This is a genomic window from Acinetobacter sp. KAM396, assembly GCF_021602765.1.
Taxonomy (GTDB): domain Bacteria; phylum Pseudomonadota; class Gammaproteobacteria; order Pseudomonadales; family Moraxellaceae; genus Acinetobacter; species Acinetobacter towneri_A.
In genome coordinates, this window is the sequence record NZ_BPPH01000002.1 from 113,307 (window position 1) to 170,977 (window position 57,671).

At 39.5% G+C, this 57,671-nt stretch carries 44 protein-coding genes and 3 pseudogenes (1 of these 47 only partly in view); 37 read left to right on the plus strand and 10 right to left on the minus strand.

The window, feature by feature from the left end; translation table 11 throughout:
• The 5 genes and pseudogenes from L6C30_RS02030 to L6C30_RS02045 form a co-directional block, all read left to right on the plus strand.
• Positions 1-1,017, plus strand: the final stretch of a protein-coding gene (locus L6C30_RS02030) for a carboxy terminal-processing peptidase (protein WP_236162786.1). It extends 1,188 nt beyond the left edge of the window; only the last 1,017 of its 2,205 coding nucleotides appear in the window; the start codon falls outside the window, past its left edge; its stop codon occupies positions 1,015-1,017.
• 318 nt (positions 1,018-1,335) lie between these two features.
• Positions 1,336-3,402, plus strand: a complete 2,067-nt coding sequence (locus tag L6C30_RS02035; protein WP_236162801.1) for a bifunctional diguanylate cyclase/phosphodiesterase — start codon at positions 1,336-1,338, stop codon at positions 3,400-3,402.
• Positions 3,403-3,405: 3 nt separating this feature from the next.
• Positions 3,406-3,630, plus strand: a pseudogene (locus L6C30_RS02040) (Fic family protein); the annotation flags it as partial.
• A gap of 135 nt (positions 3,631-3,765) precedes the next feature.
• Positions 3,766-3,837: pseudogene (locus L6C30_RS14965) on the plus strand (hypothetical protein); the annotation flags it as partial.
• Positions 3,838-4,056: 219 nt separating this feature from the next.
• Entirely contained in the window at positions 4,057-5,256 is a 1,200-nt protein-coding gene (locus L6C30_RS02045) for an integrase arm-type DNA-binding domain-containing protein (RefSeq protein ID WP_236162787.1), read from the plus strand.
• Here L6C30_RS02045 and L6C30_RS02050 read toward each other — a convergent pair.
• Entirely contained in the window at positions 5,249-5,470 is a 222-nt protein-coding gene (locus tag L6C30_RS02050) for a hypothetical protein (RefSeq protein WP_000541018.1), read from the minus strand. The two genes, L6C30_RS02045 and L6C30_RS02050, sit on opposite strands and share 8 nt — an antisense overlap.
• Before the next feature lie 213 nt (positions 5,471-5,683).
• Between L6C30_RS02050 and L6C30_RS02055 the strand changes: the two genes are divergently transcribed.
• Entirely contained in the window at positions 5,684-6,574 is an 891-nt protein-coding gene (locus L6C30_RS02055; RefSeq protein WP_236162788.1) for a hypothetical protein, read from the plus strand.
• Between the two features lie 97 nt (positions 6,575-6,671).
• Here the strand turns inward: L6C30_RS02055 and L6C30_RS02060 are convergent, their stop codons facing one another.
• Positions 6,672-7,523 (minus strand): hypothetical protein, encoded by an 852-nt coding sequence (locus L6C30_RS02060; RefSeq protein ID WP_019838393.1) that lies wholly within the window; start codon positions 7,521-7,523, stop codon positions 6,672-6,674.
• 564 nt (positions 7,524-8,087) lie between these two features.
• On the opposite strand from L6C30_RS02060, the gene L6C30_RS02065 reads away from it, so the two are divergent.
• The 20 genes from L6C30_RS02065 (at position 8,088) to L6C30_RS02160 (ending at position 35,002) form a co-directional block, all read left to right on the plus strand.
• Entirely contained in the window at positions 8,088-9,035 is a 948-nt protein-coding gene (locus L6C30_RS02065) for an inovirus-type Gp2 protein (protein ID WP_019838394.1), read from the plus strand.
• Positions 9,036-9,170: 135 nt separating this feature from the next.
• Positions 9,171-9,458, plus strand: a complete 288-nt coding sequence (locus tag L6C30_RS02070) for a hypothetical protein (protein WP_236162789.1) — start codon at positions 9,171-9,173, stop codon at positions 9,456-9,458.
• A gap of 45 nt (positions 9,459-9,503) precedes the next feature.
• The gene (locus L6C30_RS02075) at positions 9,504-10,547 is read left to right on the plus strand and encodes a DUF932 domain-containing protein (protein WP_236162790.1); all 1,044 of its coding nucleotides are present in this window, start codon (positions 9,504-9,506) and stop codon (positions 10,545-10,547) included.
• Between the two features lie 168 nt (positions 10,548-10,715).
• Complete coding sequence (locus L6C30_RS02080; RefSeq protein WP_236162791.1) at positions 10,716-11,756, plus strand: YqaJ viral recombinase family protein; 1,041 nt, start codon at positions 10,716-10,718, stop codon at positions 11,754-11,756.
• 184 nt (positions 11,757-11,940) lie between these two features.
• Positions 11,941-12,870, plus strand: coding sequence for a hydrolase or metal-binding protein (locus tag L6C30_RS02085; protein ID WP_236162792.1), 930 nt, complete (start codon positions 11,941-11,943; stop codon positions 12,868-12,870).
• 147 nt (positions 12,871-13,017) lie between these two features.
• Positions 13,018-15,876 (plus strand): SNF2-related protein, encoded by a 2,859-nt coding sequence (locus tag L6C30_RS02090; protein WP_236162793.1) that lies wholly within the window; start codon positions 13,018-13,020, stop codon positions 15,874-15,876.
• Positions 15,877-17,649, plus strand: coding sequence for an AIPR family protein (locus tag L6C30_RS02095; RefSeq protein WP_236162794.1), 1,773 nt, complete (start codon positions 15,877-15,879; stop codon positions 17,647-17,649).
• A complete protein-coding gene (locus L6C30_RS02100) occupies positions 17,650-19,410 on the plus strand; it encodes a site-specific DNA-methyltransferase (protein WP_236162795.1) in 1,761 nt (586 codons plus the stop codon).
• The gene (locus tag L6C30_RS02105; RefSeq protein WP_236162796.1) at positions 19,407-22,208 is read left to right on the plus strand and encodes a DEAD/DEAH box helicase; all 2,802 of its coding nucleotides are present in this window, start codon (positions 19,407-19,409) and stop codon (positions 22,206-22,208) included. The genes L6C30_RS02100 and L6C30_RS02105 overlap by 4 nt, the downstream gene beginning before the upstream one ends.
• A gap of 90 nt (positions 22,209-22,298) precedes the next feature.
• A complete protein-coding gene (locus L6C30_RS02110) occupies positions 22,299-24,317 on the plus strand; it encodes a hypothetical protein (RefSeq protein ID WP_004842519.1) in 2,019 nt (672 codons plus the stop codon).
• Positions 24,318-24,331: 14 nt separating this feature from the next.
• Entirely contained in the window at positions 24,332-25,336 is a 1,005-nt protein-coding gene (locus tag L6C30_RS02115) for a Fic family protein (RefSeq protein ID WP_236162797.1), read from the plus strand.
• Positions 25,337-25,521: 185 nt separating this feature from the next.
• Positions 25,522-26,283, plus strand: a complete 762-nt coding sequence (locus tag L6C30_RS02120; protein WP_236162798.1) for a PP2C family serine/threonine-protein phosphatase — start codon at positions 25,522-25,524, stop codon at positions 26,281-26,283.
• A 21-nt stretch (positions 26,284-26,304) separates the two neighbouring features.
• Positions 26,305-26,505, plus strand: coding sequence for a DNA translocase FtsK (locus L6C30_RS02125; RefSeq protein WP_004842512.1), 201 nt, complete (start codon positions 26,305-26,307; stop codon positions 26,503-26,505).
• A gap of 23 nt (positions 26,506-26,528) precedes the next feature.
• Positions 26,529-28,172 (plus strand): McrB family protein, encoded by a 1,644-nt coding sequence (locus tag L6C30_RS02130; protein WP_236162799.1) that lies wholly within the window; start codon positions 26,529-26,531, stop codon positions 28,170-28,172.
• Position 28,173: 1 nt separating this feature from the next.
• Entirely contained in the window at positions 28,174-29,601 is a 1,428-nt protein-coding gene (locus L6C30_RS02135) for a hypothetical protein (protein ID WP_004890055.1), read from the plus strand.
• Between the two features lie 161 nt (positions 29,602-29,762).
• Complete coding sequence (locus L6C30_RS02140; RefSeq protein WP_019838410.1) at positions 29,763-31,352, plus strand: peptide chain release factor 3; 1,590 nt, start codon at positions 29,763-29,765, stop codon at positions 31,350-31,352.
• 97 nt (positions 31,353-31,449) lie between these two features.
• The gene (locus L6C30_RS02145; RefSeq protein WP_236162800.1) at positions 31,450-32,265 is read left to right on the plus strand and encodes a hypothetical protein; all 816 of its coding nucleotides are present in this window, start codon (positions 31,450-31,452) and stop codon (positions 32,263-32,265) included.
• 49 nt (positions 32,266-32,314) lie between these two features.
• Entirely contained in the window at positions 32,315-33,334 is a 1,020-nt protein-coding gene (locus tag L6C30_RS02150; protein WP_070153205.1) for an RsiV family protein, read from the plus strand.
• Between the two features lies 1 nt (position 33,335).
• Positions 33,336-34,160, plus strand: coding sequence for a TatD family hydrolase (locus tag L6C30_RS02155; protein ID WP_019838413.1), 825 nt, complete (start codon positions 33,336-33,338; stop codon positions 34,158-34,160).
• Between the two features lie 68 nt (positions 34,161-34,228).
• Positions 34,229-35,002, plus strand: coding sequence for a ThiF family adenylyltransferase (locus L6C30_RS02160; protein ID WP_070153201.1), 774 nt, complete (start codon positions 34,229-34,231; stop codon positions 35,000-35,002).
• A gap of 63 nt (positions 35,003-35,065) precedes the next feature.
• Here L6C30_RS02160 and dusA read toward each other — a convergent pair whose 3' ends face one another.
• Complete coding sequence (gene dusA, locus L6C30_RS02165; RefSeq protein WP_230245379.1) at positions 35,066-36,088, minus strand: tRNA dihydrouridine(20/20a) synthase DusA; 1,023 nt, start codon at positions 36,086-36,088, stop codon at positions 35,066-35,068.
• A 232-nt stretch (positions 36,089-36,320) separates the two neighbouring features.
• Between dusA and L6C30_RS02170 the strand changes: the two genes are divergently transcribed.
• A complete protein-coding gene (locus L6C30_RS02170; protein WP_019836708.1) occupies positions 36,321-36,968 on the plus strand; it encodes a hypothetical protein in 648 nt (215 codons plus the stop codon).
• 28 nt (positions 36,969-36,996) lie between these two features.
• Here the strand turns inward: L6C30_RS02170 and L6C30_RS02175 are convergent, their stop codons facing one another.
• A complete protein-coding gene (locus tag L6C30_RS02175) occupies positions 36,997-38,184 on the minus strand; it encodes an MFS transporter (protein ID WP_019836709.1) in 1,188 nt (395 codons plus the stop codon).
• A 94-nt stretch (positions 38,185-38,278) separates the two neighbouring features.
• Positions 38,279-38,389 (minus strand): annotated as a pseudogene (locus tag L6C30_RS02180) (EamA family transporter); the annotation flags it as partial.
• A gap of 862 nt (positions 38,390-39,251) precedes the next feature.
• On the opposite strand from L6C30_RS02180, the gene L6C30_RS02185 reads away from it, so the two are divergent.
• The 5 genes from L6C30_RS02185 (at position 39,252) to L6C30_RS02205 (ending at position 44,399) form a co-directional block, all read left to right on the plus strand.
• Positions 39,252-40,379 carry a Re/Si-specific NAD(P)(+) transhydrogenase subunit alpha gene (locus L6C30_RS02185; protein ID WP_019836710.1) on the plus strand — a complete coding sequence of 376 codons (1,128 nt, stop codon included), beginning with the start codon at positions 39,252-39,254 and terminating at the stop codon, positions 40,377-40,379.
• Positions 40,380-40,390: 11 nt separating this feature from the next.
• On the plus strand, positions 40,391-40,714 hold the full coding sequence (locus tag L6C30_RS02190) for a proton-translocating transhydrogenase family protein (RefSeq protein WP_004974924.1): 324 nt from the start codon (positions 40,391-40,393) through the stop codon (positions 40,712-40,714).
• 3 nt (positions 40,715-40,717) lie between these two features.
• A complete protein-coding gene (locus L6C30_RS02195) occupies positions 40,718-42,163 on the plus strand; it encodes an NAD(P)(+) transhydrogenase (Re/Si-specific) subunit beta (RefSeq protein WP_019836711.1) in 1,446 nt (481 codons plus the stop codon).
• Between the two features lie 349 nt (positions 42,164-42,512).
• Positions 42,513-43,772 carry an ammonium transporter gene (locus tag L6C30_RS02200; protein ID WP_374706586.1) on the plus strand — a complete coding sequence of 420 codons (1,260 nt, stop codon included), beginning with the start codon at positions 42,513-42,515 and terminating at the stop codon, positions 43,770-43,772.
• A gap of 18 nt (positions 43,773-43,790) precedes the next feature.
• A complete protein-coding gene (locus L6C30_RS02205) occupies positions 43,791-44,399 on the plus strand; it encodes a hypothetical protein (RefSeq protein WP_019836713.1) in 609 nt (202 codons plus the stop codon).
• Between the two features lie 56 nt (positions 44,400-44,455).
• On the opposite strand, the gene rsfS is transcribed toward L6C30_RS02205, so the two are convergent.
• The 4 genes from rsfS to L6C30_RS02225 all read right to left on the minus strand — a co-directional run bounded on the left by rsfS (position 44,456) and on the right by L6C30_RS02225 (position 47,521).
• Positions 44,456-44,863 (minus strand): ribosome silencing factor, encoded by a 408-nt coding sequence (gene rsfS, locus L6C30_RS02210; protein WP_019836714.1) that lies wholly within the window; start codon positions 44,861-44,863, stop codon positions 44,456-44,458.
• 84 nt (positions 44,864-44,947) lie between these two features.
• The gene (locus L6C30_RS02215) at positions 44,948-45,733 is read right to left on the minus strand and encodes a hydroxypyruvate isomerase family protein (RefSeq protein ID WP_019836715.1); all 786 of its coding nucleotides are present in this window, start codon (positions 45,731-45,733) and stop codon (positions 44,948-44,950) included.
• Positions 45,734-45,778: 45 nt separating this feature from the next.
• A complete protein-coding gene (locus L6C30_RS02220) occupies positions 45,779-46,645 on the minus strand; it encodes an NAD(P)-dependent oxidoreductase (protein WP_019836716.1) in 867 nt (288 codons plus the stop codon).
• Between the two features lie 90 nt (positions 46,646-46,735).
• A complete protein-coding gene (locus L6C30_RS02225) occupies positions 46,736-47,521 on the minus strand; it encodes a crotonase/enoyl-CoA hydratase family protein (protein WP_019836717.1) in 786 nt (261 codons plus the stop codon).
• A gap of 323 nt (positions 47,522-47,844) precedes the next feature.
• On the opposite strand from L6C30_RS02225, the gene L6C30_RS02230 reads away from it, so the two are divergent.
• The gene (locus tag L6C30_RS02230; RefSeq protein ID WP_230245378.1) at positions 47,845-48,903 is read left to right on the plus strand and encodes a transposase; all 1,059 of its coding nucleotides are present in this window, start codon (positions 47,845-47,847) and stop codon (positions 48,901-48,903) included.
• Between the two features lie 20 nt (positions 48,904-48,923).
• Here the strand turns inward: L6C30_RS02230 and L6C30_RS02235 are convergent, their stop codons facing one another.
• Entirely contained in the window at positions 48,924-51,743 is a 2,820-nt protein-coding gene (locus tag L6C30_RS02235; protein ID WP_236162579.1) for an ATP-binding protein, read from the minus strand.
• Between the two features lie 322 nt (positions 51,744-52,065).
• On the opposite strand from L6C30_RS02235, the gene cysM reads away from it, so the two are divergent.
• From cysM to L6C30_RS02255, 4 genes are read left to right on the plus strand one after another with little or no spacing between them, the layout of a single operon-like run.
• A complete protein-coding gene (gene cysM, locus L6C30_RS02240) occupies positions 52,066-52,995 on the plus strand; it encodes a cysteine synthase CysM (protein ID WP_019836386.1) in 930 nt (309 codons plus the stop codon).
• A gap of 43 nt (positions 52,996-53,038) precedes the next feature.
• Positions 53,039-53,914 carry a 3'-5' exonuclease gene (locus tag L6C30_RS02245; protein ID WP_230245376.1) on the plus strand — a complete coding sequence of 292 codons (876 nt, stop codon included), beginning with the start codon at positions 53,039-53,041 and terminating at the stop codon, positions 53,912-53,914.
• A 6-nt stretch (positions 53,915-53,920) separates the two neighbouring features.
• A complete protein-coding gene (rlmD, locus tag L6C30_RS02250; RefSeq protein ID WP_019836388.1) occupies positions 53,921-55,312 on the plus strand; it encodes a 23S rRNA (uracil(1939)-C(5))-methyltransferase RlmD in 1,392 nt (463 codons plus the stop codon).
• A 29-nt stretch (positions 55,313-55,341) separates the two neighbouring features.
• Complete coding sequence (locus L6C30_RS02255) at positions 55,342-57,648, plus strand: bifunctional (p)ppGpp synthetase/guanosine-3',5'-bis(diphosphate) 3'-pyrophosphohydrolase (protein ID WP_230245375.1); 2,307 nt, start codon at positions 55,342-55,344, stop codon at positions 57,646-57,648.
• Positions 57,649-57,671 lie beyond the last annotated feature (23 nt).

Genomic DNA, 57,671 nt, shown 5'->3' on the forward strand with positions numbered 1-57,671 from the left:
GTGATTGAAATTCCATCGTTTTATTTGAATTACCGTGCGCGTCGTGCAGGTAATGAATATCGCTCGGTGTCGGAAGATACCAACAATGCCCTGAAAAGTTTGGCGGCCAAAAATGTCGCAGGGATTATTATTGATTTACGTAACAACCCTGGCGGTTCATTGGAAGAAGTGGCACGTATGCTTGGGCAAGTAATCAAATCAGGCCCTGTGGTGCAAATTCGTGATGGCAATGGCAACGTGAGCGTATTTGAAGATGACGATGGTGGTGCACAGACTTATGCAGGCCCATTGGCAGTGATGATTAACCTTGCTTCTGCTTCGGCCAGTGAAATTTACTCTGCTGCAATTCAGGACTATCAGCGCGGGATTGTGATTGGTAGCACCACCACAGGTAAAGGTACAGCGCAGGTACAACTCGACACCTTAGCTTATGGGCAGGCGACCTTAACTCAACGTAAGTTCTACCGTATTACAGGTGGAAGTACCCAAAACAAAGGTGTGATTCCAGATATTAAACTGGTGGATATTTACAATGAGGAGTTTGGTGAGCGTAAAGCTAAAAATGCCTTGAAGTGGGATACCATTCCAACTGCGCCATTTAAGCGTGAAGGTTCAGTACAGCCGTACATCACCAAGTTGGGTCAATTGTCACAGCAACGTGTCACGCTTGATCCGCAATTTCAATATTTGGAACAACGTAAGCAAATTGCCAAACAAACTGAAGATCGCAAAAGCATTGTGTTAGATATTGAACAACGCAGAGCAGAGTTGCTGGCTTTGGAACAACAAACACTGACTGCGGAAAACAAACGCCGTCAGGCAACAGGTTTGAAACCATTTGCCAATTGGGAGAGCTATCAGGCATCCATTGATGCTTTGGCAGAAGCGCGTGCCAAAATGAAGGCGGCACAACGTCCTGCCTTGCCTGAGGAAGAAGCTTTTGTGATTGAAGCAGCGCAGGTGTTGCAAGATTATGCCATGTTACAAAAAGGTGTATCTGAGCCGAATCAACCATAAAAAAATGCTACAATCTTAATAAAATAGAACCAGCAACTAAAAGTTGCTGGTTTTTTATCCTCAAGCTAAAAGTAAAATGGCAAACTGCTTATAGTTTTGAGTTAGACAGCTATACGCAGTTTTAAATTGCCATTATTTCATGACGATATATTATTTATTTGACTATTGACCAAAGCAGAATAGTATTAGATTCTAAAATCAATGCGGTCTTTGCTAGATCAATCCGCCGTTCAGGTTGCTTTTTAGTTATTATTTATAAGAGAGTGTGAGATTGAGTAACCAAAAAACAATAAAATATGACAGAGATGGACACATCTAATAATGCATGTACATTATGATCTAAGCTTGGTAATTGGCTCGGTAGCAATCTCAGTATTGGCCTGTTATTTTGCAGTGTCTGTTGAGCAAATGCTCTTTCAAAATGTACAACAACAACTAAAAAAAATATCATTAATCATGAGTGGTTTGCTGCTAGGTGCGGCAGTGTGGAGTATGCACTTTGTGGGCATGTTAGCCTGCCAATTACCTGCGCCGTATCAGTTTGATCTTAGCTTTTCGACCCTGTCTTTTGTTATTGCATTTATCGCCTCTACGTGTGCGGTTTGGCTGACCACACAATCGACCTTGCCTGTGGCGCGTTTGATCCTTAGCGGCATTTTGATGGGGTTGGGCATTTCAGGCATGCACTATACGGGCATGATGGGAATTCAGGTAGAAGGTTACCGTAGTTATTATGATCCCACGATTGTTTTGCTATCTGTATTAGTAGCGATTGGTGGAGCAATACTTACCTTTTGGTTTATGTTTCGCTCCAAGTGCAGAATGGAGCGTCAGGCACAATATAAAATTTTCATCGCGGTGCTCATGAGTCTGAGCATTGTTGCCATGCACTATATAGGCATGGAAGCACTGCATTTTTACTCTACAGCCGATTTGCCTCAATCAAGTCATTTCCAGATCGAGCAAGAACCAGCCCTGTTGGTGGTTATTTTAGTGACCAGTCTGATTTTTGCTGCTGCGGTGGGCGTATCTCTGCTGGAGCTGCGCTTAGAAGAAAAAAGCAAACAATTGTCTTTGGCTAATCGAGAATTAGCCGATCAGGCACTCAAAGATAATCTGACCAAATTGCCCAACCGTTTATATTTAGCTGAATATGCACAATTGCTTTTTTCTGAGCATAGGCAAAAAAATACTAAAATTGCGTTTTTATATATCGACTTAGACCGCTTTAAAGCGGTGAATGATGTATTTGGGCACCATGTTGGCGATCAATTGCTGATTCAGTTGTCTAAACGAGTGCAATCCCACTTAGGTGAAAATACCCAGTTAATAAGAATTGGTGACGATGAATTTCTTTTAGTGATAGAACATACCGATATTGCCGAAGCCACCGTTATTTCTGAAAAAATATTGGAATTGATTCAGCAAAGTTTCATAATTGAGGATAAGGTCATTAATATCTCAGGCAGTATTGGCATAGCGATGTATCCAGAGCATGGCACCAATTTGCAAGATATTTTAATGAATGCCGATGCGGCGATGCTGACCTCTAAATATCAGGGGCGTAACACCAGTTCAGTCTTTAATTATGATCTAGAGTTACTTGAGACCAAAAGCCAAAGTAAGTTGATTAATGATTTATATAAAGCAGCTGAACAACAACAATTGAAGCTGTTCTATCAGCCAAAGTTTAAAGCCACTGACCATAAAGTTTGTGGCGTAGAAGCTTTAATTCGTTGGTATCATCCCGTGCATGGTTTACTTACACCAAATATGTTTATTAAAGGGGCTGAAAAGACGGGGTTGATTATTCAAATTGGCTATTGGACGCTAGAAGAAGCCTTTAAACAAATTCAAATTTGGGAAAGATGGGGCGCACCGTTATTCCCTGTGGCTGTGAATTTATCGGCAGTGCAGTTTGAACATAAGCATTTATTTTCGACTTTAGAAAACTTGTTTAAACGCTATGAGATTCAACCCCAACACCTGATGATTGAAGTGACTGAAAGCACGGCAATGCATCATATTGAATCGAGTATTCGTAGTTTTGAGCGTTTGCGTCAAATGGGGATTCAATTGGCGATTGATGATTTTGGTACAGGACATTCGAGCTTCTTATATTTGAAAAAATTGCCAGTCGATGAGTTGAAAATTGACCGTGCTTTTATTTTAGATTTGTGTTCGGACAGTAAAGAAGAATTAATTTTAGAAAGTATTATTCAATTGGCGATTAAACTAGGTTTAACTGTGACTGCTGAAGGGGTGGAAAGACCATTGCAAGCAGAAATTTTAACCCGTTTAGGCTGTCAGCAATTACAGGGTTATTTATTAGGCTTGCCTATGGATGTTGAGCGTTTAGAAGAGTTGTTTAAACATTCGGCTTAAGTTAGCAATCATGCTACCGTTCAAGTGAGCGATCAAGTTCAAAGGTTAATTTCAGCAATGAAGCAAGGAGACAGTACTTTCGCTGAGTTGATGCAATTGGTCGGATTAACTCATCGAGCAACGTTCCAAAAGAATTAGTTAAATCCTGCATTAGAAGCTGGTCTGATTAAACGTACCATTCCTGATAAGCCGAAAAATCCGAAGCAAAGATATAGATTAAAAAGATAACAATACTTTCAATTGTGCATAAATTAGAACATATCAACAATCAATAAAATTGATTTAAATCTGCTACAATTACGCCAATTTTTCATATTGATTATTTTGATCTTATACACTGCGGTTCTGCAGTAGGTGTCTTGCATGAGTTTTAAAGATGAGTTAGCGGCGCAGGTCGCACAGCGACGTACTTTCGCGATTATTTCCCACCCAAATATTTGACACCATTTCAAGTCCATTTAACCTATTTCAAATATAATAATAAAACCATCGTAAGTACTGTAAAAATATAAAAATATTGTTATTCTTTGTCTGATATGTCTTTCAACCCCGTTCAATAGATTTCAAGTCTAGTCAGTATGTTTGTGTACATATGTGTGTACATATTTTCTAGAATTTTCTATTTGAAAAAAATATGTACACAGGTGGAGTAAAATGCCTTTAACAGATACGTGGCTTAAGAAGAATCTAGATCGTGAACGTTCAGCAATACATACGGAGCCTGATCAAGATGGATTGAGCGTTCGTGTTTCTCAAAAAGGAAAGCTCACTTTCCAGATGCGTTTTCGATATAACGATAAGCAAGCTCGTTTAGACTTGGGAACCTATCCAAATATGAGCCTTAAAGAAGCTCGTATTGAATTGCAGAAAATGAAAGCAATTTTAGAAAAGGGACATGATCCACGTATTCATAAAAAAGTAGAACTTCACAAGATCACAGAGGCTATAACTTTTGAAGCGTTATTTCGTGAGTGGCATACGAAATATAGTATTCCAAACAAAAAAAATGCAGATCAATATTTAAGATCATTTGAACTATATGTTTTTCCTAAGTTGGGGGAAATCCCTGCCGAGCAAATTACATTACACATGTGGTTAGATTTACTAGAAGAGCAATTTAAACAGTCGCCATCAATTACTGATCGCATTCTTACGAATACAAAGCAGTGTTTGGATTGGGGGATTAATCGAAAATTAATTGAGCAAAATCCCATAAGACATATCACTGGAAAGCGTGACTTAAATATTAAGAAAAATAAAACTGTTCGAGTATTACAAGATGATGAGTTGTCTTTAATTTTTAAAATTTGTGATGAGTCTAGAACATCATTAAGGAATGTTTTATTTCTCAAGTTATGTTTGTTTTATGGTAATCGATATAGTGAGTTGAGGCTTGCACGGAAATCAGATTTTGATTTTAGTAAAAATACATGGACAGTACCGTATGAAAATCATAAGACAGGAGGAAGTAAAGGGGACATTGTTCGACCTATTATTGATGAGATCAAACCGTGGCTTCAGTCTGCAATGGATTTGAGTAATTCTGAATACATTTTCCCACATGAAAATGGCAAAGAGCCAATGGGGCGTAGTGGGCCAACAGATACCCCTTATAACTTCATGCAATTTGCAAGGAAGAATTATAAAATTGAAATGGATCATTGGTCTATGCATGATTTACGGCGTACAGCAAGGACAAATTTCAGTGCGTTTACAAGTAGGGATGTTGCGGAACTGATGGTTGGTCATGTGATGCCTGGGGAACAGGGGACATATGACTATTATGATTATCAAAAAGAGATGTCGAAGGCTTATAAAAAATGGTGGAAAAAATTAAGTAATCTGTCTAGCTAGACAGATTACTCATTTGGTTGTTATTGAAATATTTGATTAGCCATTCGTTAAACGTTTCTTCATCCCAAAGGCTAGTAGAGCCAGCGCATTTCTTAATAGGTTGAGGCATTGGTTGCTCGAACATTTTTTGATTAGGTTGTTGGTAACGCCATAAAGTTGATGCAGAGCAATTTTTGAGTTTATGGCGGATTTCTTTGGATGTTAAGTAGCCCATATCTGTGATCCTCTTGTAATCAAAACAATAGATAAAAGAACTAATTTTTAACTTTAAATATTGGCTGGGAATCAACCTATAATATTAAAACCATTAGTTCAGTTCGTTGATGGGGTAACTATAAAATTTAGAAAAGGTTTAAAATAGAGCAGTACTCATATTTAGAAATATAGTAGTATTATTCTATTGTAATTATCTGTATTTTAATAAATTATGACTAATAATAAATTATCAGACCTCTGTCTGCTTGAACGGGACATATGGTTCAACTTTTGCTACTACTATCAGTGTGAACTGGGTGATGAGTCAATAGCAGATGAGAATCAAACATATGTTGATCAAAAAGAAAAAATCATAAGAAGAATGCAGCAGAATGATTTTCCACTGAGTGAGCTCATGGCTTTTCGTCAAGAAATAATGGGAGAAACTATTCCTTTTAAGCCTTTTCAAATAGCTGAACTTTTAACACAGCTTAATACGTTAAGGATTGATGTAAACAGCTTGCCTATAAAAATGTTCAAAAAACGATTTTCAGATATTTTAATTGCCTATGTGCAATTGCTGGGTGGATTGGAGTCTATCCATAATAAGCAACTTGCCAAAAGTGCAAAGGCAGTGCTAGCAGTCAAAGCACGCTATGAAAAGCATTTATATCCAAGGCGGGAAATTCTGTATCGCATCTTAAGAGAGCAGGTAGCTTTACAAGGTAAATGGAAGAATCCGAATCAAGCAGTTAATTTTATTATTGATGATTTAGTCAAAGCCTTTGAGGTTTATGATGTTGAATGGCTCCAGTCTGAATTTGAACTTAAGCAAAAATTGCTCAAGCAACTGGAGCAACAGGGTAAGCAGTCGGTGAAGCAAGCTAATGCTGAGTCAGACGGTGTGCGAAGAAAGCCAGCTTCAATAGCGAAAAAAATAGAAAAATTACAGCTAGAACTGAAAAGCATCAATCAAATCCTCAAGGCAAAAGACCCATCCAAAGAGATGGAAAAATCCAAGTATAGAATGCCTTACAGTGGTGTGTATATTGCTGAGACCATTATCCATGAGTTGAGAACCCAGCCAGAGATATTACGAGAAATTTTGTTAAACATGGATTAATTACTTTCTCTCTGACAGACTTAATAGGATATCAATATCTGTCAGGTCAGGTCAGGTCAGGTCAGGTCAGGTCTGGACTAGTACAAATGAGTACACTTTATTTGAGTTTAAATTCATTAAACTCTTTTAAAATAATTGCTTCCAGAACTTTACTTTTATTCATGTTTTTCAATTTAGCCAATTCTTCAAGCTGTGCTTGAGTCTCAATTGTCAATGGTAGATGGTAGGGCTTTTTTGCTTTTCCAGAATCACGAAATTTCTTTTGACTCCATGTTTTTTTCATTTTGAGAAGAATCAGTTCTTTGGATTCAGAAGTTCCATAAGAGAGATTATCCAAGCAAGCTAAGATGGACATATATTTTGACTGATCATTATAAGTAAAGTTGAAGCATTCAATTTGTAGGCCGTGTTTAGCCAGATATTGCCATGCCCATGCTAGTTGTGCTGAGTTCAATGGATCTAGCCATTTTGTTTCTTGGTCAGATAATTTGTTTACATTCCAGAAAGAAAGACAGTTTTGTAGGAATAATATTTTTTCATCTATAGAAATGTTAATTCCATCAATATTGTATAAGAAAGTCTTATATAGATTGTTAATACCATAAATAACAATTAAACGGTTGTATTGAGTTGATAAGCGATTGAGTAACCATATAAGTAAGCGGTAATTATCTTCTTCAATCCAATTTAAAGCGTCGGTAGGAACTAATGTATTTTGTATGCTTGCAATCAAATAATTGACAGCATTTCCCACCGGCTCTTGGTTACTAATGAAATTTGTTAAAATCAAATCTTTTTGTAAAAGTGAAGAGTTACTACTTGTCCCAAAGTGATAGTTCAAATTAAAAATATTAATTCCACACTCAATCTCTCGCTCACTAAATTTAATTCTATGATTTACTAAAAGTGTGTTGATCTGGAAATTTTGGCCTTTATGATCATGTATCATTATTAAAATCACTATGTAGAATTTTATGTGTATATTTTAGCGAAATATTTTTAATTTTTATTTAGTTTTAAGATGAATAATAAAAATATTTTTAATAGTATTTATGTAGATCTAGAGGGTTTTTCCCGCTTAAAGATAAGGGGTAACAGGGGGGGGAGGTACTGATAATTCCTTTTAACGAAGAACTTTAAACTTATGAGGGAATTTACAATGCGATATGTGCCAATAAAAAAGATGTAACTTTAGCTTCAATTGTTTATTAGTAAATTATGAAAGATCCAACGCTCTACAGGGTAGTATCGACGATGATATGGCTAAAATTAGGGGGGAGTTTAAGCAGGTAAAATATATTATTAATATAATCATATATATATCTTATAGAGCTGTATGTTTTTATGAGTTGGGTTATCTTAAGTGATTAATATTTATCAGTATTATATGTCTTAAAGTCTATGATTCATTTTAGAGGAGTAGGATGACCACACATCCTACTCAGAGTCAAGATTAGTAAAATTTTACATCTCTCACTTACATATGAACCTTTTGTTCCAAGTGAGAATCCAAATGTCCCAGAATGTACCTTTAATCAATGAGTCATCTTCACTGATTTCTATCGAGAACTTTCTTGAGAGTGTCTATTTTGAAAACTATATAGATGCTGACGAAGAGTTTAGGAATGAGCTGCTAGAAGCTGTTCTTTTGTTTAAGCAGGTTTATCGTGAAGGCTTCGCATATTCACATGTGATAAGAATAATGAAAAGAGTCCTCATACTTGTAGACTATGTGCTAGAAAAGCTAGACCTCCAGATGTATGAAGATATCTTGAAATTTGAACAACACCATATCTTCCATATTCAAAGCTTGATTCAATATGAGATGAAATCTGCTTTATGTGAAAGAATTGAATTTCAACGTCGAGAAGAATGCAATGCAATAAAGCTACAGGATTGCTTAAAGAAGCTTTTAACCCATTACTCAAGATTACTCTTTGTAAGAGTAGACCTGAGTATTTTACAAAAGCATCAGGAAAACTGGGATATTGAGAATTTTTCTGAGGTACTGGCTATTTTAAGGAATCGCATCGCTAATCAGGATGGTTGTTTTTCAGACTTGCAGGGCTATGCATGGGCTTTAGAACAGGGTATTACTAAAGGATATCATTGTCACCTTTTACTCATTTATGATGGCAATCAACATCAGCAAGATTCTGCTTTAGCCAAAATGGTTGGTCAATGCTGGGAAGTCATAACCATGAATCAAGGGACATACTACAACTGTAATACCGAAGAGAATAAAAAGAAGTTTGAAACGAATGGACTGTTGGGTATAGGTATGATTTATCGTGATCAACCATTACAAGTTAAGAATGCAATTCGTGCAGCCAATTACTTGGCAAATCCTGATAAGAAAGGTCAGCACATGCGTGTAAAAACTTCTCCTAAGATGAAGACATTTGGCATAGGTCAATTCAATGTTGGATGGCGTAGAGGAATTAAAGAGATAAGTTATTAATCCTATTCCAAATAATTTGAGATACATAACATCCTAATGAGAATCATGAAGCTCTTTTGAGTTTGCATGAAAATAAGGAATCAAAGCCTGCCTTCGAGCAGGCTTTTTTATGCTCTGAAATTGAGGAGTCGAGCCATGAGCTTGAGCTGTCCCTGTTGCAATTCAACAAATGTCATATTGATTGAAGCAAATCCATCACAATCGAATACAGCCTTATCCAGTCTTGGAACACCAGCCACATTAGCGGCATTAGGAACCACGGTAGCGAAGTCTTTCAATTTGCCGCCGATTGTTGGTGGAATCGCAGGAACCCTAATCGGTGGGGTGTTGAATTCGCTCACAGAACAAAGTGCTCCAACACAGCAGAACTTATGCTTTTGCCAAAACTGCTACCAAAAGTTCCCAACGCATCTTTTGCATTAATCACATCAGTACACATTCAAATTTCAATTTAAAAGGAATATATCTATGGCACATTTACTTGAACAAATGGCTTATGTCGGTGATACCCCTTGGCATGGGCTAGGGAATCAACTAAGTCAAAACCAACCGATTGAGGTCTGGGCACAGCAGGCAGGCATGGACTGGCGTATCGAGTCATCCAATGTCAGTTATATGGCACAGAATGAACGTGGGCAAAGCATCATCATGCCGTATGAAGACCAGCGTGTACTGTACCGTTCTGATACTCATGCACCTTTGTCAGTGGTCAGTCAACGTTTTCAGGAAGTCCAACCTCGTGAGATCTTAGAGTTCTATCGTGATCTAACTGAACAATCAGGCTTTGAATTGGAAACCGCAGGCGTGCTTAAAGGTGGCAAGAAATTCTGGGCGCTGGCACGTACAGGTCAATCTACTGCACTTAAAGGCAAGGATGTCAGTAATGGCTATATTCTTCTTGCAACTGCATGTGACGGTACGCTTGCGACAACAGCACAATTCACCTCCATTCGTGTTGTCTGCAACAACACCTTGGCGATTGCTTTACGTGGTCAGAACAGTAATGCAGGTGTAGTGAAAGTTCCGCATAGTACCAAGTTTGATGCAGATAAAGTCAAACAGCAATTGGGCATTTCAGTACGTGCATGGGATGAACACATGTACGAAATGAAGCAGCTCAGCCAGCGTAGAGTCACCCAAGGAGAAGCAGCTGCTTTCTTTGATGCGGTATTTAATAACACCACAATGAGCATTGCAGATCAGGAAGAAAATATTATTCAGTTTTACCGTGATGTTGCGACTCAGGCAGCACAGGCAAATGCCAAGGAAAAAGCTGAGCCAAATGCGAAGGCGATGACTAAAGCAATGGACATGTTTAATGGTCAGGGACGTGGTGCAGAGTTGAGTTCTGCTAAAGGAACAGCCTATGGATTACTGTGTTCAATTACAGAATTTATTGATCATGAAAGACGTGCCATGAGTACAGATCATCGACTCGATTCAGCTTGGTTTGGTGCTGGCGCATCGATCAAACAACGAGGATTGGAACAGGCACTTAACATGCTTGCATAGTACGAAATATGCATTTTTCAATCATGGAAAGTTAGACCTAACTAAGCATTTTTAAATGGAATTTCGAATTTTAAAAATTATTAAAACCATAGCTTAGGCTGTGGTTTTTTTATGCCCATTTTTTGTGATCCCCATCATTTTACATAGCAAAATAATTAGGACTTCAATATGAATACCGCAATTTTAAATCCATCCATTCAACAGGCAAGTACTCCATTTATTGCCCCAAAATTATTCACAGCCAAACGCTTGGTCAATACCAAATACATGACTCAAGCAGAATGGCTTGAAGTACGTCGTCAAGGCATCGGTAGTAGTGATTGTGCCGCAGCGTGTGGACTCAATCCCTATATGTCGATGCTTGAACTATGGATGATCAAGACAGGTCGAGTCAAACAATCCATTGAAGATGAAAGCGCAGGTCATGCCCCTTTATATTGGGGCAAACAGCTAGAGCCATTGGTGGCTGAGTACTACAGCATGCATACCAACAACAAAGTCCGTCGTATCAATGCCGTACTACAACATCCTGATGAGGATAAGCATTTTATGCTGGCTAACTTAGATTACTCGGTAGTAGGTAGTGAGGAAGTACAGATTTTAGAATGCAAAACCGCAGGAGAATATGGAGCAAAGTTATGGCGAGATGGCGTGCCTTTATACGTACTGTGTCAGGTGCAACATCAACTCGCTGTAACAGGCAAAAAGGCAGCACATATTTGTGTGCTGATTTGTGGGCATGAAACCAAAATCTTCAAAGTGACGCGCTCCGAATCCGTGATCAAACATATCATCAATGCGGAACGTTACTTCTGGGAGTGTGTGGAAAAAGACACGCCACCTGATGTGGATGCCAGTGAGTCGGCAGCCAAAGCTATACAGCAGCTCTATCCACAACATATTCCATTAACTGTTGAAGACTTGAGTCATAACGAACAAGCCAATCAATTGTTTGCTCAACTGATTCAAGAAAAGCATGACATTGAGCAGCATCAAAATAACTTTGATCAAATTAAGCATCAAATCCAGATGTTGATGAAGGATGCTGAACGAGCAACCTTTGCGAATGGTTCGGTGACGTGGAAGAAATCCAAAGACTCAATCTGTTTAGACAGTAAAGCCTTACTCAAACTTCACCCAGAAATGCTTGAGCAGTTTCCGCAAAACAAGGCAGGAACACGACGTTTTCAGATCTATACCGATGACTGAATCCATCACATCAATATTTCCAGTCTTCAAAAAAGCGCAAAAAACCACCCCCGACCTACCGACTCCCGAAGGAGCGGTAGGCCAACAATGGCGGTCTTTGCATTTCATCTGATCTTTAAACGGTTTTGTATTTGCTTACATAACAAAGGGTCAACAGTAAAATTTTATTTAGAGGAAAATTATCATGATTAAAGGTTTAGCAATCACACCACCGATCCTTGGACGTATTAGTATTGGTAAAGTTGTTGAAAAGAACGGTAAACGACTGCCTGAAAAGGACGACCAATTTACCATTACCAGTCAAATCCAAAGCAAGGAGGGGTGGATTAAGCATCCGCTTGATGAGCAATTACGCAGTAAAGCACCGAATCAAAAACTCCGTACCATTCCAGTACGGATGATCTTCAATGATCCTGATTTGAATCTTAGAGCTGAGTACACTTTGTTTGACCGACAGACTGGGCGACCTGTCTGTGTAGGTAATGGTGAAACCTGCCAGCGACTCACCAATCAGGGTGTTGAGCAGCAACCATGCCCTTCACCAGACTTATGCTCATTAGCACAAGGAGGAAACTGCAAGCCCTATGGGCGTTTACATGTCAATTTGGATGAAAGTGATGAACTCGGTACATTCATTTTTAGAACCACAGGTTTTAACAGTATCCGTACTTTGGCAGCACGGCTAAATTATTACCATGCAGCATCGAATGGTTTGCTGTCATGTCTACCGTTGCAACTGACCCTAAGAGGTAAGTCCACCACGCAAAGTTATCGAACTCCTGTGTATTACGTAGATTTGACACTGAGGGATGGAGTCAGCCTGCAACAAGCGATTCAGACAGCTAAAGAGATTGATCAACAAATCAAAGCGATGGGTTTTAATCAAACAGCATTGGATCAAATGGCGAGACAATGCTTTGCCAAGGCACGGTTTGAGGTGAATGCAGAGGAGGGCTTGGATTTAGTTGAAGAGTTTTATACTGAGGAAGTTGGAGAGTGTGAGCAAATGCAGTCAGAATCAAAAATTAAGGCTAAACCTAAATTTAATCAGCAAGATGGATTTGTAGATGATATTCAAAAGGGGTTGCAAGGGAGTGTAATGGCAATAAATTAATGGAAATATTTATCTTTATTTTTCTTGATGATCATGGGGGTATTTACCCCCTTATTTTTTTGTATTTTATCAAGTGGATAAGTTTGAAAGGAAAAACTTTTTTAATGTTATGATATTTGGCATCTTATATTTATAAAACATTTATTTATGTCAGTGATGCTATCGAGTCAACAAAAACAATACTTATCGTGGTTGCTTACGAAAAAATCTGCTGATAACACTATTGATTCACTTGCTTCAACGTTGATTGATTCACAAGTTGATTTGAATCCACATCAAGTGGATGCAGCTTTATTTGCTTTTAAAAATCCATTATCTCAGGGGGTGTTACTTGCAGATGAGGTGGGTTTAGGTAAGACGATTGAAGCAGGTCTAGTGATTGCCCAAACTTGGGCTGAGAGAAAAAAACGTATTTTAATCATTACGCCTGCCAATCTTAGAAAGCAGTGGTATCAGGAGCTTTATGACAAGTTTGGCTTGAAGGCTGTTATTTTTGAAGCGAAGATTTACAATCAACTTAAAAAAAAAGGTAACACAAAGCCTTTTATTCAAGATGAAATTATTATCTGTTCTTATCAGTTTGCGAAATCCAAAGCAAATGACATAAAGAACATTGCTTGGGATTTGGTTGTAATAGATGAAGCACATCGCTTGAGAAATGTTTATAAAAAACAAAATATAACAGCAAATGTGATCAAACAATCTCTAGCGCATGTTCACAACAAAGTATTATTAACTGCAACCCCATTACAAAATTCTTTATTAGAACTCTATGGCTTGGTGAGTATTTTAGATGAGCGAGTCTTTGGAGATTTAGAAAGCTTTAAAAGTCAATTTATTACTGGTGATAAGGAAGTCACACTCCCTCAGCTTCGAGCAAGATTATCAACGGTATGTAAACGAACTTTAAGACAACAAGTGCAGCCTTTTGTTTCGTATACAGCACGACGTGCTATTGTTCAGGACTTTACGCCATCTAAAGAAGAACAACAATTAAGAGACTTGGTTGCTGACTATTTACGTCGTCCTAATTTGCAAGCATTACCAGTCGGACAAAGACAGTTGATTTCTCTTGTGTTGTGGAAGTTACTCGCTTCATCAACTCAAGCGATTGCAGGTGCTTTAGCTACAATGACTACTCGTCTAGAAAAAAAATTGCTTGATCAAGATTCTAATATTTTGGATGAATTGGATGATGACTATGAAGCTTTGACAGAGTCTGGAGATGACTACGAAGAGCTTCTTGAAGAAGATGAAATTTTATCTGCTCAAGAAAAGCAAGCCATTGAGTTAGAAATTGCTGAGCTAAAAGAGTTTCAATCTTTAGCCGTAAATATCAAACAGCAGTCCAAAGGGCAAGCTCTACTTACAGCATTAGAGACAGCATTTGAGGCTTTGCAAGAGTTAGGTGCAGAAAGAAAAGCAATTATTTTTACTGAATCGAAACGGACTCAAGAATATCTGACAGAATTGCTGAAAGGTACATCTTATTTTGATGGCTTAGTTTTATTTAACGGCACCAATAATGATGATAAAGCGAAGAAAATCTATAAGGAATGGATTGAGCGATATAAAGGGACGGATCGTGTTACAGGTGCGAAGTCAGCAGATACACGTGCAGCATTAGTTGATTACTTTAAAGAGCAAGGTTCTGTCATGATTGCGACGGAGGCAGGTGCGGAAGGGATTAACTTACAGTTTTGTTCTTTGATTATTAACTATGATTTGCCATGGAATCCACAGCGTATTGAGCAACGTATTGGACGTTGTCATCGTTATGGTCAAAAGCATGATGTTGTCGTTGTAAATTTTGTTGATCGTAGTAATGAAGCCGATTCTCGTGTTTATGATTTACTCTCTGAAAAGTTCCAGCTTTTTGATGGGGTATTTGGTGCTAGTGATGAAATTCTAGGAACGATAGGATCAGGGGTGGACTTTGAAAAAAGAATTGCAGAAATTTACCAAGAATGTCGTGATCCTGAAGAAATAGCACAAAGTTTTGAAAGTTTACAGAATGAGCTTTCTGCTGAAATTAATGAAGCAATGCTGAATACTCGTAATTTACTGATGAATCATTTTGATGAAAATGTTCTTTATCGTATTAAGTCGGATGCTATTCAGATTCGACAGACTTATGAGCAATATTTATTGGCATTGCTCAATGATGAATTTGGTAGTCATAAGGCAAATGTCGTATTTGATGAAAATGGTTTCCAGTTACATGACGAAATCACAATTGATGGAACTTCATTTAATGCGGGTCGTTATGATTTAGCAAAAACAAATACACATGAACATGTCATACGTTTAAATCATCCTTTTGTTCAAGGTTTATTGGATCGATATAAGTCATTGGCTTTAAAGCCTGAAAAACTCATATTTGATTATAATGCATATGGTTTGCAGGTATCGAGCTTAAAACCTTTCATTGGTGAATCTGGAACTCTCATAGCTGAGCTATTAGAGGTATCTAGCCTTGGCCGTATGGAGCAACATCTTGTACTCAGTGCTATGACCGATTCAGGTCAAATCTTAGCTGATGATGATCCCGAGAAATTATTAAAATTACCAATTAAATTTCAAGCTGATCTTACTCAAATTGTCTTACCTGAACAGATTTGTTTAGAGCAAGAAAATCGTAAAAATAGAATTCTTGAAGATGTGAATATCCGAAACCTTAGCTTTTTTGATCAGGAAATTATCAAGCTTGATGGCTGGGCAGATGATTTAAAAAATGGTCTTGAAGTTGAGATTAAGGAAATTGATAAAGCGATTAAAGAAGCCAGAAAATCCGCGACAATAGCAGCTTCATTACAAGATAAGTTGAATTGGCAAAAGACACAGCGTGAATTAGAGATGAAACGTACAAAGTTACGTCGAGAATTGTTTGACCGCCAAGATGAAATTGATATGCAGCGTAATGAGTTGATTGGTCAATTAGAGGGACAGCTTGAACAGCAAGTTCAAGTGAAGAAGTTGTTTGAAATTAAATGGGAAATTGTTTAGATGAGCCAGCCACATGAACTTGAATTGTTGTGTCACGAATTGGAATTAAAGTTTCAAGGAATAATTAGTGGTGAAGGTTCTTCCCCAGATGCTATAAAAAGTAATTTTTTTACTAAAGCACTATGTGCATATTTTTTACATGCATATGCTGATGTTGATATTCATCAAGCAGCCGTGAGCATAGTAGATGGTCGTGAAGATAATGGTATAGATGCAATACATGTCGATTCAGATAACACAATTTGGTTGTTACAATCGAAATATATAAAAAATGGTAATCAAGAACCAGATTTAGGTGATGTCACTAAATTTACAAAAAATGGTGTGATTGATTTGCTTAGTATGAAGTTTGATCGCTTTGGTACTATTTCAGCAGAATTAAGAAGCCAAATTGAACATGCTTTAGATCAGTCGAACGTGCAAGTTAAAGGTGTGCTAGTGCATACAGGGAATGTGTTACACGAAGATAGAACGAGACAGTTTGCAGATATTGAAAAGGATTACAACGATGATAGCCGCCCTGAATATATAAAATTCCATGATTTTGGACTGCAAAAAATGATCAATTTGTTTTTGCAGCAGAGAAATCAAGCTGAAATTAACGAACAAAATATTACGTTAGAAAATTTTGGAAAAAAGACACAACCCTATATTGCTTATTATGGAGTTATGGATGCGAAAGATTTATGTGCATTAGGTCGTAGATATGGGGAGCAATTAGTTGATCGAAACATTCGTGTGTATAAGGGATCAACAAAAGTAAATAAAGAAATTGAGCATACACTATCAAATGATATACATAATTTCTTTTATTTTAATAATGGTATAACTTTTTTATGTACTGACATTAGAGAAAAACCACCAATTAGTAGAAATAGGGCTGAAGGAAGGTTTGATGTTAAAGGGCTTTCTGTAATTAATGGTGCTCAAACTGTTGGTACAATAGCGTCAAAGCAAGAGTCTTACTATCAAGGCAAAAATATAAAAGTCTTAGCTACATTTATTAAATTAGACGATTTAAACTCTTCTGTCTCCCAAAAAATTACGGAGTATCGTAATTTACAGAACAATGTAGATTTAAAGGATTTTTCATCACTGGATGAGAAGCAACAAAGGTGGTCGGAAATTCTGAATATTTCAGGGTTGAATTACATTATTAAGAGCTCGTCAGGAAACGTTGCATCAACAGATACAGTTTTAACTTTAAAAGAAGTAGCTCGTTATTTAGCGTGTTTCTATACGGGAGGAAATTTCCCAAACTTTATTGTTGCTGCAAATAGTAGTGTTGATAAGTTATTGAAAAGTCCGTTATCAAAAAAACGTAGACGAGAAGAAGACCCATTAAAAAATGCTTATGAGGAATTATTCCATGATAGCTTGAGCTCGAGTGAATTATGGAAGTTAGGGCAAGTTGGGCGAATTACATTGAAAGCTGTAAAAGATAGGGCTCCAACTGAACCAAATCTTGTTGCTAATCAAGAGTTATCATCTAAATCAATATTGGAAGAAGGTGTATTTATGATTTTACACCTTGTGTATATCAAAACTAAGTCACAGCTTAATTTAGCTACACCTTTCTTATCTACTGATGAGAAAACTATTATTTCTCAACATATTGATGTTATTGCAGAGAAATTAGTACAAGTGATTAATGCTGAAACTTGGAACAAACAAGCATCGAGTATTTTTACTAATCTCAGTGATTGTCGTAAAATTAAGGGCTCAATGATGGTTGCATTGGTAGCTACTCAAACTGCTTCAGAAGGTGTGTAAATGTCTAAAACAAAACTTGAACTGACTTGGATTGGGAAAGACAAACGACCACGCCTAGAACCACGAATTTTACTTGAAGATCCGTCTAAGTCTTATCATGCACAAAATAAACTTTCAGAAAATGATATCTTTGATAATAAATTGATTTTTGGGGATAATTTGCTTGCACTTAAAGCATTAGAACAAGAATATGCAGGCAAAGTAAAATGTATTTATATAGATCCACCTTATAATACTGGTAGTGCATTTGAACACTATGATGACGGTCTAGAGCACTCTATTTGGTTAGGCTTAATGCGCGATAGATTAGAGGTTTTAAGAAATCTATTACGCTCAGATGGTTTTATTTGTTGTCATATAGATGATTCAGAAGGACATTATCTCAAAGTGTTGATGGATGAAGTGTTTGGTCGTTCAAATTACTTAACTACTATTTATGTGCAGGTTAGATACGCTGAGAAGACACTAAAGCAGGATATGGATTTCCATAAACAAGTTGAATATATCCATGTTTATAGAAAAGATTTTGGCGCAAGACCAATATTAAATAAAAAAGAAATGTCGTTTGAGAAGTTTAATTACCAAATTATGGAATTAGGAGCGGGCAGTGAAATAATTCTTGGAGGTAAAAAAGTTCGAATTTTTCAAAAAGATGAGTGGAAAATAAATAAGATAGAAGGATGTGCTAAAGGATTGAAAGAGATTTGGGCAACAGGGTCAATTCTTGATGGTAATTCTTCAGGCCGTTTTTTTAGAGACTATTTAACAGGACGTTCGGATAGTGATGGATTAGGTTGTCTCTATAAGGTCGAAAACATTGGAGATGATGGCCTTGGTTATAGATATTTCTCTGGTCCTGCGAGAGCCACGGCAACCAAGGGGAAATATTATCAAGGTGTGCCATTAAATAAATTAGATACAGAAGACGGTGGTACAAAACCGATAGAAAACTTTTATGATTTAGCTGGTAGTTTTGGAAATTGTCGATTAGAAGGTGGAGTTGATTTTAGATCTGGCAAAAAACCAGAAGCGCTTTTAGAAATAATATTGAGTCATTTTTCAGAAAAGGGTGACTTAATTCTAGACTCATTTGGTGGGTCTGGTACAACAGGTGCTGTTGCCCATAAGATGGGTCGTAGATGGATTATGGTAGAAATGGGTGAACAGTGTCACACACATATTGTTCCTCGACTGACCAGCATAATTAATAACGAAGATCAAACAGGTATTAGTAAAAAGCATACTTGGCAAGGTGGTGGTGGTTTCCGTTATTACAAACTCGCTCCAAGTCTGATGAAAAAAGACCAATGGGATAACTGGGTTATTAATCCTGAATACAATCAGGAAATGCTAGTTGAAGCAATGTGTAAACTAGAAGGCTATACCTATACGCCATCAGAAACTGAGTACTGGAATCACGGTAAAGGCAGTGAAACTGATTTTATTTATGTCACGACACAGACACTGACAGATCAACAGTTACAAGCAATTTCTGAGGAGGTAGGTGAAGGGCGTACTTTGCTGATTATTGCTAGTGCATGGCGTTCAAATAATATTGATCGTTTTATCAATCTGACTTTAAAGAAAATTCCAAACAGTATCATTAAGGCATGTGAGTGGGGACATGATGATTACAGTTTAAATGTTCAAAATCTGCCGATGTCAGAACCTGATATTGAAGAAAAGCCAAAAGTGAAGAAAGTTAAAAATACGCAAGAACAAGGTCAGGTAACGGGTGACTTATTTGGGGATCAAACATGACAGCATCAATTCAACATTCACAACGAAACCCTGTTGCCCAAGTTGTTAAAGATTTGAAAGCACGCTTGTCTTTACGTGCACCTCAAGCAGAAAGCTTAGAGAAACTCGATCTAGCAATTCAAAATGCCAAAGAATTACTGACAAAGCGAGGACGAGATACTGAAGTTAATGAGCAAACATTAGCAAAGTTACAAACAGTATTTCCAACATTAGCTGACTTTGAAAGAGACTTTCCGAGTATCTGTTTTAGTTTGGCAACAGGTGTAGGTAAAACACGCCTGATGGGTGCTTTTATTGCTTATTTGCATTTGGCTTATGGGATTAATAATTTCTTCGTTTTGGCACCAAACTTAACGATTTATGAAAAATTAATTACAGACTTTACTCCGAATACGCCTAAGTATGTTTTTGCAAATTTAGCTCAGTTTAACTTCCAATCACCTATGATTATCACAGGTGATAACTACGATAGTCGTGATACTGCAACTGCAAGTTTATTAGGGCAAATCCGTATTAATGTATTTAACATCTCAAAAATTAATAGCGAAGTTCGTGGAGGTAAAGAACCCCGAATTAAGCGTATGCGTGAGGTATTAGGGGAAAGCTATTTTAATCATTTAGCTGGTTTAGATGACTTAGTACTTTTAATGGATGAGTCACATCGTTATCGTGCAAGTGCAGGGATTAAAGCGATTAATGAGCTTAATCCATTGATGGGCTTGGAAGTAACAGCTACCCCGTTTGTTGAAACCAATAGAGGTCCAGTTGCATTTAAAAATGTAGTGATGGATTATCCATTAGCGCGAGCAATGGAAGATGGCTTTGTGAAAGAACCTGCCGTAGTGACTCAGCGTAATTTTGATCCTAAAGGTTTAAGCACAGAACAGATAGAAGAGATCAAGCTTAAAGACGGTATTCGCTTACATGAAATGACTAAGGTGCATTTAATTAACTATGCGCAAAATACAGGTCAGTCAAAAGTTAAACCTTTTGTCCTCATTATTGCACGTGACACGACACATGCAGCTCAATTAAAAGAGCGTATTGAATCTGATGAATTTTTCAAAGGTCAATACAAAGATAAAGTAATTCAGGTTGATAGTAGTACAAAAGAGGAAGAGATCACACAACGGCTACTGTCAGTCGAAGATCCAAATGAACCAACAGAAATCGTCATTCATGTCAACATGCTAAAAGAGGGTTGGGACGTAACAAACCTTTATACGATCATCCCTTTACGTGCTGCAAATGCTCGTACTTTGGTGGAGCAGTCTATTGGGCGTGGTTTGCGTTTGCCTTATGGAAAGCGTACAGGGGTAGAGGAAGTGGATCGCCTGAGTATTGTTGCTCATGATCGATTCCAAGATATTGTAGATGAGGCGAATCGAGAAGATTCTATTCTTAAATTAAAGACTTATATTCTTGAACCTGAAAATGAAGAGCAAGAAGTGATCAGTGTAACAAGTGCATCTCGTTTAGATGTGCTGTTAGGTACGGGACATAGTCAGCTAACTGATACTCAAGAAACTGTTACTATCGAAGATCAGGTTGAGTCGAAAGATGAAAAGGTTGAAGAAACAAAGCTACAAGTAGATTTGGATTTAACAAACTCAACAGTGATTCAGACAATTCAGCAAGTAAAGAAAGAGATTCAAGCACAGGCTAAAAATACTGAAATAGTAAAACATAGTGAAGATTTAACTCGTCATGAAGTTCAAGTACAAATGACAGCAAATGTACTCAAGGCGATTCAGGAAAATGCCTCAAGCATGGTGCAAGAGTTAAATTTTGGTGATGAGCAAAGTAACAAAAAACTTCCATCCGAAGAAGAAGTACTAAAAATTGTTCAGCAGGTTACAGAAGTACATATTCAAAATACGATTGATATTCCACGTATTTCAGTAACACCTTCAGATGATGTAACAACTGGATATCATTCATTTGATCTTGATGTTCAAGGATTGCATTTACAGCCACAAGAGCGCGAATTAATTGGTCAAAACTTAAGTAACAACCAAATTTTCAGTATTAAGGCGGATGAAGCCTTAAATGAAAAGAGTCCTCAAGACCGTATTGTTTATGCATTGATCGATTTTGATGATATTGATTATTTTACTCAGGCTAATTTGTTATATAACTTGTCGAATCAAATGGTAGATTATTTCAAAACCTACTTAACTGATGACGAGGTAATGCAGGTTGTTGAACAAAATTATCAAACGATAGCTAATAATATTCATGGTCAAATGCAGGATCATCATTGGGAAAAGGCATCAGATTATAATGTGGTAATTAACCGTAGTTTTGTTGAGCTAAAACAGCCAAGTTTTACAGCAGCGAAAGAAATTCCTCCTCAGTCTATACGTGTAACGCCTGCTAAAGGAATACCAATTAAAAAATTGCTTTTTACAGGTTTTTCAAAATGTCTTATGGTCTTTCAAAAGTTTGATTCAGATACAGAAAGACGTTTTGCAATTATTTTGGAAAGAGATAGTAATAAATGGTTTAAGCCTGCTAAAGGACAATTCCAAATTTATTATAATTTTCAAGGAGCACAGCCTGAATATATTCCAGATTTTGTAGTTGAGACGGAAAAGTATTATTTACTTGCTGAAACAAAAGCAGAAAATGAAATGACTTCGGAAGAAGTGATCATCAAGGCTCAAGCTGGAAGTGAGTGGTGCAAAAATGCCTCGACAGTGTCGACTAAACCTTGGCATTATTTATTGATTCCACATAATGAAGTTACTGAAAACAAAAGATTGGATGACTATTTGCGTTTTAAAGTAAATGTATAAATTGAAATGCTTAAGCGGTTTTCTCTTAAGCATAAATTCTATATGCTAAGTAGATGGATTATTTGGGTTTTTTGGGGTTGGGAGAGAATTGTGAGCTTACAAACAAACTTGAAGGGGCGTCTTCGAAATACGATCCTACCTAAAACCCATGGTTTAATGCCTGTTTTTGAAGCTGTTGTTAATTCTATACAATCTATTGAGGAAAAAGGGGAAGGGAATACTGGAAAAATTATTCTTCAAATTGATAGAGATAAGCAATCTGCTCTGGATTTGGAATCTAAAGAGTTACCTCCAATCGTTGGTTTTACAATTATTGATAATGGTTGTGGATTTAACGATGAGAATTTTAGATCATTTAAAATACTTGATTCTGAACATAAAATTGAAAAAGGCTGTCGCGGTGTAGGGCGACTGATGTGGTTGAAGGTTTTTGATAGAGTTGAAATTGAAAGTCATTTTGCAAGTGTTGAAGGTTGCCTCAATAAAAGGACGTTTAATTTTAATGATACATTGGCTGTCCATAAGGAACAGTTAGTTAATAGTGACGTAAAAGATTCAGGAACCACTATTAGGCTGATTGGCTTTGAAAAAAGTTATAGAGAAAAATTATCAACAAAAGGTCTCTCTATTGCTAATCAACTTTTAGAACACGTTCTTTGGTATTTTGTACGCCAAGGTGGTGCACCAAATATTACTGTTATTGACGGACTTGATAGTTTTGATTTAGATGATCTGCTACAAAAGCATATGCATTCAAGTGCAGTCCATGAAACAATTAATATTTTTAATCATTCTTTTGACTTAACACATATTAAATTTCGTTTATCTGTAAACAAGAAGCATCAGATTGCGCTTTGTGCAGCGAATCGATTGGTAAAAGAGGATTCAATACAAGGGAAAATCCCTGGTCTTTATGCGAAAATTTCGGATGAAGCAGGTGATTTTATCTATACATGTTATGTTTCATCAGAATATTTAAATGATCGGGTGAGAAGTGAACGAACTTCTTTTGATATTGCCGAAGATGTAGGTGATCTATTTGAAGAGATTACGCTCAGAAGTATTAGGGAAGAAGTCCTTAAACGAACTAAAGAATATTTGAAAGATATACTTTCTAAAAATATTGAAGCAGGTAAAAAACGTGTAGACGACTTTATCAATAATCATGCACCTCGTTATCGTCCAATTGTTGGTTACGTGGATAATGAATTATTAATTGTTGATCCTGATAAATCTGATAAGGATTTAGAGTTGTATTTACATGCGCAGTGGTATGAGGTGGAGCAGCAGTTAGTTAAAGAAGGTCATGATATAATGCAACCTCGAAAAGAGGATCATGTCGAAGAATATAAAAAGCGGGTCAGTCATTATCTGAAAAAGGCTAAAGATCTAAAACAATCAGATCTAGCAAATTACGTTACTCATCGTAGAGTAATTATTGATTTGTTACAGAAAACGATTGGACTACTTGATGATGGTAAATATGCACGTGAGGAAATGATTCATGAGTTGATCATGCCTATGCAGAAGGATTCAAGTGAGGTATTTCTTGACTCGTGTAATCTATGGTTGATAGATGAACGCTTGGCTTTTCATAATTATCTGGCATCAGACAAAACTATAAATGCTATGCCTATTTCAGATAGTGCCTCTGGTAAAGAGCCAGATTTATTGAGCCTAAAAGTATTTGATAATCCTATCCTTGTAAATGATCAAACAAATTTTCCTTTAGCATCTATAACAGTTGTGGAACTGAAAAGACCAATGAGGAACGATATGAAAGAAGGGGAAGATAAAGATCCAATTGAACAAGCTTTAGGTTATGTTGAACGTATTCGTGAGGGGCAAGTGAAAACTAAAGATGGTTTCCTCATGCCTAGAAATGATCATATTCCAGCATATTGTTATATTGTTTGTGATTTAACTCCAACTATGATCAGGCGATGTAAAAATTTTAGTTTAACAACTACTGCTGATGGCATGGGATACTTTGGCTATAACCCTAATTATAAATCTTATATTGAAGTAATTAGTTTTAACCAACTTGTTAGGGCAGCAAAAGAAAGAAACAAGGCATTTTTTGATAAACTAGGTTTATCTTCAAATTAGTTGGTATATTACTTATGAAATACCAACCGCCTTATACGATCACTTCTAAAATCATTCATCTGATTGCTCAGATTAGTGAGAATGTAGGGCGTTTGACTGTTTTAGAGGAAATTAAAGACAATTTAAAACTACGTAAAGCCAATCGTATCCGTACCATTCAAGGGTCGCTTGCGATGGAAGGCAATACCCTGAGTACAGAACAAATCACGGCGATACTTAATGGTAAAACCGTAATTGCACCTCCGAAAGAAGTTCAGGAAGTACGTAACGCTATCAAAGCCTATGAAGCCTTTCAGCAGTGGCAACCGAGTCAAGAAAAAGACCTATTACAAGCACATCAAATTTTAATGACAGGTTTGATCGATGAAGTCGGTCAATATCGTCATGGTGGTATCGGTGTGATGTCTGGTGAACGAGTGGTGCATATGGCTCCACCTGCTAATCAAATCAATCGATTGATGTTTGATTTACTCGATTGGTTAAATGACAGTGATATACATCCATTGATTCAAAGCTCAGTATTCCACTATGAGTTTGAATTTATTCATCCATTTGCAGATGGTAATGGTCGAATGGGAAGACTATGGCAAACATTGATTTTAAGTCGATGGAATCCAATCTTTGCCAATATCCCCGTTGAGAGTTTGATCTATCAAAACCAAAAAGCCTACTATGAGGCTTTGCAAGCTAGCACTGACCGAACAGACTCAGCCCCATTTATAGAATTCATCTTACAGATGATTTTAGATGCAATTCTTAGTTCAACTGATACCGCTCAAGATAGCGGTCATGTTACCGCTCAAGCTTACGTACAAGTGAGCGATCAAGTTCAGCGTTTAATTTCAGCAATGAAGCTAGAAGACTACACTTTGGCTGAGTTGATGCAATTGGTTGGTTTAAACCATCGGGCAACATTCCAAAAGAATTATTTGAATCCAGCAATAGAAGCAGATTTGATTGAGCGTACTATTCCAGATAAGCCGAAAAGCCCTAAGCAAAGGTATCGTCTTAAATCATGATTTAGCTTGAAAAAATATTTAGTTACATTTTTACTTAAACAGTTAAACATGAATGAGAATTAAAAAGCGTAAAGTAAGTTTTAAATTAAATAATTCATTATTAATCAGTAACTTATACAAAATTTTTCTTGATTGTGTTATCGGGTTTTGGTAAAAAAAGTACTATTAAGTTTGAGATCAATGTGATGAGTACTTTTGAAATGCAAGGTCTGACATGGAAGGCGAGGTCAAAGTATCAACAAGATGCCATTTTGATTGAAAATAAAGTTATTCAACATGATGGACTCATCACTAAACTATATAGCCATTCTGAAAAAGAACAGTGGTGTGTTGCTGTAGCGGATGGGATTAGCAATAGTCCAGTAGCTGAGCAAGCAGCCTATACAGTTTTAAATGCTTTAATGCAAAATAAAAAGATAGAAACTTGTCAAGCATTTACCATTCAGCAGTATCTTGTTGATGAATTAGCACATCAAAAAAATAGTTTTGGAGCCAGTTCAACACTTGCACTCATTCAAAATAATGGCGAACAAGGTTTTGTGACAATTCAACATATTGGGGATAGTCGAGTATATTTGTTTAGCCAGCATGATCAAAAGTGGCACTGCCTGACGAGAGATCATAATTATCTTGAACAGTTAAGAGAAAATGGCGAGATAAAAGAAGGGGGAAACTATGCCAGTATTTATGGTGCATTATTACAATACTTTTGTGCTGATCCTTTGCATGAAGTGATGGATTTTACAACAACAGAAGAATATTTGACTGAGAATGATGCCTTATTAGTTTGTACCGATGGTGTGCATGATGTGATGGAGTGTACGGAATGGCCTGCTTTAAAAGTAGATATGGAACTTCGAGCATGGTTACTCGACATGAAAGCGTCATTAGATTCGAAACAGGCGTATGACAATGTCAGCATGATCTTAGTACGAGCAAAAATTTAATTCATTGAGAATGGGGGAATTATGCAATCAGACGATCTTTTTGAACGTGCCAAATTATTCATAGAGGAAGTAGGTGTCGTTTCGGTATCGAGTTTACAACGTAAGTTTTTAATTGGACATACTCAAGCAGAACAAGTGCTAAATCAGTTAATTGAAGAGAATATTTGTGAGAGCCACTTTGTTCAAGAGCAAGGTTATATTTTAAAAAAAATTTCCAAGTAAGGTAATTTAGAAAAGGATACGGTATGTCGATCAGATTAAAAAATCTTTATAAGCTTTTGATTGAGAATAGGAAGCATGAAGTTTTGGGATGGAATAAAGCATATAAAAATTTTTATAATCAGGTCGAAAAAAAACGAGAATGCATAAAACAAGGAGAAACATTATCAGAGAGGGATGAAAATTTTCTACAGCAGCTTCTCTATGATAAAAATAATGGTATTGCTTCTCGTGGGCAGTCGACTTTGAGTGAAATCGACTTCCGTAAGGTTATTAAAAATAAAGAATTTTTAACAGCCTTAGAACAATTAATTCTTGAGCCTAATAAAAGAAGCTACAAAATATTTCAAGATCATTGGTCTGAATATATAGAAAAAAATAATCCAGTGCTTGTTAATAGGGTAGTTGCTGCATGTACTCTTGATGTTTCTACAACGGTAGACTCAGGTAAATTTAACCAAGTTTTTAGTTGGTTAATGCGTGAAAAAATTATTCCAATTTATCCAGATAGTGAACCTCAAGATTGGTTTTCAAAAAATCAATTTTTGATGGAGATTTTGAAACAGGTATTCAGTGAAGAGATGCAGAATCAAGAGACAGACGAATTTTTTTTAAGCCAGTTTGTTTGGGAGCTCTATGAAAATTTGTCAAACCCATTCAGTTTAAAAAAACAAATTATTAAATACGGTGCTCCTGGAACAGGTAAGACTTTTCAGGCTCGTCAGCAAACTTCACTTTTGTTTGATATTTGGAAAGAGGAGTTTGCTCCTGATACTGATTTTACTCATCAAGGTCAGATTGAGTTAGTGCAATTCCATCCGTCTTTCAGCTATGAGGATTTCATTGAAGGACTACGCCCTATTTTAGATGAGAATGGACAAGCCCAATTAACATTACAGAATGGGATTTTTAAAGAGTTTTGTTTAAAGGCTGGTAAATGGGAAATTGATGTATTTAATTTGCATCTAGATAAAGAATGGGATGAGATAAAAATCCTTGATTTACATCCTTATAAAGATCAACTCAGTAATTCATATTGGGACTATATCTTTAGAGTAGAGGACCAAACTAAATTAGTTTCTAATGCTATCCCTCCATTCTTTTTTATTATTGATGAAATTAACCGTGCGGAATTATCTCGTGTTTTTGGCGAGTTAATGTACTGCTTAGAATATCGTGGTGTTAAGGGCAGTGTTAAAACCCAATATGCTAATTTGAATACGAAGAAAACAGGCATACTGGAATTAGGACAGACCTATCAATTTTTCATTCCTACCAATATATATTTAATTGGCACAATGAATACGATTGATAGAAGTGTGGAAAGTTTTGACTTCGCTCTTCGGCGTAGATTTTCTTGGCAAGAGGTGAAGCCAGATACAAGGTTGTTGAAATTCTACCTTTCAGAGCATTGTGCTAAATGGATTGAATTAGCAAGTAGTCTTGAAGAGCTTAATGAAAATATAAAAGCTCAAGCTTTACTTGGTAATGATTACCAGATTGGGCATGCTTATTTAATGAATTTGAAATACCCTAAAAGTTTAAGCTTAACTGAGGTGAAAGCTTTGATTTGGGAAGATAGTATCAGACCATTGTTGCAAGAATATTTACGTGGTACAGGTGAAGAAGCAGAGTTAATAAGATCTTTTAGTAAATCTTTTGGGGTCTAATGTGTGGCTCTTTAATGTCATTAAAAATGGAACTCTGGTCGACAATCAAATTTATACAGTTCAAGATGGAATACTGTATAACCGACGATTAGATAACCCTGTTAAGCTAAATAAAAGGGCTAGTGGACAATGGACGTATCCTTATAATAACGACCAAGCAGTTTGGCACTTTATTAATAGGTTATCTACTGATGTCAATGATTCCTTAATGGAGCGTGGTGCTGATGCTTTGGTTCTCTTTAACGATAGTGAATATGAGCATAATACTGATGACGCTTTATTAAGAGTTAGTGGTATTAATGCAGCTAACTTTACTCTTACCACAGGAAATCTTATTGGCTTTATTAAGCAGGGAGATTATTCATTAAAGATTAGTTCGCGATTCGGGGATAATTTCTTAAGATTTATTATAGCTGACGCTGACGGATTTCTTGAACTGGAGAATTTCGGAGGTCAAAATATAGGGGAGGGTTATGAATGGCTCCTTGCATATCTTTGGAACATTAAATTTAAGCGGGCGTATCGATTAGGGCTTCCAAAAACATATATAACAAAAAATGAGAAGTTAGGGCGAGTGCGTGGGAAGATTGATGTTGTTGATTATTTTAACAATAAGATGTTAGGAAAACATTTATGTAGTTATAGAGAGCATAGCTATGAAAACCCTTCAGCTTCACTTTTCCTTGCTGCTTATGAAATTATAGAACATTACTCATTTTGTCAGCATACGAGGAATATCTATAATACATTTCTTATTGCTAATAAAGGGATAAAAAGGACGAGACAGGAGATTTTGCGAACGCAATATTTCACAAATCCATTTTATAATGATTACAACGTTCTTATAGATTTATCTAAGAAAATCATAAGTCAAAAAAGTTCGGATTTTAGTTCAGATGAAGCATCGAGCTCATTTCTATTTGATGTATCTATGCTTTTTGAATATTTTATTCGTAAGTTAATAAAAAGAGCAGGAATAATTGTGCGTAGTAAATATGCGCAAATTCATAAAATATCAGCAGGTATCAATACTGGATATATGAGGAAATTAGAGCCAGATCTTGTTCTGGAAAGTGCTGAAGGTCTTTATATATTTGATGTTAAATATAAAACTTTCGATAGTAGATTTGGCGTAGGTCGAGAGGATCTATTTCAGCTCCATACTTACATAGGTCAATACGCTAATGAGGCGAAAATCAAAGGATGTGGCTTTATATATCCAATATCAGAGAAAAGATGGGCATCACTTCATTTAGACAGTACTAATGGAGTAATTTCTACTAATATAAAACAACATGGCGTGGATATTCCTTTTCATGTTGTATTCTTTAAAATTACTGAATGTGATTTAGAATTTAATCTGTCGATGAGGAATGAGTGTTTAGATTTTTGTACACGCTTAAAAGAAAAAATTATACAAATGGTTTAACTTACTTTCAGTAATAGGATCTAGATTCTTCAATAGACAAGACTTGAATATAGCGAGTTTAAATCTGCTACAATTGCGCCAATTTTGAATTCCCACTTTTTCAGTTTTAGTACATATTTAGAAATGTGTACATAACTGTGTACATATTGTAGATTTTTCTCATGTTTAAAGATCAATTAGCTAGAGAGGTAAAGGCTCGTAGAACCTTTGCTATTATTTCCCACCCTGATGCTGGTAAAACCACCATGACAGAAAAACTGCTGTTATGGGGACAGGCTATTCAGGTTGCAGGGATGGTGAAAAGCCGTAAGTCTGATCGTGGTGCTACATCTGACTGGATGGAAATGGAAAAAGAACGTGGTATTTCCATTACGACTTCGGTGATGCAATTCCCATATAAAGACAAAATGATTAACCTACTCGACACCCCGGGGCATGAAGACTTCTCTGAAGATACTTACCGTACTTTAACGGCGGTAGATTCCGCACTGATGGTGATTGATGGTGCGAAAGGTGTCGAAGACCGTACCATTAAATTAATGGACGTGTGTCGTATGCGTGACACACCTATCATTTCATTTGTTAACAAAATGGACCGGGAAATTCGTGAGCCACTAGAGTTGTTGGATGAAATTGAAAATGTCCTCAAAATTAAGTGCGTGCCAATTACTTGGCCAATGGGTACAGGCCGTGATTTCGCAGGGGTGTTTAACCTCATCGAAGAAAAATTTTATGTGTATAAATCAGGCTTCGGTTCAATCATTCCCGAGATAGAAGTACGTGATGGCTATAACCATGCAGACTTACGTGAAAAAGTCGGTGAATTGGCATGGGCAGCATTTGAAGAGTCACTTGAATTGGTACAAATGGCGAATGAGCCATTAGACCGTGAAGAATTCTTGGCAGGTCGTCAAACCCCTGTATTATTTGGTACTGCTTTGGGTAACTTCGGTGTAGATCATGTACTGAATGCTTTTAGTGAATATGCGCCGCCACCAAAAGCACATCCAACTCAAGAGCGTGTTGTAGAAGCCGATGAAGAAGGCTTTAGTGGTTTTGTATTTAAGATTCAGGCCAATATGGATCCGAAACACCGTGACCGTATTGCATTCATGCGAATTTGTTCAGGGAAGTATGAAAAAGGCATGAAAATGAAACATGTACGCATTGATAAAGATGTGCGTATTAGTGATGCTTTAACCTTCTTGGCAGGTGACCGCCAACATTTAGAAGAAGCTTGGCCAGGCGATATTATTGGTTTGCATAACCACGGCACTATTCAAATTGGCGATACATTCACTTCGGGTGAGAAGCTACAATTTACAGGTATTCCTCACTTCGCACCTGAAATGTTTCGTCGTGTGCGTTTGAAAGACCCATTGAAGTCCAAACAGCTGCAAAAAGGTCTTAAGGAGCTTTCAGAAGAAGGTGCAACGCAAGTCTTTATGCCACAAAACAGCAATGATTTAATCGTAGGTGCTGTGGGTGTGCTGCAGTTTGAAGTAGTCGCCTATCGCCTGAAAGAAGAATATAAGGTTGATTGTATGTATGAGCCTGTCAGCATCAATACTGTGCGTTGGGTGTCTTGTGCTGATGAGAAAAAATTTAACGAGTTTAAGAAAAAAGCCCACGACCAATTGTCTGTCGATGGGGGTGGCCACTTAACTTATCTCGCACCAAGCCGCGTGAATTTACAGTTAATGCAAGAGCGTTATCCTGATATTGAGTTTAGAAATACGCGTGAGCACTAAGTTCAAGCTTTCAAAAATAAAACAGCTTCATCACGAAGCTGTTTTATTATGGGTGATAAAAGTTAAAATTCATTTAAATAAATGAATTGGGGAAATCATGCAGCTAAAAATGGTTTATCTAGGTGCAATTTTAAGCGGGATGTTTTTGCTTAGCGCCTGTGACTCATCTCAACAAAATAAAAATGCAGATGAGCAAACCTCAATTTTTCAGAAAGATCAGGCTGAAGTTTTACCTTATTTAAATATCAAACAACAGGCGGCAGATATTGCCTTGCCTTTTTGTGAAAATAAAAATTGTATTGAATTAGAGGTGCAAACTTTAAATACCCAAGACGCATGGCTCAACAGTTGGATTGCTAAAAATCAGGCTATGGTGATTCAAGACCAAATCGGCTTAAAACAAAACATGAGTTTGCAGCAAGCCGTAGATGCCTATGTGAAAAAATCCGATGCTTGGCAGGCGCAATTAGATCAAAACAAAGCTTATGAACTAGCGATATATACCCGTATAGCATATCAACGCAATCAATATGTCTTGTTGCAAGTCGGGGTGGATAGCAAACAGGAAGACACCCAGGTCAAAGAACGCTATTATTTCTTTGTCGCAGATCGGAAGCAGCAAAAAGCCTTGTCTGTTTTAGATGTGATTGATGCCAAACAACAAACCCGTATGAATACTTTTGTACAGCAGGCCTATCAGGAATGGCTCAAAACACAAAGCAGTGACGTGAAAAAAGTAGCACCTGCCAAATTATACTGGGGGCAGGCAGATTGGTTTTTTGATGATCAGGGTTTAGGATTGCATTACCGCACCCATGAAATTGTCAAAAATGGCACGCAGTTAGACATTTACCTAAGCAAAGCACAAACACAACAAGTTTTAAAAGCAGAGATCTATCCATCTATGTTTTAGTAGATGAGTACGATGATAAGCAAAAATTGATGAAATCAAGGTTGTATCCATGTTGAAAAATAGAAGTATTTTGGCGATTAGTATTTTAATTACAACTTTAGGGATCACTGCATGTCAGCCAAAGAAAACAGAACCTGAAGCGGTCGAGGCTAAGCAAACGCAGACAGAACAGCAAAGCCTAAAACTGGTCGGCGATATTGAAAAACTGAATTTATCGTTGCCTAAATGTGATGGAAAAAACTGCCCTGAAATCTCAATTGAACGTTTGAATAGCAATCAGGCCTTTATCGACCATTTTATTGATCAGAAAATTATTCAAGAATTGGCACAAATTTTAGAAATTGCACCACAGCAGGCGGCTTCTGAAGCTGCTGCAATTGACCATGCAGCCAGTGAAAATACAGCAGCTAGTGCTGCAGATACACCTGCCAGTAACCCTACTATCGCAGCCATTGCACAAGTGGAAACTTTGGCGCAAAAATTAGAAAAACAAACTGTGCCTTATGTGCAAAGCTTTTTGGCACTTGATCAGGAACTGAAAGCTTTAAGCTCAAATCATAAAATCAGTTTGATGATTAAGCCTAAAATTTTAAATGCAGATCAGCCTTTGGCAACCGTAGTACTAAATAGCAGTAGTTATTTGGGCGGAGCACATGGTGCATCGGCACAGCAATACTATAATTTTGATTTAGAGAAGAAAAAATTAGTATTGTTAAATGACATTTTGTTAGAGAAGCAGCGCCCACAATTAGAGCGTAAAGCTTATGAAGCGTTTAAACAATGGGTCATTGCATCTGAACTTTCTACCAATGTGGAAGAATATGAGCAAGCGTGGAAATTTAAGCTATCGGAAAATTACTATTTGGGTCAACAAGGATTAATTTTGCAATATGCAGAATATGAAATTGGTCCTTATGTTGTTGGTTTGCCGCGTTTAACCATTCCGTATGCAGAACTACAGGGAATTTTAAAAGCTGCATATTTGCCTGAAACAGAAGCAGCCTCTGAAGCATCAGCACAACCTGCCGAAGCCAGTGCTACAACGGCAACAACCAAAGCGAAATCTTAATATGAGCATTGCGCTGTTTGATACGCATACCCATTTTGATGTACCTGATTTTGACTCAGATCGGGAGCAATTGGCGTATGCGGCGAATGCAGCAGGCGTAGAACATTTGGTGCTGATTGGCTTTGTACAATCCCGTTTTCAGGATTTAATCGCCACACAACAGTTTTTAAATCAACTTGAGCAGGTGCCACAAAGTCATCTTGCACCAGGCTTGCATCCTTTTTATATTGAACAGCATCAAAGCCAACATCTACAAGATTTAGAGCAGTTTTTGCAACAACAGCATTGTGTCGCTGTGGGCGAAATTGGCTTAGATACTTTTTTAGCTGAACATAAACAGCCCGAAGCGTTTCAAAAGCAGCAAGATTTTTTTGCCGCGCAATTGGAAATCGCTCGTCAGCAACATAAACCTGTACTGCTACATATTCGTAAGGCTCATGCCGAAACCTTAAAAATACTCAAACAGCAACAATTTCAGTTTGGTGGCATCGCACATGCTTTTAGTGGTGGGGTGCAAGAAGCCAAAACACTGATCAAATTGGGTTTTAAAATTGGTGTGACAGGTCAGATTACCAATCCGAATGCAAAAAAACTGCGCCGTGTTGTGCAGGAAATTGGTGCTAAACATTTGGTTTTGGAAACCGACTGCCCCGATATGACGCCTTTATGTTGTCAGACGGATGCCCAATCACGCACCCGTAATACCCCTGCGAATCTAATTTATGTGCTTGAAGGTTTAGCGGATTGTTTAGAAATTGCACCGCAGACTTTAGCCGCACAGCTTTGGCAGAATAGTGTTCAAGTATTAGACTTGCCGAAACTCTAGATGAAACAACACGAAGTCTGCGAAACGCAGTAAAATGCCCACAATTTGAAATTAGATTTGATTGCAGCATGACAGACCTTCTTCAAGATGATGAATATGAACGCCGTTTTGCAGGTGTGGCCAAAATTTATGGCGACAGTGCTTTTCAGCATTATGCCCAAAGTCATGTCATGGTGATTGGAATTGGCGGTGTCGGCTCTTGGGCTGTTGAGGCATTGGCACGTACAGGTATAGGCGAGCTGACACTGGTGGATATGGATGTGGTCGCTGCATCTAATATTAACCGTCAATTACCTGCCATGAGTTCAACTTTGGGATGTGAAAAAATTGATGTCATGGCAGAACGTTGTCGTTCTATTAATCCACGTATCAAAATTAATTTGGTCGATGATTACCTCAGTCCAGACAATGTCAAAGTCTTATTGGCGACGGCACCAGATTTGATTTTAGATTGCATTGATGATGTAAAAGCCAAACTGGCTTTAATGCTGCATTGCCGTTTTAACAAGATTCCTTTGATTGTGTCGGGTGGTGCAGGTGGCAAGCTAGATCCGCTGAAAATTCGAGTGGCAGATTTATCTAAAACTGAACAAGACCCGATGTTGGCAAAATTACGTGCTCAATTACGCAGCAAAGGTATTTGTAAAAAACCAAAAGAAAAGTTTGGGATTACTTGTGTGTACTCTATCGACAATCCATTTTCCAGTGCAAATGTTTGCCCTAGTGCAGGCTTGCGCTGTGGCGGTTATGGTTCGTCAGTCGTGGTTACCTCCAGTTTTGCGATGGTGGCGGTGGCAGAAGTGCTAAAAAAGTTAGATGCTTTACAAGCTAAAAATTCATAAATCAAAGCCATGCAAGGCATGGCTTAGAAAAATTCTCTTTGATTTTTCTTATCTCCAATGAGTTTACTCATTAGGTCGTTGTAGCTGCTGCTCTTTTAAATAGTCTTCTGTACGTTGCATTGCTGCTTGAATATTCACCAGTGCTTGCTCTACATCGGCAAATGTTTTGGCATTGCCGCCACTTAGTGCTTGACGCCATTTACGTGCCCCAGGCAGGTTTTGGAATAAACCTAAAATATGGCGGGTGATGACAGAAAGTGGTGCACCTTGTTGTAGACGTTGTTCAATATACGGCAACATGCGCTGCATAATTTCAAAACGATCAGGCAATTCTAATCCCCATAATTGTCCAAGCTCTGCCAGTAAATAAGGGTTGTGATAGGCTTCGCGACCAATCATTACCCCATCGACATGCTTGAGGTGTTGTTGGGTTTCGGCAAACGTTTTAATTCCACCATTAATTTCAATTAACAATTCAGGGCGGTCTTGTTTTAGACGATACACATCTTCATAACGCAGCGGTGGTACTTCACGGTTTTCTTTAGGTGATAAACCTTGTAATAAGGCAATTCGGGCATGCACGATAAAGTTGTTGCAACCTGTTTGAGCCACGGTATCCACAAAATGGAGCATCTCTGCATAAGAGTGCATGTCGTCAATCCCGATTCGATGTTTTACGGTTACAGGAATATCAACAGCTTGACGCATGGCGGCAATACATTCTGCCACCAAGTCTGGCTCTGCCATTAAACACGCGCCAATTTTATTGTTTTGTACTCGATCACTTGGGCAGCCAACGTTCAAGTTGATTTCATCATAACCCCAGTCTTGTGCCATTTTGCTGCAGGTCGCAAGGTCTTTTGGATTTGAACCACCAAGCTGCAAGACAATAGGATGTTCTTCCTTACTGTAATCTAAATGACGCTTAGCATCACCAAATAAAATCGCGCCTGTGGTCACCATTTCGGTATACAGAATGATATTGGGGTTAAATAAACGTGCAAAAAAACGGTAATCACGGGTAGTCCAATCCATCATCGGGGCAACCGAAATGCGAGGTTGTAAAGTTTGGATGGCACGTGTCATAACCCACCTGAATTGAAAAATAAAAGCACAAGACCGCGCATTATACGGGGTTTAAGTGAAAATCGACAGTGTCCACAACCCACATCCATTGGCATCAACTTTGCTTTGTTCGCTATGAAACACAGCAGCGCAACCGTAGATGCTAAAGCGGAACTGCTCAGTATTTGTATGCGTAGCCGTTTTTTAGTATGTTGAAAAGATAACGATAACGCAGCATAAGAGAGAGAATAAAATGTTGGTGTTAGAAGAAATTTATCGAACTAAGAAAAATGAATTTTCAACGGCATTTAATTTACGCATGCAGCGCAGTTTAAGTTGGTGGAAAAAAGCCATTGATTTTCATGATGATATTGATATGCAATTTATGACAGCATGGGTAGCCTTGAGTGCCTTGTATGCGCAAAGTCAGACAGCAGAGCATACACAACAACAGACCTTGCAGCAATTTGTGCAGCGCATGTATCAAAAAGATGTCGATCAGCGCATGGCGAAAATCATTTGGGACAAATATCCACAAAGTTTAGAGGTGTTGCTGACCAATCCTTATTTGTATCAAAGTTTTTGGGATTGGCGTAATCAAAAAATGACTGAAGCCGAATGGCGTGCAGATTATGAAGTAGAAAAACAGCAGATTATGCAGGCATTGCACATCCATGATTCAGCCACAATTTTGGCGTGTTTATTTAATCGCTTACTGACTTTACAGCAGCAACTTTTACAAGGTGGTACAACCTATAACAGCGCAATCAACCGCAAACAACTCAGCCATGCCAATACTTTATTGTGTGCGTTGATGCCGTGTTTTATCCAAATTTTATTGGAAAATTTAGAAAATGTGGAGTGGAGTCAGCCATTTTATCCTGTGATGCAAATGTCTTAAGCGACTTGCTTGATTGTAATCGCAGCGTTTAAGACATGGCGTGTTGACGTTGATGTTGCCAGTCGAGCAGGGCAAAGCTCATTGCGGCTGCAACAAAACATAAACCAACTAGGCAACTCCACAACCATCCACCGTGTTGCCACGCATAGATTCCCAAGGCAGAACCACAAGCACCGCCAGTAAAATAACTGGTCATATAAATTGAGTTAATCCGCGATTTGGCATCGGGGCGTAAGTGAAAAATTACGTTTTGGTTGCTGCTGTGTACGGTGGCAAGCCCAAGATTAATTAAGCCAAAACCAAGAATATAACTCCATAAGCTAAATTGTCCGTTGTATAGAAAGACCCAACTGATTGCCAATAACGCCAACCCCCCCCACGTCAGCGCTATAACATAGCCACGATCTGCAATTTTTCCTACGTGTTTGGTCGAAAGCGCACCGAATACTCCCACCATTGCCACAATGCCCACCATAAAGTCGGCTAAGCCAAAACTGGATTTGAGTAATACTGCGATGGTAGAAAACAATACGCTCATTGCAGCAAAAACAAACGCACCGATGAAGGCGCGATAGACCAAACGACGTTCTTCTAAAATGAGTTTGCCCATAGACTGAAACACGGCCAAATAGCTGAGTTTGCTTGTTGAGATAAAGGGTAAGCGCGCTTTAAGGACTGCGGCAATGCACAGCATCAGTATTCCACTAATTAGATAAATCACTTTCCAATGGAATAAATTGGACAGTAAACCTGCCAAACTGGTCGAAAGTAAAATACCGACCAGTAAGCCACTCATCAATAAACCAACCACTTCACCCATTTTTTCAGGTTTTACGGTCATGGTGGCAAAGGGAATTAAGACTTGTGCCGCCACAGAAAACAGCCCTGTGATAATCGTGCCAATCCATAGCATGCTTAAATTGCTGGAAAAGGCACATAAAAATAAGCCAATCGAGGCCAAAAACATCAATAGGGGAATGAATTTGGTTTTATTGACAATATCGCCCATAGGCACAATAAACAATAAACCCAGTGCATAAGATACTTGTGCAAAAGTCACCGTCAATGCCACTTGGGATTGCGGAATCTGGAAAGATTGATGAATCGAGTAAATCAGCGGTTGGCAATAATAATTGGCCCCCGCGCATAGGCCACAGGCAATCGCCATCAACCAGAGCAGGGTTTTATCTTGGCTGATGTCGGGTGCAGTGTTCATAGTTATCCTGAGATTTATGGTAAAACGGGGTTGCAGTAGCTCAAAGATTGAATCCAATATTCAACTTCATTAGTGGCAGGATGTCGCCTTTAACTTAATGAGAGAACTTGTTTTTGGACAAGGTGATCATCATCACGCCTACAATATTGAGCATGCAGCCGAACCATTGTATGCCATTTAGATGTTCACCTAAAAATGCTGTCGAGCAAGGCGGATGTAAGAAAAGTGACACTTGCTGCGCACAAAAATGCAAGTTGCATGATAGATAAACACAGATGCGACTGCATGGATAAAGCTGTGTGCTGTATTTGAGCAAGCATAGCCGATCTTATGCAGATGGTCTGATTGAGATGGCATAAATTTTGTAAAAGTAGAGCAAATGGGCTTTGCACGATAATGGTGCAAATTAGCTGAAAATATTACAAAACAGAGAAAATCCATCATCAGACTAAATGACGCACAAAAAAAATGAAAAAAATAGCAACGCTAACTTAGACCTGAGTTGAATAAATTTAAACTTCTTTTAAAAGTTTTACTGTTTGAAATATTCGGTTTTACTCATAAGGCAAAGGTAGGTTTTTCTAAGGTTTTCAGTTGCGCAAAACACTTCTAAATTGAACCTTGTTGTGCAGTGTAAAAATTGTCAAAAAAGTCAATTTGGTGTTTAAGTTTTGCTTTTAGCGCTTAAATGTATAGATATGCAATCTTTTAGCGCTAAGTCGGATTTTCCGAATTAAGTGAAATGCGTGTCAGAATGATCAATGCTTAATTCATTTAAATGTGGTCAACTGCAAGCTCAAAGCATCGCTTTTTTTCTTTTAGACACGCCAAATCGAAGTTTCGCTGAATAATTAGACTTATATTCAAGAAGCAAAACTTATCAATTATATCTCGCAACAATATTTTCATGAATCATCAGTTCAAAATATAGGTATTTATTAAATAAATATTGGGTGGTAATTTAAAAATGTTGCATTAGAATCCAAAAATTCAACAAAACTTATCCTGAGGGGAAAGCATCGTTATCGACGATGTTGACTTAAGAAAAACCAGCTTGAGGAACGCTCATGCAGATCGGAATTCCAACCGAAACTGTTGTCGGTGAAAATCGTGTCGCTGCGACGCCAGAAACAGTAAAGAAGTTGATTAGCGCGGGTCATAGCGTAGTCATTGAACGTGGTGCAGGCATCAAAGCCGCTTATATCGACAGCGCTTATGAACAAGTAGGCGCGACCATGACAGATGATGCTTATCGCGGTAGCCAAATGATTTTGAAAGTTCGTGCCCCAAAGGGTGAGGAAATTCAAAAACTTGCACCGAACAGCACTGTGGTGGCGATGTTTGATCCTTACCGTAATACTGAATTAGACCAATTTGCTGCGGCTCAGGTGTCTGCATTTGCTTTAGAGCTTTTGCCACGTACCTTGTCGCGTGCGCAAAATATGGACGTGTTGTCATCACAAGCCAACTTGGCAGGTTATAAATCTGTATTGTTGGCTGCCGCAGAATATCAACGTATGTTCCCAATGTTAATGACGGCAGCGGGTACTGTAAAACCTGCGCGTGTTGTGATCATGGGTGTAGGTGTTGCGGGCTTGCAAGCGATTGCAACGGCGAAGCGTTTAGGTGCTGTAGTAGAAGCAACTGACTTGCGTCCAACGGCAAAAGATCAGGTGGAATCTTTGGGTGGTAAGTGGTTAGACGTACCAATGTCTGAGGAAGAACAACAAAAAGCTGCCGATGCTGCCAAAAATGGTTACGGCTGGATGCCTGGTGAACAATACATTAAAGACCAAGCGGTGATTGTCGATAAAGCGGTTTCTAATGCGGATATCGTGATCACCACTGCGTTATTGCCAGGTCGTGATGCACCGCGCTTAATCAAAGCGGAAACTGTGGCAAAAATGAAGCCAGGTTCTGTGATTTTAGATATGGCGGTTGAAACGGGTGGTAACGTCGAAGGTTCACAATGCGGTGAAACTGTAGTGACTGCTAATGGTGTAAAAATTTTGGGTATTCCAAATATTCCATCGACTGTATCGACAGAGGCATCTGCACTATACGCGCGTAATGTGTTCAATTTTGTTGAAACATTATTTGATAACGACAAGAACTTCGCATTGAATCCAGAAGAAGAAATTCAGAAAGCATTGCTGGTCACTCATAACGGTCAAGTGCTGTTAAAGCGTGGTTAAGGAGAACTCTCATGGTTGAAACAATTACGATTTTTGTCCTTGCCATCTTCGTAGGTTACTACGTGGTGTGGGGGGTAACACCTGCGTTACATACGCCATTAATGGCAGTAACCAATGCACTTTCTTCAATTATTATTGTAGGTGCGATGATTCAAACTGTCGGTCTACCAATTATGGGTGTAGAAGGCAGTGTCGACTTCCAAACCATTAATGTGGTGAGTGTACTTGGTGCGATTGCTGTGTTCTTGGCAAGCATCAATATTTTCGGTGGTTTTGCAGTGACTGCGCGTATGCTGGAAATGTTCAAACCAAAAGCAAAGAAAAAAGAGGGCTAATGCATGGAATTTATTCGTGAATATGCAGACTGGTTCTATTTAATCGGGGCTGTGCTCTTTATCTTAACTTTACGTGGTTTGTCTGGCCCTAAAACTGCGATTGCGGGCAACCGTTATGGCATGATCGCAATGGCGATTGCAGTCTTGACCACATTCTTCGTGGCAGACAATCCTGTTGTGTGGATGATCCTGGCAGCCATGGCAGCAGGTGCAGTGGTGGGTATTGCCCGCGCACGTACGGTGCCAATGACTCAAATGCCTGAAACTGTAGCCTTAATGCACTCTTTAGTTGGTTTGGCTGCGGTTTTAATTGCGATTGCTGCGATTATTCATAACAACAAGTTGATCGAACTGGGTCCAGACTTGTTGACTGCAAATGGCATTACTTTCCATGAAATGAGCAAGGTTCATTTATTTGAACTGTTTGTAGGCTGTTTCGTGGGTGCGATTACCTTTACCGCATCTGTTTTTGCATACGGTAAATTGGCGGCAAAGAAATGGGCAAAAACCATTTCGGGTGCATGGGTAAAACCTGTTCAAGCGTTAATTTTCCTTGCTATGTTAGGTTTCGGGATTCACTTCTTCCTGAGCGGTAACATGACTTCATTCTGGGCAATGACAGGTCTGGCATTGGCATTCGGTTGGGTATGGATTGCACCAGTGGGTGGCGGTGACATGCCAGTTGTGGTGTCATTGTTGAACTCATTCTCAGGTTGGGCAGCAGCAGGTATTGGTTTCACGCTTGAAAATAACATGCTGATTGTTGCAGGCTCATTGGTCGGTTCTTCAGGTGCGATTCTGTCTTACATTATGTGTAAAGCCATGAACCGTTCAATCATCAACGTATTGTTTGGTGGTGCGATGGGCGGTGCAGCTGCACCAACAGCGGCAGCGGGTGCGCAAGTGCAACGTAACTACCGTTCTGGTTCTGCTGATGATGCTGGCTTCTTGATGTCAAATGCAGACAGCGTGGTGATTGTACCTGGTTATGGTATGGCACAAGGTCGTGCCCAGAATGCGGTAAAAGAATTGGCAAACTTGTTGAAAGAGCAAGGTGTAACAGTTCGCTTTGCGATTCACCCAGTGGCAGGTCGTATGCCAGGTCACATGAACGTATTGCTTGCAGAAGCTGATGTACCGTATGAAGATATCTTGGAAATGGACGAAATCAACTCAGATTTCCCTGCTACAGATGTGGTGTTGGTCATTGGTGCGAATGACGTAGTTAACCCTGCGGCAAAAGATGATCCAAACTCGCCAATTTACGGTATGCCAATTCTTGAAGCGCATAAAGCACGTACCATTATGGTCATCAAGCGCTCTATGGCAACAGGTTATGCTGGTCTAGACAACGACTTGTTCTATAACGACAAGACCATGATGATCTTTGGTGATGCCAAGAAAGTGGTGGAAGATATGACTAAAGCGATTAATGGTACAGGTCACTAATTCTCTCAATCATTCGATTCTAAAAAAATCCCTCTTTATTCAAAGGGGGATTTTTTTATGCCTGAAATATTTTCACTTATGTAGCTCATCTTTTGGGTATGTTTGATGAGAGCCGGAATTCGTGCAAATAAATAACTATTAAACAGGTTCGGATTTTATTTTTGTGATTTAAATTTTTGAAAAATAATAAAAATATATTTTTTAAATGCTCAGAAGAATCCGTAATAAATGGCACTGTTCTTGCATTTCTCTGTTTAAAAGGTAGGGGTGTTGCATGAAAATAAATCATTATATTGCGTTGTTCATTGGGGTATTGGCTCTACCTGCTTATGCAGCAGAGCAAGTTGAAATGATTCAAAATATTCAAGAGATTCGTATTTCACTCGATAGTGTGTGGGTGATTATGGGCGGAATTTTGGTGTTCTTTATGCAAGCCGGATTTGCCATGATTGAAAGTGGTTCGGTACGTAGTAAAAACACCGTCAATGTATTAATGAAAAATTATATGGACGCCTGCTTGGGTGGGCTGGTCTTTTGGATTGTGGGTTTTGGTTTGATGTTTGGGGTCAACCAAAGTGGTTGGTTAGGGACATCGCATTTTTTACCGAATCAGCTTGATGATTGGCATTGGAATCTTTTGTTCTTTCAAATGATGTTCGCTGCTACTGCGACCACCATTGCCAGTGGGGCAATGGCTGAACGGATTCGCTTTGTTGCCTATGTGGTGAGTGCGGCGGTGGTCAATGGTTTGATCTATCCGGTCTTTGGCAGTTGGGCGTGGGGGAGCTTATTTGCAGGAGAGGGTTGGCTCAAAGCCATGGGCTTTATTGATTTTGCCGGCTCTACGGTGGTGCATTCGATTGGAGGATGGGTCGCGCTTGCAGGCATTATCGTGCTCGGCCCACGAATTGGACGTTTTGGGCGTCATGGTCAAGTGCATCATTTGCCTGGGCATAACTTGCCCTTAATTGCCTTGGGTGGTTTTATCTTATGGCTTGCGTGGTTTGGCTTTAATGCTGCCTCCACGGTCAATGCCAATGTCAGCATCGGGCGTATTGCCTTAAATACTCACTTAGCAGCATGTTCCGCTGCAGTGGCTTATATGTTATTTGCACTCCTGATGCGTAAAGCGATTCTCATCAAAACCACGATTAATGCATCGCTTGGGGGCTTAGTCGGCATTACTGCGGGTTGTGCGACTATGAGTCCGATGTTCGCTGTACTGACCGGTTTGGTCGCAGGGTTAATGGTCAGCATTTTGCCTGCACTGCTTGAAAAACTCCGAGTGGATGATGTAGTCGATGCAGTCACCGTGCATGGCTTTTGCGGGGCATGGGGCACACTCGCTGCAGGGCTCTTCTTTGAAAGCAATATGTTTAATACCGAGATTATTCTTGTACAAGCCATGGGGGTGTTTGCGGCCTTTGCATGGGGGTTTGGAGTGGCATTTATTGTATTTAAAACCTTGCATGTCGTCTTGGGCGGCTTACGTGTCAGTGCGCAGCATGAGCAGCGTGGTTTAGATTATACCGAGCATGCGGAACTGTCTTATCCAGAATTTCAGCGTGATATTACCTGTGAAACTGATGACATCACCAAACGCCATTAAATGAGGAGGGAATTCAAGATGAATGCAGAAGTCCTGAATGTTGGACAACGTCGTTTAGCCATTCAACGTGCACTCCAACACTATTTTCATGGGGCACGTTTAGATCAGGTGGTAGGCTATTGGGAGCAGGAATACAGTGCAAAACCAGCCTTTGTGCTCAATCGATTTTTAAGTGAAATTTGCACCACAGAAGAGCTTAAGCAAAACCGTAAAGAAATGCTCAAGCAAGTATTATATGAGCTGACCATCATTGAAAAAGATGAGTTATTGCAGACCAATACGAAGGCACAAACCGTCAACGTTTCAGCGCAATATCATGCCTATATCGATTTTGTTGCTGAGGTGCTGCATGCTGTGCTTGAGCAAGATACAGATGACTTTTTTGATACGTTGAAAATGCAATTATTGAGAGATCGTATTTTGCTGAATGACTCCAGTGCGATGTACAACACGACACTTGCGATGATGGATCGTGCACAAGCCAAAGATCATGCCAAGGCCATTACCAGTTTATATCAGGTGCTGTGTGAGTTTTATGGACCACAACGTTCAGATCAAGTATTTGCGCAAGCTCGGCTAATGATTAAAGCGAAATATCCGGAGGCCGATTTGCATCAATTGCTCTAGTCGTATGCAGGCAATAAAAAAGCGACCGTGAGGGTCGCTTTTTTGAATCTTGGGTTTTACGCTACAGAGTCAGTATCTGTAGGATTGCGCCATAAGCTTTCTAGGTCGTAAAATTTACGTGCTGTTGGGAGCATGATGTGAACAACTACCATACCAAGATCGACCAAAATCCATTCTGCATCACGTTCACCTTCAATACCGATTGGGCGAAAGCCTGCTTTGCGCGCTTCTTCAGCAACATTATCGGCAATAGATTTTACGTGGCGAGTTGAAGTGCCGCTAGCAATTACAATGGCATCTGAAACATTACTAATGCTGCTGACATCAAGTTCAACAATTTCTTTGGCTTTTACATCAAGGAGAGCTTCATGTACAACTTTAAGACAGGTTTGTACGTCATGCTTTTGGGTATTCATTGCAAGATCGTGAGAATTAGAAGCGCCGGGCGATGGTTCTAAATTCATGGAGTGTATAATTTCCTAAAATTATTCATCATCTAATATAGCTGTTTTAGCCTGAAATTTCAAATTGGTTTAATTTCAAGCATTTTAAGGCGAGGCAAAATATTTGTCTTTCCATGCAAATGATTGATTTGACGTAAGACTTGGGCGGTATTCTGCAGCGACATAACCTGAATAAGCACTGAGCTGTAACCATTCAAAAATAGCAGCATAGTCTATCTCGCCCGAGCCAGGTTCATGGCGTCCTGGATTGTCAGCAAACTGGATATGACCAATATCCTGTATGTTTTCTTGCAATGCGCTCAGCACATCTTCGCCCATCATCGCCATATGATAACAGTCGTATTGCATTTTAAGAGCAGGATGTTTGACCGCTTCTAGTATCTCTTGAGCTTGCGCAATATTTTGTACTAAAAAACGAGGCATGTCGGTGCCATTAATCATTTCAAATACAGGCTGAATATGATGTTGAGTGAGCATCGAGCAGGCCAGTTTTAGATTTTCAGCCAGTGTGTTTAAGCACGGTAGTAAATCGGCATCGACAGGTTGTTTGCCTGCCAAAATATTAACGCGGGGGACATTTAACGCTGTGGCATAGCGGATAGCCAACTCTAGGGCATGATGAAATTCAATCTCTTGTCCAGGTACGCCCGCCAAACCATTGCCACCTTGCATGAGGTCACCTGCAGGGACATTAATTAAGCACAGGTTAAGCTGGTGGAGTGTGAGTTGGGTTTGAATTTGCTCAATACTTAGCTCATAGGGAAATTGAATTTCAACATGCTGAAAATCATGTTCCCGTGCAAGGGCAAAGCGTTCAATTAACGGCACTTCGGTAAAAATCATCGACAGATTAACCGCCAGTTTAGACATGCAGATGCTCCTTGCAGGCAAAGATTGGATCAGGAATCAAGCCGATTAAGCTTCGACCTGATGGATAATGGTGGCTAAATCTGCTTCTGCAAAACCCTTGGCTTGATGAGCTTGCAGTTGCGAAAGGGCTTTTTCTGCCACAGGAATCTGTAGCTGAAATTGCGCTGCCAGTTGTAAGGCATTGTTTAAATCTTTAGATAGGGTTTGGACTTTCCATTGCACAGGCTCAAAACTGTGGGTTGCCATGCGTGGCGTTAAAATCTGAAACGGTTTCGAGTCGGCAAAACCACCTGCCAAAGCAGGTGCAAGTAAACGGGTGTCTACGCCTGCCTGTCCAGCTAAAGCAACGGCTTCGGCAATTAGGGTACTGTTGGCAGCAACAATCAGTTGGTTACAGATTTTAGTAGCTTGACCTGTGCCTGTTTCGCCCATACGAGTCACACGTTGTGACAGCACATGATAAATCGGGCTTAATTTTTCGATGGTGTTTGCATCCCCCCCTGCAAAAATCACCAAACTGCCTTGTTCGGCTCCCGCAGTGCCTCCCGAAACAGGTGAGTCAATCCATGTGACCTGTTTGAGGCTGGCTTGCTGCGCTAGCTTTTGGGTTTGATCTACAGACAAACTGGAAAAATCGACTATGACTTGTTGAGCAGTCAAAAATGGCTCAATCTGATCAAAAACGGCTTGGACAGCATGATCATCGGCAAGGCAACTCAAGATCACTGGATATTGTCCAATCTCGCTCAATTGTAGTGATTTCGCCCCTAAGCTGAGCACGGGTTCGCAAGCCGCAGGGCTACGATTCCAAACTGCGACCTCAAAACCTGCCTGAACTAAGCGGGTTGCCATGCGTGTCCCCATAAGTCCCATACCTAAAAAAGCGATTTTTGTGTCACGATCAAAATGCATAGCGCTGATTCTCCATTTTTGCCTACAGTACAAGTCTGGCTTGAAATGTCAATTTAGCCTTTGGTCAAAGTCTGTTGTGTCTGAACTGCATTAAAACTGACGCGGTGCAAAGGTCACTTCAGGATTCTTGTCCTTTTTACGTGCCAGTTGGCTATTTTTACCTAGCAATAATTTTAATTGCCAAATTTTTTCTAAACGTAAAGATTTATTGGGAGAATGTTCCATGGCATCCAGCACTTGTTTGGCTGCAGCCAGTGCATCTGGGGAGCGCTGTGCAATTTCTTCGGCAAGAGTTTGTGCCTTTTGCAAAGGTGTTGCATTTAAATGCGTGACCAAGCCAATTTCTTTGGCATAGTTGGCATCAAAAATACGTGCAGTTAAGGTCAGCTCTTTGGCAAGATCTAGGCCAATTAAACCTTTTAAAGAGCGGCTCAGCCCCATATCAGGCACTAAGCCCCAGCGGCTTTCCATAATCGACATTTGCGTGTCAGGATGAGCGATACGAATATCTGCAGCTAAAGCCAATTGCATTCCTGCGCCAAAACAATAACCTTCAATTGCAGCAATTACAGGTACAGGCAATTGTTGCCAAACGAGAAATGCTTTTTGAAACAGGCTTTGCCCAGGCTTAATTAACTCCCAAGCTGCAAATGCACGGTTTTGTGGGTTATTGAGGTCGGCCAAATCAATGCCTGCACTAAATACGTTTGCTTCCCCTGTTAAAATCACACAACGTAAGCTGCGGTCTTTTTTAAGCTTTTCTGCAGTGCGCACCAATTCTTTGAGTAGGGCAAAACTCATGGCATTGCGTTTGTCTGGGCGGTTCAGGGAAACTGTGGCGATGCCATTATTTTTTTCGATTCGAAGTAAAGTCATGATGTGAGCTCTTATTTTTACTGAGCAAAGCATAGCATGCACAGACCCAAGATAAATGACAGCAGAGTCACGGCCAAAACCGTGGGCTCAGCCTGAAAGAATTGATAAAATTATGTGATGTGCTTCGTGAAACTTATATTTTAAAATACCATTTTTATTTGGACGAAATGACATTCATCCTACTTTATCCACTGGAGCGTAAAACCTCGTGGTTCAGCACGAGAATATAAGCGACTAGAGTAAATCATATGAACGACACGAAATGTCGTTTTAAATACTTGTACTATAGTCACTATTAAGAAAAATACTGTTAAAATAATTAGATGAAGACACTCAAATTACGCATAAAAGACAAACATTGCAAGGTGCTAAATCAGTTAGCATCCGAAGTAAATTTTGTCTGGAATTATGTCAATGATTTGTGTTTTAAACATCTTCAAAGAAAACAACAATTCTTTTCAGCATACGACATTGCAAAATACACGAAAGGCACATCGAAAGAATGCAACTTGCACAGTCAAACTATTCAGGCAGTGACAGAAGAATTGGTCACAAGACGCAAGCAGTTCAAAAAAGCAAAACTAAAATGGCGTGTCAGTAATAAAAAATCAGCTAGACGTTCATTGGGTTGGATACCGTTTAAAAAGATTGCAATCAAATATGCTGATGGCTATGTTCAATATGGCAAGCATCAATTTAAACTATGGGATAGTTACAGATTAAGTAAATACAATATCAAAACAGGCTCATTCGTAGAAGATAGTCGTGGACGTTGGTATGTATGTCTTGTAGTTGATGCAGTCAAAATAGAAAAAAACAACGCTAAAACTTCAATCGGCATAGATTTAGGTTTAAAAGATTTAGCGACTTGTTCAGATGGCGTAAAACTTAAAGCCCCTCAAATCTATCGGCAATATGAACAAAAACTTGGTATTGCTCAACGTGCAAAAAATAAGAAACGTGTCAAAGCCATCCATGCCAAGATTAAAAATGTACGACAAAACATGCTGCATCAATTCAGCCGAAAACTGGTGAATGAACATGCAGCCATCTTCGTTGGCAATGTGAATGCCAAAGCATTAGCGCAGACCAAACTAGCCAAGTCTGTGTTAGATGCCAGTTGGACAACACTAAGAACCATGCTCAAGTATAAATGCGAGAACGCAGGGGTATGTTATGAAGAAGTCAATGAAGCCTATACCACCCAAATTTGTTCGTGCTGTGGCTCACGCTCCAGTAGTCCGAAAGGTAGAGCAGGACTTGGAATAAGAGAATGGCAGTGTGTGGAGTGCGGTACGCTCCATGATCGGGATGTAAATTCCGCACTGAATATTCTTGCGCTCGGACATGAGCGTCTAGCAGTAGGAATCTCCGTCCTTTAGGTCGGGGAGGATGTCAACCACTATGAACTCGTTGCTGTATGTTGAGCAAAAATATGTTCTGCTGCATGTTCCACCTGTTGGATACATGCTTTTAACTCCTGATAACGATTGAGTACTTCCTGCACAAACAGATCATCGGCTTTACGGCGTTCTTTACGCAATGTCGAAACAAACTGTTCAAATGAACCTGTTACTTCTTGCAGGTTTGGCGTGCCAACATAACGGGTTGCACCATACAGACGATGCAACACATGCTCGAGTTGCGGGAAATCTTCGAGTTCAATCAGCTGTTCAATTTCATGCAATTCTGTGGCAAAGCTATCTACCAACATTTTCAGCAAATCCACTGCAAGGTCTTCTTTGTTGGCTGCCAACATTAGGCTTTGTTGCCAATTCAACACCTGTGGGTCTAGCGCTTCAATCACAATGGCTTTATCGATTGCAGGTGGTTTATTAAAACTTTGCGTCGTCCAATGGGTTAAAATCTGGATGATCTGTTCAATCTGAATCGGTTTGGTGACATAGTCATCCATACCAACTTTGAGTAATTTTTGCTTTTCATCGGCAAGTGCATGTGCGGTGAGGGCAATAATAGGCAAGCGTTTGTGGTTTTCTAAAGTCGACTCTAATGAACGAATTGCGCGAGTGGTATCTATCCCTGACATCACAGGCATTTGAATATCCATAAAGATCAGGTCAAAGGGTTGCTGCTCCTGTTCAATACGCTGCTGCAAAATCCCCAACGCTTCCTGACCACTTTGCGCTTTGGTAGTGGTCACATTCAGTTCGCCCAACAAGGCTTCAAGTACAATCAGGTTGGGTAGATGGTCATCCACCGCTAAAACGTGCAGGCCTTTACCATCAAATGATGCAGAATCTTGTTCATCAAAACTGTTTTCATTGTTAAGTAAGTCAATTAATGCTGAACGACTGAGCGGTTGATACAAAGCCCGTGCACGATATTCATTTAATAGGCTTGGGTCTAGCGCCATTTGATAGCCATATACCGCCAAGTTGCCTTGATAACGGGTACGAATTTCTTTTAACAAGGCTTCGGTGTCGCCGCTATGGTCAACAATCAACCAAGTGTTGTCTTGCAGGTCGGATACATCTTTTAAGCGGCTAAATAAATCTAGAATTGAAGCGGCTTCAATATGTCGCACCGCATAATTTTCAAGATAATGACGCAAGATATTGGCTGTGGCAGGGTGCGCCAAATAGGACACTACCTGAATTTCTTTAAAAGTTGGATGCTGCTGAGCATGCGCTTCATCTACCGTAAACAAGGCAGTAAACCAGAAGGTCGAGCCTTTTTCGGTTGGGGCACGTTCCTGATTGTCTTCAAAGCCAATTTGACCTTGCATTAAATGAACCAACTGTTTGGAAATGGCCAAACCTAACCCTGTACCACCAAATTGACGCGTAACCGAAGTATCACCCTGAGAGAACGACTCAAACAGTTTTTTACGGTCTGTGCCGCTTAAACCAATGCCGCTATCCTGTACGCTAAAGTGAATCAGGCATTGTCCAATATCGTCATGTTCCACGCGCGCACGTACAATAATTTCACCATCGGGTGTGAATTTAATCGCATTGGAAATCAGGTTGGTTAAAATTTGTTTAAAGCGTAAAGCATCACCCAACACATGCTGTGGTACGTTGTCGGCAAAGTAAAAAGCCATGTTGATGTGCTTTTGCGCGGCCAACGGCGAGAGCATATCCATCACATCAAAAATGGCTTCTTCTAAATCAAAAGGCGCAGTATCCAGTTCCAGTTTACCGGCATCAATTTTGGAAAAATCCAAGACATCATTAATTAAAGCCAAAAGGTGTGCAGACGACTTACGAATGGTTTGTAAATACAAATTTTGCTCATTACTCAGGTTTTCCTGACGCAATAACAGGTGAATAAAACCATCTATACTGTTCAGCGGGGTTCTGAGTTCGTGACTGATATTGGCCAAAAATACCGATTTGGATTGGTTGGCAGAAATCGCTTGGTCACGTGCCTGACGATAAGTGATGTTCTGTACTTCCAAAGTATCGAGGGTGCGACGCAAGTCATCTTCGGTTTGTTCGGTATGTTCTTTGAGTTCTAAAAAGCTGAAATGCAGGCGTTTTACCACATTGGCAATATCCCGCTGCAATAAGCGTAATTCGCCAGTGCTGTTAATGACCATGTGTTGATCGAGTGTATCGGCATTTAGTCGTTGTAGTTGCATGCGAATTTCATACATGGGTGCAATCCAGCGACGTGAATAGAAGTTCAGACACAGCAATAACAGCAATAAAGTCAGTAAGCCTGTGGCAATTAATACAATCATGACCCGATAACGGGCTATTTGTAGCGGTTGATTGTCTAGTTCAATCAGCAACCATGCAGGTCGGTTGATGTCTTGCTGAATTTGCATGCCATACACATGATTGTTTTTATATTGAATTGGGCCAAAAAAATCGGCATTTTTAGGAAATTTGGGCCATTCGTCTTGATCTTGAAAGCCCATGCTTAAACGCCGTGTACCCGAAGCATCAATCAGTGCAGTACGAACCAAATGCTTTTCGTTCATCATATTTTGCATATAAGAACGAGCTTCTTCGTACTTCCACGGAAAGCTAGCCAGTTGATGCAAAGCTGCTTCAGATGGCAACTCAAAACGGGTCAAAATCGCAATTGCCATTTGTCGCTGCTGTGCTTTTGCGGCATTCGAGGTTTCGGATAAAACCAGCATTGTACCGACGCATGCCAAAATCATAATTGGCACAAAAATAAGTGCAATCAGCTGTCCATAAGCATGATTTAAATGTAAGCGCTTAAATAACTTTTTATTGATATTTGACATGGTTGACGCAGTTCAATCCCTATGTTTGGCAGTTTAGCATGCTTTATTTCTGCTGACTGTGTTTTCATCTGCTTCTGTGCTAGTGATGCCAATTTTCATGGATGCGTAGGCCAATTATAGAAGTTAAGTCGTGTGGATTTAAACGCTATTTGATGTGGATGAAGCAATAAAAAATAAGTCAAAGCAATGAGGGGCCGCAACGATGTAAAGGAATGCATAAATTCTCGGCAGACTCTTGTCGATTTGAGAAAAAGCCAGTGAAAAACGTGCAGGAAGGTGCATTTTTTCATACAATAAGCCCACCTTAATATTGGTACAGAGCATGCGTGATACCCAACCAGATTTCCAAAGTGATGAGTTTTTATTAGACCATTATGTGGGCAAAACCCCATTGGTGCGTTTGCAGCGTTTGGCTCAGCATACGCAGGCAACGGTTTTGGCAAAACTGGAAGGAAATAACCCTGCGGGTTCGGTCAAAGACCGTCCTGCCTATAACATGATTATGCAGGCAGAAAAACGCGGTGAAATTCGACCTGGCGATACTTTAATTGAAGCAACCAGTGGTAACACAGGCATTGCTTTGGCAATGGTAGCAGCCATGCGTGGTTATAAAATGCAGCTGATCATGCCTGATAATATGAGTCAGGAGCGTAAAGATGCTATGCGGGCTTATGGGGCAGAACTGATTGAAGTGACCAAAGCCCAAGGCATGGAAGGTGCACGTGATTTGGCTTTGCAAATGCAACGTGAAGGCAAAGGCTTGGTGCTGAATCAATTTGGTAATCCTGACAATGTGCAGGCACACTATCTGACTACAGGCCCTGAAATTTGGCAGCAAACGGGTGGAAAAATCACTCACTTTGTCAGCTCTATGGGTACCACAGGCACTATTATGGGCGTGTCTAAATATTTAAAAGAACAAAATCCAGATATTCAAATTATTGGTTTACAGCCTTCTGACGGTTCAAGCATTGCAGGTATCCGTCGCTGGCCTGAAGCCTATTTACCGACTATTTTTGACCGTAGCCGTGTTGATCGTATTATTGATATTCCGCAAATTGAAGCTGAAAAAACCATGCGCAGACTGGCACAAAAAGAAGGCATCAGTGCGGGAACATCTTCAGGTGGTGCGGTTTGGGCGGCATTAAAAATTGCTGAAGAAAATCCAGATGCAGTCATCGTGTGCATTATTTGTGACCGTGGTGACCGTTATTTATCGACAGGGTTATTCTCTGTTCAAGACCCTGAATAGCCGAAAAGCATTCATTTCTTTGTAGCTGACTGAGTGAAATCGTATGCGTTTACCTGTGCTGATTTTCGATATTGAAACCGTTACCGATTTGAAGTCAGGCGCGCATTTATATCAGCTGAATTTACCTGAGGCTGAGCTTGAACAGGCGTTGATGAAACTGCGTCGGCAAGAAGCGGGCACCGATTTTCAGCGTCTGCCTTTGCATGAAATAGTCTGCATTTCAGGCTTGTGGATTGATGAACACGGCATGAAACTGTTTTCATTTAGCCGAGAACAAGACAGTGAAGCAGCAATGCTGAAAAAGTTTTTGTCTATTTTTGATAAGCGTCATCCAACTTTGGTCAGTTGGAACGGTTCGCAGTTTGATTTGCCAGTGATTTTATTCCGTGCCATGTATCATGGGCTGTCTGCACCAAGTTTATTTGATCAGGGTGAGATTGATCAGCAAAAGCGCTATAACAATTATCAAAACCGTTACCATCAGCGTCATGTCGATTTAATGGATGTGATGGCCATGTTTAATGGTCGTCATTTTCAAAAGTTGGATGACATTGCCTATTTGTTAGGTTTTCCAGGTAAACGCGTAGATGCGGGCTATCATGTTCCTGCATTTATGCAAAGCGGTGAATGGTCGAGGCTGACGCGTTATTGTGAAGGCGATGTCTTAAATACTTGGCTCATTTACCTGCGTTGGCTGCTGCTCAAAGGGCAATTACTGCTTGAAGAGCATACTCAATGGGTACAGCACACCATTCATTATTTGCATACCCAGCCGCAGCATGCAGACTTTTTAAGCGTGTGGCAGCACAGTTCGCAGCAAACTGAATTTACCCGTACAGATTTTCCTGAAAAAAGTGTCAGCACGTCTTCAAATGAACCCGTGATGCCTTTTCAATCTTCCCCATCTTCCGATATTTAGACTGATATGAAGCATCGCAGTAAAAACCGTACCACGCAGCAGGCTGAGTATTGCTTTGATGTGGAATCGTTGTCACATGAAGGGCGAGGGATTGCACACTATACAGCTCAGTCGGGTCATCCTGCTGAAAAGCACGGTAAAACGGTGTTTATTGAAGGAGCTTTGCCCGGTGAAACTGTACGCGCCAAAATTACTCAAAGTAACAAGCGTTTAGAACAAGCCGAATGTTTAGAAGTACTAGGTGAGCCGTCAGCTTTGCGGGTAGCTCCGCCATGTCCGCATTATCAACAATGTGGTGGTTGCAGCATGCAGCATATTCAGGTGGATGAGCAGATTCGATTAAAGCAACAAGTGTTGCAGTCACACTTGCAGCACTTTGCGCAGGTGCAGCCTGAAGAGTGGCTTGCGCCATTACGTTCAAAACGTGAAGATTATCGTCGTAAAGCACGTGTTGGTGTGCGTTATTTGCCCAATCAAGATAAATTGGTGGTCGGTTTTCGTGAGCGCAACAGCAACAAACTGACCAGCATTGATCGTTGCTTGGTGCTTGATCAGGCTTTTGGTTCTTTGACTTGTCTTAAGCAGCTACTCCAAAGTCTAACAGGCAAAGCCCATATTGGTCATATAGAATTGGCCATGGGAGATCAAGAGATTGCTTTGGTGGTACGGCATACAGAAAAATTATCTGCAGCCGATGTCAACCAATTACAACAATTTGCGTTACAGAAACATTGGCAATTGTATTTGCAACCTGAAGGCCCAGACAGTTTACATCGGGTTGATGATCCATACGCGCCTATGCGTTTGCATTATCGTTTAGATGATTTTGATGTAGATTTTGGCTTTCATCCGCAAGACTTTACTCAGGTTAATTCAACCATTAACCCACAGATGGTGAAGCTGGCATGCGATTTGCTTGAGTTAAAATCAGGTGATCGGGTGCTTGATCTGTTTTGTGGATTGGGCAACTTTTCTTTACCACTGGCGCGCTGCGTTGGTGCGACAGGATCAGTGGTTGCAGTTGAAGGTTCTGAGCAGATGGTGCAGCGTGGTGCAGAAAATGCACAGCGCAATGATTTAGATCATGTTAGGTTTTATTCACAAGATTTAACAAAAGATTTTTCGCATCATTCTTGGGCAAATCAAGGATTTGAGGCATTATTAATTGACCCTCCGCGCTCAGGTGCAGAGGAGGTGATGCATTATGTGCCCAAATTTGGTGCAGATAGAATCGTTTATGTGTCGTGTAATCCAGCCACACTCGCAAGGGATGCAGGTGTATTGGTCAAGCAGGGCTATCAATTGAAAAAAGCAGGTGTGATGGACATGTTTACCCATACGGGTCACGTTGAATCCATTGCCTTGTTTCAGAAAGAAAAGCAAATAAACGATTTATAATATGAAGTACATAGAGGTAGGAGAAGGGTATGGTCACAGTACGTGAACAACTTCCTGGGCGTTTAAATGAACTGTCTGAGGAAACGACTGTAGAACATGCCGAGCAAGCCCGACAGGATTTAGCAGAATGGCTAGACCGAGTACGCGGGATTTACGATGGGGCGGCACTTGAACAATTAGAACGCGTTGCCCATTACAACCTAAAAAAAGAGTTAGAAACAGACGTTAGTCATCCATCGCATACCTTGTATACAGGTATTGAGATGGCGAATATTTTGGCGCACTTACATGTCGATGAAGATACTTTGTCTGCAGCGGTGCTCTATCGTAGTGTGCGTGAAAATGTCCTACAGTTAGATGATGTGCGTGAAAAATTTGGTGAAGCAGTGTACGGCTTGATCAAAGGCACCTTGTCGATGGGTAAGTTGTCTGAACTGATTGAGAAAAATAAGCGTTTAGAAGACCACTTTAATAATAACCAGCGTGAACATTTAACAGGCATTTATAAAATGCTGATTTCCATGACAGAAGATGTGCGCGTGGTGTTAATTAAACTGGCAGAACGTACTTATTCATTACGTGAGTTGGCAACTGCTTCCAAAGAACGTCAGGAGCGTGTGGCGCGGGAAATTTTAACCATTTACTCGCCATTGGCACACCGTTTAGGGATTGCCCAACTGAAATGGGAACTCGAAGATTTAGCATTCCGTTATTTGGCACCAGACCGTTATAAAGAAATTGCAACATTGCTGAATGAAAAGCGTTTAGAACGTGAAAATTACATTCAAAGCGTAATTGAGCAATTGCGTACAGAGCTAGGCAATAACGGGATTCATGCCGAAATTAGTGGACGGGTGAAACATATTTATTCGATTTATCGAAAAATGAAGAGTAAAAGCCTCAGCTTTGACCAGCTCTATGACATTCGTGCTGTACGTGTTTTGGTGAAAACCATTCCAGAGTGCTATCACTCGTTGGGTATCGTACATCAATTGTGGCGGCATATTCCGCACCAGTTTGATGATTACATTACCAATCCAAAAGCCAATGGTTATCGCTCATTGCATACTGCAGTGATTGCAGAAAACAAGTCGCTTGAAGTGCAAATTCGTACTTTGGATATGCACGAAGAAGCCGAGCTGGGGGTATGTTCGCACTTCAATTATAAAGAAGGTTCTAAAACCACAGACCACTCGTTCAATCATCGTTTACATTCTTTGCGTTCTGTTTTAGAGCACTATCAGGAACGTAACGATGCCAGTGCACATAAAGAAGATGATGATTCTGAAAACTTTGAACAAATCCAAGAGTTTGAAGATTTTGAAAAAATTTATGTATTCAGCCGTGATGGTGATATTAAAGAATTACCTCGTGGCTCAACAGTGCTGGACTTTGCCTATCATGTGCATACCGAAGTGGGTAACAAATGTTATGCTGCGCGGGTCAATCAGCGCTATGTACCGCTCACCTATAGCTTAAAAACAGGGGAGCAGGTCGAGATTTTGACCAAAAAAGACCGTGAACCGAACCGTGATTGGTTGGTAAACTCTTTAGGATATATTAAAACGGCACGTGCGCGCGATAAACTGCGTCATTGGTTTAGACAGCAGGACCGCAGTAAAAATCTAGAAGTAGGGCGTGAAGTACTCAACAAAGAGCTTTCTCGTTTGGCGATTCATCCAAAAAGTATTGATCTAAATGATTATTGCAATCACTTTAATGTCAAAACTGGTGAAGATATTCTGATTGGTTTGGTTAATGGTGATATTAGCCTGCATGCTTTAATTAATCAGGTCAATCGTCACATGCACTTAGATCAGGATGAACCTGAACTGGTGTTGAAGCCGACTTTGAATCCACGAGCCAGCCATACCTTATCGGCACATGGTATTTTGATTGATGGTTTGGATAACGTTGAACTGCATATCGCACAATGCTGTCAGCCCGTGCATGGTGAGGCGATTGCGGGGTATATCACTCTCAATCGTGGCGTGAGTATTCATAAAGTAGCGTGTTCAGACTATGTGCGCATGATTGGCAATGGACCTGAACGTGCAGTCGAAGCTGACTGGGAAATGCAGCCAACCCGTGGTCAAAGCGTGCAGATTGTGGTGGAAGCCTACGACCGCCGTGGTTTGCTCAAAGACTTAACTCAAGTGATTTTTGCCGATCAAATTAACATTCGTCAGGTGAATACTATTTCTGAAAATGATGGAATTGCCAATATGAAATTGTTGATTGAGGTCAAAGGCTTGGCGCAACTTTCTCGTCTGTTGGCACGTTTGGAGCAGCAACCTGGTATTATCAGTGCACGCCGTTTGGTGCAGGGGAGTTAATCAAAATCACTTCTAAAAAAACC

What these genes read in the sequence shown, in the direction of transcription:
- L6C30_RS02045 (WP_236162787.1), top strand. Translation starts at nt 4,057, where the DNA reads ATGCCTTTAACAGATACGTGGCTTAAGAAGAATCTAGATCGTGAACGT.
- L6C30_RS02050 (WP_000541018.1), bottom strand. Translation starts at nt 5,470, where the DNA reads ATGGGCTACTTAACATCCAAAGAAATCCGCCATAAACTCAAAAATTGC.
- L6C30_RS02055 (WP_236162788.1), top strand. Translation starts at nt 5,684, where the DNA reads ATGACTAATAATAAATTATCAGACCTCTGTCTGCTTGAACGGGACATA.
- L6C30_RS02060 (WP_019838393.1), bottom strand. Translation starts at nt 7,523, where the DNA reads ATGATACATGATCATAAAGGCCAAAATTTCCAGATCAACACACTTTTA.
- L6C30_RS02065 (WP_019838394.1), top strand. Translation starts at nt 8,088, where the DNA reads ATGTCCCAGAATGTACCTTTAATCAATGAGTCATCTTCACTGATTTCT.
- L6C30_RS02070 (WP_236162789.1), top strand. Translation starts at nt 9,171, where the DNA reads ATGAGCTTGAGCTGTCCCTGTTGCAATTCAACAAATGTCATATTGATT.
- L6C30_RS02075 (WP_236162790.1), top strand. Translation starts at nt 9,504, where the DNA reads ATGGCACATTTACTTGAACAAATGGCTTATGTCGGTGATACCCCTTGG.
- L6C30_RS02080 (WP_236162791.1), top strand. Translation starts at nt 10,716, where the DNA reads ATGAATACCGCAATTTTAAATCCATCCATTCAACAGGCAAGTACTCCA.
- L6C30_RS02085 (WP_236162792.1), top strand. Translation starts at nt 11,941, where the DNA reads ATGATTAAAGGTTTAGCAATCACACCACCGATCCTTGGACGTATTAGT.
- L6C30_RS02090 (WP_236162793.1), top strand. Translation starts at nt 13,018, where the DNA reads ATGTCAGTGATGCTATCGAGTCAACAAAAACAATACTTATCGTGGTTG.
- L6C30_RS02095 (WP_236162794.1), top strand. Translation starts at nt 15,877, where the DNA reads ATGAGCCAGCCACATGAACTTGAATTGTTGTGTCACGAATTGGAATTA.
- L6C30_RS02100 (WP_236162795.1), top strand. Translation starts at nt 17,650, where the DNA reads ATGTCTAAAACAAAACTTGAACTGACTTGGATTGGGAAAGACAAACGA.
- L6C30_RS02105 (WP_236162796.1), top strand. Translation starts at nt 19,407, where the DNA reads ATGACAGCATCAATTCAACATTCACAACGAAACCCTGTTGCCCAAGTT.
- L6C30_RS02115 (WP_236162797.1), top strand. Translation starts at nt 24,332, where the DNA reads ATGAAATACCAACCGCCTTATACGATCACTTCTAAAATCATTCATCTG.
- L6C30_RS02120 (WP_236162798.1), top strand. Translation starts at nt 25,522, where the DNA reads ATGAGTACTTTTGAAATGCAAGGTCTGACATGGAAGGCGAGGTCAAAG.
- L6C30_RS02125 (WP_004842512.1), top strand. Translation starts at nt 26,305, where the DNA reads ATGCAATCAGACGATCTTTTTGAACGTGCCAAATTATTCATAGAGGAA.
- L6C30_RS02130 (WP_236162799.1), top strand. Translation starts at nt 26,529, where the DNA reads ATGTCGATCAGATTAAAAAATCTTTATAAGCTTTTGATTGAGAATAGG.
- L6C30_RS02140 (WP_019838410.1), top strand. Translation starts at nt 29,763, where the DNA reads ATGTTTAAAGATCAATTAGCTAGAGAGGTAAAGGCTCGTAGAACCTTT.
- L6C30_RS02145 (WP_236162800.1), top strand. Translation starts at nt 31,450, where the DNA reads ATGCAGCTAAAAATGGTTTATCTAGGTGCAATTTTAAGCGGGATGTTT.
- L6C30_RS02150 (WP_070153205.1), top strand. Translation starts at nt 32,315, where the DNA reads ATGTTGAAAAATAGAAGTATTTTGGCGATTAGTATTTTAATTACAACT.
- L6C30_RS02155 (WP_019838413.1), top strand. Translation starts at nt 33,336, where the DNA reads ATGAGCATTGCGCTGTTTGATACGCATACCCATTTTGATGTACCTGAT.
- L6C30_RS02160 (WP_070153201.1), top strand. Translation starts at nt 34,229, where the DNA reads ATGACAGACCTTCTTCAAGATGATGAATATGAACGCCGTTTTGCAGGT.
- dusA (WP_230245379.1), bottom strand. Translation starts at nt 36,088, where the DNA reads ATGACACGTGCCATCCAAACTTTACAACCTCGCATTTCGGTTGCCCCG.
- L6C30_RS02170 (WP_019836708.1), top strand. Translation starts at nt 36,321, where the DNA reads ATGTTGGTGTTAGAAGAAATTTATCGAACTAAGAAAAATGAATTTTCA.
- L6C30_RS02175 (WP_019836709.1), bottom strand. Translation starts at nt 38,184, where the DNA reads ATGAACACTGCACCCGACATCAGCCAAGATAAAACCCTGCTCTGGTTG.
- L6C30_RS02185 (WP_019836710.1), top strand. Translation starts at nt 39,252, where the DNA reads ATGCAGATCGGAATTCCAACCGAAACTGTTGTCGGTGAAAATCGTGTC.
- L6C30_RS02190 (WP_004974924.1), top strand. Translation starts at nt 40,391, where the DNA reads ATGGTTGAAACAATTACGATTTTTGTCCTTGCCATCTTCGTAGGTTAC.
- L6C30_RS02195 (WP_019836711.1), top strand. Translation starts at nt 40,718, where the DNA reads ATGGAATTTATTCGTGAATATGCAGACTGGTTCTATTTAATCGGGGCT.
- L6C30_RS02200 (WP_374706586.1), top strand. Translation starts at nt 42,513, where the DNA reads ATGATTCAAAATATTCAAGAGATTCGTATTTCACTCGATAGTGTGTGG.
- L6C30_RS02205 (WP_019836713.1), top strand. Translation starts at nt 43,791, where the DNA reads ATGAATGCAGAAGTCCTGAATGTTGGACAACGTCGTTTAGCCATTCAA.
- rsfS (WP_019836714.1), bottom strand. Translation starts at nt 44,863, where the DNA reads ATGAATTTAGAACCATCGCCCGGCGCTTCTAATTCTCACGATCTTGCA.
- L6C30_RS02215 (WP_019836715.1), bottom strand. Translation starts at nt 45,733, where the DNA reads ATGTCTAAACTGGCGGTTAATCTGTCGATGATTTTTACCGAAGTGCCG.
- L6C30_RS02220 (WP_019836716.1), bottom strand. Translation starts at nt 46,645, where the DNA reads ATGCATTTTGATCGTGACACAAAAATCGCTTTTTTAGGTATGGGACTT.
- L6C30_RS02225 (WP_019836717.1), bottom strand. Translation starts at nt 47,521, where the DNA reads ATGACTTTACTTCGAATCGAAAAAAATAATGGCATCGCCACAGTTTCC.
- L6C30_RS02230 (WP_230245378.1), top strand. Translation starts at nt 47,845, where the DNA reads ATGAAGACACTCAAATTACGCATAAAAGACAAACATTGCAAGGTGCTA.
- L6C30_RS02235 (WP_236162579.1), bottom strand. Translation starts at nt 51,743, where the DNA reads ATGTCAAATATCAATAAAAAGTTATTTAAGCGCTTACATTTAAATCAT.
- cysM (WP_019836386.1), top strand. Translation starts at nt 52,066, where the DNA reads ATGCGTGATACCCAACCAGATTTCCAAAGTGATGAGTTTTTATTAGAC.
- L6C30_RS02245 (WP_230245376.1), top strand. Translation starts at nt 53,039, where the DNA reads ATGCGTTTACCTGTGCTGATTTTCGATATTGAAACCGTTACCGATTTG.
- rlmD (WP_019836388.1), top strand. Translation starts at nt 53,921, where the DNA reads ATGAAGCATCGCAGTAAAAACCGTACCACGCAGCAGGCTGAGTATTGC.
- L6C30_RS02255 (WP_230245375.1), top strand. Translation starts at nt 55,342, where the DNA reads ATGGTCACAGTACGTGAACAACTTCCTGGGCGTTTAAATGAACTGTCT.